Source organism: Diaphorobacter sp. (genome assembly GCF_050251835.1).
Lineage (GTDB): Bacteria > Pseudomonadota > Gammaproteobacteria > Burkholderiales > Burkholderiaceae_C > JBFXIE01.
In genome coordinates, this window is the sequence record NZ_JBFWLZ010000010.1 from 1 (window position 1) to 54,484 (window position 54,484).

The window sequence follows — 54,484 nt, forward strand, 5'->3', positions numbered from 1 at the left end:
CAAGCTGCTCGTGCGCTACGAAAAGCTGGAGCACACGTTTCTCGCTCTCAACCATCTGGCCGCCGCCATCATCACCTTGCGAAAGATCAGTCTACCTGTCAATATTATTTACGGATAAATCCTTAGTGCGGCTCCCAGAATGAGTTCGGATACGACCAGCCCATGGCAGGGTGCGAAGACACCCTGGTGTACCCCATCGTCGATGAGTTGGGATAGCCTAAGGGTACGGACCTGCTGGTAGTGATCGAAGATACCTCTGGCAACTGCTGAATCTTCGACGTCCTTCAGGAACTGGACACCGATGCGACTAGCCGCCTGGACGCCTACGTCCAGGTAGGCAGCGAGTGCTGTCGTCAAATCCTGTTCACGGTGGATCAGTGCTTCGCCCTGTCTCAGGAGGCTATCGAAAAAGCGTTGCACGACGGCGCAGAAGATCTCTTCCTTCGTCTGCGCAATGTCGTAGAGGCGCCGCCGCGAGCAGTGCAGCCGTGCGGCGATTTCACCCACGGTCAGGCCTTTGACCCCCTCCGTCAGGAGCAGATGGGTCAGCGCATCGAAGAACTCTTCGTCTGTGAGCTTCTTTTTCATGCGGGTTTCTCCTAATGAGACATGGTACCAAGTCAATTGACTTGGTACCAATCGAGCGCGTCTAATGGTACCAATTTAAAAGAAATGGTACCGCTTGAACAGCATGCAAGGGGCATCACCGAATGCAGAGGCCTCCAGCTGAACGCCGCCGCCGCAGGCATGTGAATTGTCTGCGATAGCTGTTCCACCGAACCAGACTTGACTTGAACGGAGAAGCACAGCAATGAATCTGCTGGACTATTTCGATGCTGGTGCTACCAGCCATCCGGATGCGCCTTGTTTCGTGGACTGCGGGCGTGATACCCCGGCCGTCACCTATGCGCAAGCGGGAGCGCTCACGTGCCAGATCGCACGGGGGCTACAGGCCTTGGGACTCGCACCTGGTTTTCACGGCGCAGTGCTGAGCGGCAATGCCGGGGCTGCTTTCGTGGCGCTGCTGGGGGTGTTGCGCGGAGGGGGTGTCTGGCTGCCCGTTAATGCGCGCAACAGCGTGGAGACCAACATCGAGTTCCTGCAGGACATGGACTGCGACGTCCTTTTCTATCAGGCCCGCTATATCAGCCAGGTCGCCGAGATCCGCGGCAAGGTCCCCCGCATTCGTCACTACATAGCTCTGGAAGAGGCCGATGGGGCGGATCTGTCGATTGCTCGGTTGATCCAAGGCCAGCCGCCCGAGATGTACGCAGCGCCGCTGCAGCCGCGGGGGCTGGCCATGATCATGGGTACCGGTGGCACCACGGGGCGCTCGAAGGGCGTCATGCTCAGCCACCGCAACCTGACGGCGACCATGGCCAACCATATGTCGGCCATGAACATTACCGACTGCATGACCGTGCTGGCGGCGGCACCTATCACCCACACGGCGGGGCTGGTGTCGCTGCCCTTCATGGCGCGCGGTGGCCGCGTTGTCCTGATGGACGGGATTGATCCGCAGAACCTGCTCAAGGTGATCGAGCAGGAGCGGGTCAACATGCTGTTCCTGCCCCCAACAGTCATCTATACGCTACTGGCGCAGCCCAACGTCCGCGATTTCGACTTTTCCGCGCTGCGCTACCTCATGTACGGCGCCGCACCCATGTCGCCCGACAAACTGGCGGAGGCCATCGATGTGTTCGGCCCCGTCATGCTGCAGATCTATGGCCAGGCGGAAGTGCCTGGCGCGATCTCCGTGCTGCGGGTCGAGGACCATTTCATCGACGGGCAGGTGGCGCCCCGCCAGCGCCTGCTGAGCGCGGGGCGCCGCTTCCCCTTCACGCGGGTGGCGGTCATGGACGACGACGGCAGCCTGCTCACCCAGCCGGGGGCCGTGGGCGAGATCGTCGCGCAGGGCGACATCGTGACCGAGGGCTACTACAAGAACCCCGAGGCCACGGCTGAAGTGCAGCGCCACGGCTGGCACTGCACGGGCGACGTGGGCTATTTCGACGAGCAGGGCTTCCTGTTCATCGTTGACCGCAAGAAGGACATGATCGTCACGGGCGGCTTCAACGTCTTCTCGTCCGAGGTCGAGGCCGCCGTCATGGCCCACCCGGCCGTGAAGGACTGCGCCGTCATCGGCGTGCCCGACGACAAGTGGGGCGAGGCCGTCAGGGCGGTCATCGAGCTGCGCCCGGGCCAGTCCGTGGAGCCGCAGGCGCTCATCCAGTTCGTCAAGGACCGCCTGGGCAGCATCAAGGCGCCCAAGGAGGTCGAGATCGTCGCGCAGCTGCCGCGCAGTGCGGTGGGCAAGGTCTTGAAGAAAGAAGTCCGCAAGAAGTATTGGCACGCGCAGGAGCGCATGGTTTCCTGACGCACGTTTGGTGATTCAACCCCGGAGGTATCGCAATGCAAGAGCCCGTTCTCGTTGCCGGTGTCGGCATGACCCCTTTCAAGAAACCCGGCGACAACCTGCCGTACCCGGAAATGGCTGCGCAGGCGATCCGCGAGGCGCTGCAGGACGCGGGCCTCACCTACTCCGACGTGCAGGACGTCTATGCGGGCTACGTCTATGGCGACTCGGCCAGCGGCCAGCGCGCGGTCTACGAGGTCGGCATGACCGGGGTGCCGGTGATCAACGTCAACAACAACTGCTCCTCCGGCTCCACGGCCCTGTACATGGCGCGCAAGGCCGTGGCCAACGGCTCGGCGGACTGCGCGCTGGCGGTGGGTTTCGAACAGATGCCCGCCGGCGCCCTGAGGGCGTACTGGGACGACCGGCCCGATCCGCTCGACCACTTCAACGGGGTCATGGACGAGATCTTCGGCCACCCCGAGCTGCCCATGGCGATCCGCTACTTCGGCGCGGCGGGCCGCGAGCACATGGAGCGGTACGGCACCCCGCTGGACACCTTCGCCAGGATCCGCGCCAAGGCCAGCCGCCACGCTGCGCGCAATCCGCTGGCGCTGTTCCGCAAGGAGGTGACGGTGGAGGAGGTGCTGGCCAGCTCGCCCCTGGTGCCCGGCGCCATGACCCGCCTGATGGCCTGCCCGCCGACCTGCGGCGCCGCTGCCGCCGTCTTCGTGAGCAAGAAGTTCGCCCAGAAGATGGGCCTCTCCGCCAACGTGCAGGTGTTGGCGCAGTCGCTGGTGTCCGACCGCCCCGGCGCGTTCGCCGACAAGTCCGCGATTTCCGTTGTGGGCTTCGACATGACGCGCGAGGCCGCCCGCCAGGTCTACGAGGCGGCAGGCGTGGGACCGCAGGACATCGACGTGTGCGAGCTGCACGACTGCTTTGCGCAGAACGAGCTGCTCAGCTACGAGGGCCTGGGTTTCTGCGCCGTCGGCGAGGGCCGGGCCTTCGTCGAGTCGGACAGCAACACCTATGGCGGCGCGGTCGTCGTCAACCCCTCGGGCGGGCTGCTGTCCAAGGGCCATCCGCTGGGCGCGACCGGCTTGGCGCAGTGCTACGAGCTGACCCACCAACTGCGCGGCAGCGCCGAAGCACGCCAAGTGGAGGGTGCACGCCTGGCCTTGCAGCACAACGCGGGCCTGGGCGGCGCCACCGTGGTGACCCTGTACGGGCGCGCGGACTGAGGGACGAGATCATGGTGAAACGCCTGGAAGGCAAGGTGGCCCTGGTCACCGGTTGCGGATCATCGGGGCCCGGCTGGGGCAATGGCAAGGCCATGGCCGTGTTGTTCGCCCGCGAAGGGGCGAAGGTCTATGGCTGCGACATCCACCTGGACGCAGCGCGCGAGACCGAGTCGATCGTGCGGGAAGAGGGCGGGGCCATGAGCGTGGCCCAGTGCGACGTGACCGACCCCGGCGCGGTGGAAGCGCTGGTCCAGGATTGCGTGACCACCTATGGCGACATCGACATCCTGGTGAACAACGTCGGCACCGCCCGCCTGGGTGGGGTCGTCGAGCAGAGCCTGGAGGACTGGCGCCTGGTCTTCGACATCAACCTCACCTCCATGTTCCTGACCTGCAAGCATGCGATCCCCTCCATGCTCCGGAAAGGCCGGGGGAGCATCGTCAACATCGGCTCGGTAGCCGGCGTGCGCGACAGCGGCGTGGCCTACGTGTCCTACAGCGCCTCGAAGGCCGCGGTGCTCGGCTTCTCCCGCAGCGTCGCCCTGGAATACGCCAAGCGGGGCATCCGCTCGAACGTGCTGATGCCGGGCCTGATGAATACGCCCATGGTCCGACAGCCCGTGCTGTCGCTGGCGGACGGGTACCGGGAAGCGTCGCAGGAGGAAATGCTGGCCAAGCGGGACCGGCAGTGCCCCATGGGCCACATGGGAGACGCATGGGACGTGGCCACCACGGCCCTGTGGCTGGCGAGTGACGAATCCAAGTACGTCACGTCCGCCGAAATCATGGTCGATGGCGGTATTTCCGCCCGCATCGGCTGACCTGGAATACATGCAAATCAACGACAGGAGACACATCATGGTTAGCGTTGCGAAATGGTTTAAAAAGGGCATGGTGGTCGCCGCGGCGGCGGCCATGGGGCTGGTGTCCAACGGGCATGCCCAGTCCAAGCCCGAGAAGTTCAAGATCGGCGGCGTGCTGTCGCTCTCCGGTCCCTACGGGCTGCTGGGCGAGGACATGCGCCGGGGCGTGCAGATCGCCGTCGAGGAGCGCGGCGGCAAGGTGATGGGCGTGCCCATCGAAGTCACCTGGGAGGACGACGAAACCAAGCCCCAGCCCGCCGTGCAGAAGGCCACCAAGCTGATCTCCGAGGGCTCGCACATGATCTTCGGTGCGCTCAGCTCCGCCTCCACGCTGGCGGTCATGAACCTGGCCAAGCAGCGCAAGGTGCCCCACCTCGTCACCATCTCGGCGGACGACAAGATCACCGTGCCCGGCGGCTCCCGCTACACCTTCCGTACATCGAACAACCTGGGCATGGAAAACCGCATGGCGCTGGCGTACATGCAGGACAGGAAGCTCAAGAAGATCTACATCGTTACCGCCGACTACCAGGCCACCCGTGACGGCTACGAGTGGATCAAGCAGCAGACCGGCCCCAACGGTATCCAGATCGTGGGTGAGGACTTCCCGCCCCTGGGCAACCGCGACTATTCGTCCATCGTGGACAAGATCGCCAAGTCCGACGCCGACGGCGTGCTGCTGATGCTGACGGGCTCGGACGTGGTTACTTTGCTCAAGCAGGCCGGCCAGGTGAACCTGGGCAAGAGCAAGGTGCTTTTCGGACCCGTGGCCGCCGATGAAACCATGGCGGCGGCCGTGGGGCCGGCCTCGCTGGGCGTCAATTCCGGCCTGCGCTACGACCACACCATCGACACCGCCGCCAACCGCAAGTTCGTCGAGGCCTACCGCAAGAAGTTCGGCATCTTCCCCAGCATGACGGCCGGGGAGGCCTACGACGGCATGGCGTGGTGGCTGGACACGGTGGAAAAGACCGGCTCCTGGGACAAGGAGAAGTGGGTGGACGCCTTCGCCGCCAGCGTCCGCGAGAACTCCGTGGAAGGCAAGAAGACCATGCGTGCCTGCGACCACCAGGCCCTGCAGCCGGGCTTCTGGGGCGAGGTGGTGCAGGGCACCCCGCCAGCCCCCGCGCTGACGATGAAGATCACCAAGGTCTTTCCCGAAGAGAAGCTGTTCGAGGCCTGCAAGAACTGAAGGCCGCAGCGGGAGGCCGCCCCGGCCTTCCGCACTCGGTGAATCGCTATGTCAACTATCGTGATCGGCTTGAGCCTGGGCATGCTGCTGTTTTTGCTGGCGGCGGGCCTGACGCTCATCTTCGGCATGCTGGGTGTGATCAATTTTGCCCACGGTGCCATCTATATGTTGGGCGCCTACGTCTCGTATGAAACGGGGCGGCGCACGGGCTCGTTCCTCATGGGCGTGCTGGCCGCTACGTTCTTCACCGCGCTGGCGGGCGCGGTGATCGAGAAGCTGGCGCTGCGACCGCTCTACGAGCGCCCGCACTTCTACCAGCTGATCCTGACCTTCGGCCTGATCCTGATCCTGAGCGACGTGGTGCGCTTCGTCTGGGGCCCCGGCTACCAGGAGGTGGCGATTCCGCCGCTGTGGAACGGCACCGTGGACATGCTGGGCAGCACGATCCCGATGTACCGGCTGTTCGTGATCGGGTTCGGCGCTCTCGTCTCGGCGGGCCTGTACTTGGTGCTTGAGAAGAGCACTTTCGGCATGCTCGTGCGGGCCGCCAGCAGCGACGCGGAAATGGTGCGCATCCTGGGCCTGCCAGTGGGCGCGATCCGCATGGCGGTCTTCGCCACGGGCTGTGGCCTGTCGGGCCTGGCGGGCGCGATCGCGGCGCCGCTGTTCCCCATCGAGCTGGGTATGGCGACCAACACCATCATCGACTGCTTCATCGTCGTGATCCTGGGTGGGCTGGGGAACATCCGGGGGGCGATCGCGGCGTCCATGCTGATCGGCATGGTGCGTGCCCTGGGCTACGTGTACCTGCCCGGCTGGGTGGACATCATGACCTTCGTGCTGCTGATCGGCACCCTCTTGACGCGCCCGCAGGGCTTGTTCTACCGCGCGGCGAGGACGGCATGAAACTCTCCCTGTTCGACATCTGCTTCGGCCTGCTGCTGGCCGCGGCCGGCATCCTGCTGCCCTTCCTCAACCCGAGTGAAGCGCTGATCCAGCTGGTCACCCTGGCGGCCATCTGGGCGATCTTCGCCATCGGCTTCGACTTCGTGTTCGGCGCTTTGGGCATGGTGTCCTTCGGGCACGCCACCTTCCTCGGGGTGGGCGGCTACGCCGTGGCCCTGGCGACGCAGAAATACGGGCTGCCTTTCTCCGCCGGCGTGGGCCTGGCCATCATCGTGGGGGCTGCGTTCGCCCTGCTGTTCAGCTTCTTCGCGCTGCGGGTGTCCGGCATCTTCTTCGCGCTGGTGACCCTGGCGCTGTCCCAGCTGATCTTCATCCTGGCGGACAGCAAGCTGCGCGGCTTCACTGGCGGGTCGGACGGCATCTCGGGCGTGGAGCGCCCGGGCTTCCTGGGCATCGACTTCTACGACCCCGTCCACTACTACTGGTTCGTGCTGGGCGTGTATGCCCTGGTCATGCTGGCGGTGATCTCGCTGCGCAGTTCGCCGTTCGGCCGCGTGATCGCGGCGATCCGTGGCAACGAGACCCGCGCCGACCAACTGGGCTTCAACGTCAACCGCTACAAGCAGATCACCTTCGTGATCTCGGGCGGCCTGAGCGGCCTGGCGGGGGCGCTGCTGGCCTCGCTGCTGATGTACATGAACCCGCAGATGCTGCACTGGACCACCTCGGGGGACGTGATCATCATGACCCTGCTGGGCGGCTCCGGCTCGCTGTGGGGCGCCACCGTCGGCGTGATCGCCTTCGAGGTGCTCAAGGAATGGCTGAGCAGCTGGACCGAGTACTGGTACGGCGTGCTGGGCCTGGTGTTCATCCTTGCAACCATCTTCTTCCCGCGCGGCATCGTTGGCGAGCTGGAGCAGGGTTTCGCGGCCTACCAGAAGAACCGGCGCGGAGGTGCGCGATGAGCCAGGCAGCACTGCGGTGCGAGGGCGTGACTGTCAGCTACGGCGCCCTGAAGGCGGTCAACGACGTCAGCCATGAATTCCTGGAGGGCTGCATCTACGGCCTGATCGGACCCAACGGCGCGGGCAAGACCACGCTGCTGAACGTGCTGGCCGGGCGGCAGATGCGCCATGCGGGCAAGGTGTACTGCGGCGGCCGGGAGATCAGCCAGCGCCCCGCCTACGAACGGGCCCGCATGGGCATCGGGCGCAGCTTCCAGATCATCAAGATCTTCGGCGAAATGACGGTGGCCGAGAACCTGCTGGTCGCGGCCCAGTCCCGCCGGCCCGGGTTCCAGCCCTTCTGGATGAGCCGCCACTTCGACCGGCAGTTCCGCGAGCAGCTGGATGCCATCCTGGAGCTGACGGGGCTGGCGGCCCACCGCGACGACGTCGCGGGCACGCTGCCCTACGGCCTGCAGCGCTCGCTGGAACTGGGCGTGACCCTGCTGCCCGATCCCAGGATTTTGCTGCTGGACGAACCGCTGGCGGGCATCGGCCACCACGAGATCCAGGCCGCGCTGGCCCTGATCCGCAAGGCCGCGCAGGGGCGCACGGTGCTGCTGATCGAGCACAACATGGATGCGGTGATGTCGCTGTCCCACGAAATCGTGGTCATGAGCAACGGCTCGGTCATCGCCTGCGGCGCCCCCGAGGACATCCGCAGGAACGAAGCGGTGCGGTCGATTTACCTTGGGGAGGACGCGCAGTGATCGAACTCGAAAAAGCCAGCGTCAGGTACGGCCAGGCCCTGGCGCTGGAAGAAATCTCCGTGCGGATCGATTTCCATGAAATCGTCGCCATCGTCGGGCGCAACGGCGCAGGCAAAACCACGCTGCTCAAGGCCCTGGTCGGCCTGATGCCCCTGGTGGCCGGCCGGCGCCTGCTGGGCGAGCAGGACATTTCGGGCCTGGGCGTGGAGGCCATCGCCAAGCTCGGCGTGGCGCTGGTGCCGGACACGCGCCGCATCTTCCCCAACCTGTCGGTGCTGGAGAACCTCAAGATCGGCGCGCTGGCCCACCAGCCGGGGCACTGGACCCTCGACCGGGTGCTGGACGCCTTCCCGCGCCTGCGGGAACGGCTGGACTTCGGCGGCGACCAGCTCTCCGGCGGCGAGCAGCAGATGCTGTCGATCGGGCGCGCCCTGCTGGGCAACCCGCGCATGCTGCTGCTCGACGAACCCACCGAGGGGCTGGCGCCGGTCATCGTGGACCAACTGGTCCGCGTGTTCAGCGAAGTCCATCGCCAGGGCACCGGCATCGTGCTGGTGGAGCAGAACCTCAAGGTGCCCCTGAAGCTGGCCCACCGCCAGTACGTGCTGGACCATGGCCAGGTCGCCTGGTCCGGCACGGCCCAGGAACTGGACGCGCAGCGCGCCCACGTCGAGGGCCTCATCACGACGGGCGCAGCGGCGTGACCGCTCCGTGCCCATGCAAACCCCAATCCAAGGCATGCCCATGAACGCCCGCACCGCCGCGCGCATCGCGCCCCTGCATGAAAGCGACCCCCGCTCGCGCGACCCCGTGCTCGAAGAGCTGGTGGATTTCGTCGGCTACCGCCCGAATGCGCTGCTGACCATGGCGCGCAAACCCGGCGTGGTGCCCGCGCTGCTCAAGCTGTTGAGCGTGACGCTGCGCGGCGACGGGCAGCTCACCCAGGCGCTGCGCTTCCTGATCGCCGCGGAAGCCGCGCGCGGTGCGCGCTGTCGCTATACGACGACGCACCTCGTCCACGCCGCCCACCACCTGGGCGTGGGCTGGGACAAGCTGGCCGCGCTGCCGTCCTACCGGGACGACCCTCGGTACACCGAGCAGGAGCGCAAGGCGCTGGCCATCGCCACCGCAGGCGGCAGCCTGCCGGTGCGCGAACCGGGCCAGGCCATCGACCAGGCCCGGCAGGTCTTCTCCGAGGAGGAAATCGTCGAGATCGTGTCCTGCGTGGCCATGGTCGGCTGGTTCAATCGCTGGAACGGCCTGATGGGCTCGGAGCTGGAGCCCATGCCCTCGGAGGCGCTGGCCCACGTTCCCTGGCTCCAGGATCTCGAAGTCTGAAAGAGAAGGCCATGTACAGCCGCATCCACGAACCCCACGCATGCACGCTGACCGATGCCCTGCGCGAATGGGCCGCCAGCCGCCCCGCAGCGCCCTGGCTGGAGGACAGCCAGGGCATCGCCTTCACCGTGGGGCAGGCGTTCACCAGCAGCCAGCGGTTTGCGAGCTTCCTGCACCACCAACTGGGCGTGCAGCCCGAAGAGCGCGTTGGCGTCTTCATGTCCAACAGCTGCGCCATGGTGGCGACCACGTTCGGCATCGGCTACCTGCGGGCCACGGCGGTGATGCTCAACACCGAGCTGCGTTCCTCCTTCCTCCGCCACCAGTTGAACGATTGCCAACTGGCCACCATCGTGGTGGACTCCGCGCTGGTCGAGCACGTCGCCAGCCTGGCGGATGAGCTGCCCCACCTGCGCACCCTGGTCGTGGTGGGCGACGCGCCCGCCGCCGTGCCCGAACGCTGGCGGCAGGTGGCCTGGATGGACAGCAGCGCCTGCGCGCCGTGGGAAGGCCCCGCGCCCCGGCCCGAGGACATCTTCTGCATCATGTACACCTCCGGCACTACCGGGCCCAGTAAGGGCGTGCTGATGCCGCACTGCCACTGCGCCCTGCTCGGGCTGGGGGCGATACGCAGCCTGGAGATCACCGAGGCCGACAAGTACTACATTTGCCTGCCCCTGTTCCATGCCAACGGTCTGTTCATGCAACTGGGGGCGACGGTGCTGGCGGGCATACCGGCCTTCCTCAAGCAGCGGTTCAGCGCCAGCACTTGGCTGGCCGACATCCGCCGCAGCGGCGCCACGCTGACCAACCACCTGGGCACGACGGCCATGTTCGTCATCAACCAGCCGCCCACGGAGCAGGACCGCGACCACCGCCTGCGCGCCAGCCTGAGCGCGCCCAACCCGGCCCAGCACGAGGCCGTGTTCCGCGAGCGCTTCGGCGTGAAGGACGTGCTGTCTGGGTTCGGCATGACCGAGGTCGGCATTCCCATCTGGGGGCGCATCGGGCACGCTGCGCCGAACGCGGCCGGCTGGGCGCACGAGGACCGTTTCGAGATCTGCATCGCCGACCCCGAGACCGATGTGCCGGTGCTGGCCGGGCAAGTGGGCGAAATCCTGGTGCGGCCCAAGGTGCCCTTCGGCTTCATGGCGGGCTACCTGAACGTCCCGGCGAAAACGGTCGAGGCCTGGCGCAACCTCTGGTTCCACACGGGCGATGCAGGCACGCGGGACGAACAGGGGCTTATCACCTTCGTGGACCGCATCAAGGACTGCATCCGCCGCCGGGGCGAGAACATCTCGGCCACCGAGGTCGAGGTCGTGGTGGGCCAGTTGCCCGGCGTCCATGAAGTGGCGGCCTACGCCGTTCCGGCGCAGGGCGCGGGCGGGGAGGACGAGGTGATGCTCGCCCTGGTGCCCAGCGAGGGAGCGGCGCTGGACATGGCGGACATCGTCCGCCAGGCCAGCGCCCAACTGCCACGCTTCGCCAAGCCGCGCTACCTGCGCCAGATGGACAGCCTGCCCAAGACGGCGACCGGCAAGATCCAGCGCGCCGTCCTGCGCCAGCAAGGCAGCGCCGGCGCCTACGACGCCGAGGCGGCACCCGCCCGGTAAACAGGAGGAGCACACCATGTCGGAAAAACTGCGCGGCAAGGTGGCCGTGGTCACCGGCTCGGGCCGGGGTATTGGCCGGGCGATGGCCCTCAAGCTCGCGGGCGAAGGGGCCCGGCTCGTCCTCAACGACCTCGACGACGAACCCGCCATGGCCGTGCGCGAGGAGATCATCGCGCTGGGCGGCGAGGCGGTGGCCTGCTGCGGCAGCGTGGCCGAAGCCGGTTTCGCCGACCGGCTGATCGGCACGGCCACCGGCGCGTTTGGCGGGCTGGACATCCTCATCAACAACGCGGGCTACACCTGGGACAACGTCATCCAGAAGATGAGCGACGCGCAGTGGGACGCGATGATCGACGTGCACCTGACCGCGCCGTTCCGCATCCTGCGCGCGGCGCAGCCGGTGGTCCGCGCGCTGAGCCGGGCCGACGCCGAGGCCGGCCGCCGTGTGGTGCGCAAGGTGGTCAACGTCTCCTCGGTCTCGGGCGTCTTCGGCAATGCGGGGCAGGTCAACTACTCCGCCGCCAAGGCGGGCATCGTGGGCCTGACCATGGCGCTGGCCAAGGAGTGGGGGCGCCTGAACACCACGGTCAATTGCGTGGCCTACGGCCTCATCCGCACCCGCATGACCGAGGCCACCGCCGATTCCGACGCCGCCATCCAGGTCGAGGGACGCGAGATCAAGGTGGGCGTGAACCCGGACCTGATGGCAGCGATGGAGCGGAACATTCCGCTGGGCCGGGCCGGCACGCCCGAGGAGGCCGCCGGCGCGGCCTACCTGTTCTGCATTCCCGAGTCCGACTACGTGAGCGGCCAGACCCTGCTGTGCACGGGCGGGCTCACTGGCATATAACCTGATGCGATGACGAAGCCAGACACCCCCGCGCTGACCTACCCCTTCGAGCCCCCGGCGTCGCACCACACGGTCGAGGTCGCCCCCGGCGTGCGCTGGATCCGGCTGTCCATGCCGTTCCGGCTCGACCACATCAACGTCTGGGCCATCGACACGCACGATGGCTGGGTGCTGGTGGACACCGGCCTGAACAACCCCACCACCGTGGCCGACTGGCTGGCGCTGATGGGTGAGGGGCCGCTGGCGCGACCGCTGCAGGGCGTGTACACCACGCACATGCACCCCGACCACATCGGGCTGGCAGGCTGGTTCACGCGCCGCGCTGGCGTGCCGCTGCACATGAGCCGCCTGGAATACCTGAGCTGCCGCGTGATGCACGCCGACACGAACCGCGAGGCGCCGCCCGACGGCGTGCTGTTCCACCGCCGCGCGGGCTGGTCGGAGGCAGCCATCGAGGGCTACCGCAGCCGCTTCGGCAGCTTCGGCAAGCACATCCATGCGCTGCCCGAGAGCTTCCGGCGCCTGCAGGATGGCGACCTGCTGCAGTTGGGCGCGCACGCCTGGCGGGTCATCACCACCGGCGGCCATTCGCCGGAGCATGCCTGCCTGTACTGCCCCGGCCTGAAACTGCTGGTTGCGGGCGACCAGGTGCTGCCGCGCATCTCGTCGAACGTGTCGGTGTTCGCCACCGAGCCGCAGGCCAATCCGCTCAAGGAGTGGTTCGAGTCGCTGGACAAGCTGGCGCGGGAAGTGCCCGCCGATGTGCTGGTGCTGCCCTCGCACAATGAACCCTTCTACGGGCTGCACGAACGCCTGGGCTCGCTGCGCGCCGGTCAGGAGCGGGCGCTGGAACGGCTGCGCCAGTCGCTGACGGGCGGGCCGCAGCGCATCGTGGACGTGTTCCCCGCCTTGTTCCACCGTGCCATCGATGAGCAGGACGGGCAGCAACTGAGTCTCGCCACGGGCGAGGCCGTGGCCTGTATGAATTACTTCATCGCGGAAAGCGCCGTAGGGTGCACCGTGGATGGGAGCGGCGTCGCATGGTATGAGCTGAAGTCGTGAGGCCGCACCATCTCCGGCCTCAGCTACCTCATTCATTGAGAGGGCAGTCCACGCTGGTGTTTACGACTTTAGATAGGCAGCGGCCTGGCTGGGCATTGCGAACAGCCGCATGGATGCTGGGTGGGTGTTTACGACTTTAATTGCCCAGAATAGCCACCGTGATGCATGAACCTGCCGAGGCATTGGCCGCCTGACCCATGCCGCAGGCAAGCGCCCGGGCCAAGGCCGGAGCGCTTTGCCGCAGGGAGCCGAACCATGCCCACCATCAACATCACCAGTGGCCCGCGCATGGCGGCGGTCTACGCGCCCGGCACGGTACGCGCCCGCCGCTGGCACGGCGAGGGCGATGTGCGCGGTTACCGTCCGCCCTCGGGCTGGATGGCCCGAGCCGATCTCACCGACATTCATCCCATCACGGGCCGTGCCTTAGCGCGGGCCGTGTGGTGGATCATTGAGACAAAGGAATAACCATCGTCAGCACCGCGCCTAGGTCGTTTCGCCCTAGGCGCGGTGAGCTTCAAAAATCCGGGCGCGGCGGTGGCCGCGCCCGGTGTCGAAGGCATTGCTGCATTGCGCAATGCCTTCGGGCACTGGCCCGTCCAGGGCCAGTGTCAGGAGGTGGCCGGGCGGCACACTCGGTAGTTGCAGGGAAGTCAAGGCTTGCCGCCAGTATGACCTGTGCATGCACGGTCTCAGCCTGCACAATTATTGAGGTTGAGTCATCGCCACGGCTTCATGTTCGGGAAGACGCTGGAGCGGCAAGAGATCCATGACATCACAAAACAGAGCGCGGTTCTGCCAGTCGTTGCGGTCGCCGATCACATAGAAGCGCCGCTTCGCCCGCGTTGCCGCCACGTTCAGCAGGTTGGGCTCCGAGACCGCCCAGTCGCGTGCGCCGGGACCGTCGGTATTTCCGCCCAACACCATGATGACAACCGGCGCTTCCTTTCCCTGCATGGTGTGGATGGTTCCGGAAACCATCGTGTCGCCGAGCAAGCGTTTGAGGTTCTCCAGGACATTCTTGAAGGGCGTGATGACCGAAATGTCGGCTGCATTCACTCCGTCCTCATGAAGCAAGGCCAGCAGCGCCCGCAGGGCTTTTCCTTCAGCCGGCACCCAGTTCCCGTCGGATGTTCCACTGGCGTGAATCCACCCCGTAGGCAGTCGGGCGGGGGTTTCCTTGTCGGCTCGCGGTGCGATGGTGCCGTACACCATCGCACCGTCGTAGGCGATGCGGTTGGCCAGTCCGTGCATCGGCTTGTCGCAGCGCCGGTGCACGGCCAACGGCAACCCCACCCACGTCTTGCTGTCGGCCGGTCCCGCCATGCGGCCCCACGCAGTAGCCTGGTCCGCCAAGGTTTGCGCGGATTGTCGGTTGGGGAGCCAATGTGCATCGACACGGTAGCGCGTGCGCATGTGTTCCAGCACTGCGTCGGACATCCCCGCCGCGCGAGCTTGGCGCCCCTCAAATACCGCCGAACCGGCGATGCCGGATCGACCCGGCCAACGCCCCGCCACGATGGACGAGGCGCTGGCGAACACGCTGGCGCTTACTGCGGCAGGTTGTACGAATGCGTGCCGTCCTCAACGCTGGCGGTTCTCGCCCATCACGTCACGAAGGACGGTTCACGGACATCCCGCCCGGCATCGCCATGGAGCTTCCACGCCACGCCTCAAGACCGGCGCCGCAAGGTGCGGCCGGGGCGTTCTCGCTTGTCGTCGGGTGGTTGACCCGGCCCGCGTCAGTGGGCGAGCCGGTGCAGCCTTCGTGCGGGGATGCCGAGTCGGCCCTGTCTCTTTTCGGTGCGGTTCGGCCCAAGGCGTCCTTGTGTTGTTGTGAATCCTGGCGGGGGCGCGGCTGCGCCTCGGGCTTCATGGCTGCAACCGTCCAGCGAAAACAATTTCCCCGCCGCTGCGCGGCTTCCTCGCGCAGCAAATTCTTTTCGCCTCCCGGCTCTCCACTGCGTTTCGACCGCAAGCGGTGCAGCCCGCCCGTCCCCCGCCGGCCGGATCACAACAAGGACGCGATGGGCGCGAACCTTGTTCCACCAAAAGGAGTTTCATCATGGCCAACATCGGCAGCTTCACCGCAGACAAAGACGGCTACACCGGCACGCTTCGCACCCTGACGCTCAACGTCAAGGTCAAGCTGGTGCCCAACGACAAGGGGGACAACGAGAAGGCCCCGGACTTTCGCCTGCAGGCCGCCAGCCACGATATCGGCGCGGCGTGGAAGAAGACCAGCGAGGCCGGGCGGGAGTACATCTCCGTGACCCTTGACGATCCTTCGTTCCCGGCCACGGTCTATGCCCGCCTGATCGAAGGCGAGGACGGCACGCACGACCTGATCTGGTCGCGCAGCAAGCCCCAGGCGGCGTGACCGCCACAGCGCCCCGCCCACGTGGCGGGGCGCTGTGCTGCCTTCGCGGCACTTCAAGGAGGCAACACCATCGCCAAGGCTGCGCCGTGTCGAGCGGCTTTCGCATGTGTTGAGTTGCCCGCCGCAAGCGGTGGCCGGGCGTGTCGGTGCGTTGCACCGCCGGGCTTTACGGGCTGCGCCCCGTGCCGACTTCGCCGTCACGGCCATCCGGCTGCAATCCCTCACGCCTTCGCGCCTGCGGCGCTGCGCGCTTCGCTTGCCTCCTGGGGAAAGCCCTGTGGCCTATCCCCGCCGCGCGATGCTTGGCGCCCCTGCAGTCCCCGAACCGGCTGAGCCGGATCGGCCACGCCAGCAACGTCGCACGCTATGGCGTGTCACTCTTCTTCGCCACAGTCTCCAACTCCTGGCGCACCTGCACCAGAAGCTGATCAACCTGCTGCAGGTCGTCGCCGGCATAGGCCAGCGTCAGCAGCGTGAGCGGGTGCACCTCCATGACCTCGCACAGCTCGGCCAGCTTGTTCAGGGTGGGGCTTTTGAGGTCGCGCTCCAGCGTGCTCATGTAGGTGCGGCTGGACACGTCGGAGAACGCCTCCTGGCTCAATCCACGCGCTTTCCTGATGGTCTTTAGTGCCTCCGACAATGTATGTTTCGCTGCCAACCCTGGATCTCCCCAAAATCCAAGATGACAGCCGATTGCGCCCTATAGGGCTACAATCTATAGTGTTCAACTATGCCTGCCTGCCGCTTTTGTGCTTTTACGGAAATCCGTATCTGCGGCTTCTCACAGAAGCGCAAAGCCGCATCCGTGCCTTTCCACAAACCCGCCAATGCGGTTTTGCGCTTTCACGCTTCGGCGGTTTTGTGCGAATGAGGGGACGCCCATGAACCAGCTCATCACCGAGGACGAGCGCAGGCTGTTGCTGGAACACGGCCAAGCCCGCGCCGCTGGCCGGGTCATCGACCCGCTGCCCGTGGTGCGGCTGTTCACGCCGGATGCACACGCCACCTGGCTGTTGGTGTCGCTCGACCCCGCCGACGGCGATACGGCCCATGGCCTGATCGACTTGGGGATCGGCATGCCCGAGCTAGGCGAGATCAAGCTGTCCGACCTCGCATCCATCGTCGGGCCGAGCAAACAGCCCGTGATGCGGGACCGGTATTTCCGGGCGGTGCGCCCGTTGTCGGAGTACCTGCGGCTGGCCCAGGAGAACGGCTCCATCCTCGATTGAGCCGTTCGCGCCCAGGCCAAGCCGGGCGCATTGAGACTATTTCGGTCTTGCTCCAGACCCGTCCGGTCTTAGTCCGCACTATCGCACCAAATCGGTGCCATCGTGGCGCAATCGGTCATGATGCCGGCCGTGGCATCGGGCACGGTGGATATCGCAGGAGGCGCGTATGTCCTCGCGCGCCACCGTCGCATTCAGACGATCCATGCAACCCATCCGATGCATTTCGTCTTGACACGCAAGTTACCAATCTACCAGCTTATTCACGATTGGATGCAAGTTTGATGCGGTGACGTTTGCGTGTGAAACCGGTGACGGCCGTCCTGCTCTACGGGAGCTTGCGTCATGGCCGAGCCGCACCACTTCGCGCACTGGTATCCGACCGCCGCCTACCTCTACGTCCTGTGCCTGGACACGCTCGCACTGGCCTGGGAGTACCTGCGTCGCCATCCCGACTACCGGCTCGACTGGCTGCGCCGTCATCGCCAAGCACAAGCAATGCATGAGGCTGCGCATCGCTGGGGCCTGCGTCTGCTGGAAGACCCGGCCTTGGACGCGCGTGACGCGCATCCGGCCTGGCTCCCCGGCCATGAGGCCGTGGTGCAGCTTCACCCCGATGCCGATCCGCCACCGGATGCCGAGCCGTTCGCGTTTTGGCGCATTCCCGGCCACAAGCAACTGCTCCACGACGGCAAGGGCCTGGCGCTGATCGCGCGCAGCCCCGGCCTTTGCCAGCGCTATGCGCTGGCGCCTGGCCTTGAGGACGGCATGGCCGTGGCCCATGCCTACCGTGGCCGTGGGGCCACCCACGTGCCTGACACGCCAGCGCCGATGGCTCGCCCCCGACCGCCCCCTGCGGCGCTGCTGGAGCTGCACACCCTGCAGGCGCTCGACGCCACCCTGGCGGGCGCGTCCTTGCGCGACGTGGCCGAGGGCTTGTTCGGTGCGGACGCCGCGGCCGGCTGGTACAGCGACGGCGGCCTGCGCTCCAAGGTGCGCCGCCTGGTGCGGCGCGGCGATGCGCTGATGCGCGGCGGCTATCGCCGCCTAGCACAGCTTGCGCCGCTTGAGAAGGGTCGTTTTGAAGAGGACGCAAAACGACCCTGAGCAGGAGCGCTTCGTTTTCTGAGACTGCCTCCATCCGGTTGCGCTGTGTGGCCGGAGCCCTGCAACCGATGGAGGTTCTCACCATGCGTCCTGCTCCCTTGCGGCCTGCCGCCGCACCCGCAGCTACCCCGGCCGCTGCTGCACAGCCGCAGCGTTATCTCACCAACGACGAGGCTGCCGACTACCTGCGGCTGTCGCCGCGCACGCTGGAAAAGCAGCGCGTGCTGGGTGGCGGCCCCAAGTTCCGCAAGTTCGGCCGCCGCGTCATGTACGCCGTGGCCGACCTCGATGCCTGGGCCGCCGAGCGCAGCTTCGAGAGCACGTCCGATCCCGAATACGCCGAGCAGCACTCGGCGGACAGCCGTGCGCGCTGATCACTGGCGCGCGGGTGGCCTTCGCCATGTTCAGCCCATCCGGGGCAGTCAGGCAGGAGCGCGAACAGCTCGATCTGTTTCGCGCCTTGCCGGGCGACATGGCGCCGCGCGACAGCCAGGACTTGATGGCCTTTCCGTTCTTCTCGCTGGCGAAGTCGCGGCGCACGACGCCGATCGACTTTCAGGCCGGCGGCATCACGATCCGCGTGGAAGGCACGCAGGAACACGGCATCGCCACGATCTGGGATGCCGACGTGCTGATCTGGGCGGCCTCGCAGATCGTGGAGGCGCGCGACGCGGGCTTGCGCCCGTCGCGGCTGATGCAGGCCACGCCCTACGAGATCCTGCGCTTCATCGGGCGCGGTACATCGCTGCGCGACTACCAGCGCCTCAAGGCCGCGCTGGATCGCCTGCAATCCACGACGGTGGCCACGTCCATCCGGGAGACCACGGGAAGGCGGCTGCACCGCTTCTCGTGGATCAACGAGTGGAAGGAGCTGGCCGATGCCAGGGGAACGCCCTTGGGACTGGAGCTGATCCTGCCGGACTGGTTCTATGCGGGCGTGCTCGATGCCGCCCTGGTGCTGACCATCGACCCGGCGTACTTCCGGCTGACGGGCGGGATCGAGCGCTGGCTGTACCGCCTGGTGCGCAAGCACGGTGGGCGGCAGCCGGGCGGGTGGCAGTTCGACTTCCAGCACCTGTACCGCAAGTCGGGCAGCACGGCCAAGCCCTACGACTTTGCCTGCGACCTGCGTGCGCTGGTCGCGCGGCAGTCACTGCCGGGCTACGTCCTGGGCATCGAACGGCTGGATGGCGCCGAGCTGCTGACCTTCCGGCCAGGGCGTCCCGTGCCGTCCACGGCACGGGGATAAACGGTGCGCGTCCTGTGGACGGGCTCGTGCTATCAGGCGTGCCAGGTATCGTGCTATCGGGCGTGGGACTATCGTGCTATCAGGCGTGTCCATCGGCCGCAAAGCCAATGCTGGCGCGGGTTTCGGTCTCCCTTAACTTCCCTAACTTAAATACTCTAACTGGTAGTAGCAGCGCCGCGTCTCGGTGGACAACCGCCACAGGACGCGAAGCGCAGCGGCAACAGCCGGGCTTTCCAACGCGGAGGGCCAGGCCATGATCGTCGCGCTGCTCAACCAGAAAGGCGGCGTGGGCAAGACCACGCTCGCAACGCACATCGCCGGCGAGCTGGCGATGCGCGGCCAGCACGTCGTCCTGCTGGATGCCGATCCGCAGGGCTCCGCGCTGGACTGGACGCAGCGCCGCAGCCAGCAAGGCTTGCCAAGGCTGTTCAGCGCTGTGGGCCTTGCTCGCGAAACCCTGCACCAGGAAGCGCCAGAACTCGCCAGGCGGGCCGATCACGTCGTCATCGACGGGCCACCACGCATCGCGGCGCTGGCGCGCTCCGCGCTGCTGGCGGCCGAGCGGGTGCTGATTCCCGTGCAGCCCAGTCCCTACGACCTGTGGGCCAGTGCCGAGATGGTGGCGCTGATCCGCGAGGCGCAGGTGTTTCGGCCTGCGCTGCGCGCGGCGTTTGTCATCAACCGGCGCGTCAGCACCACGGTGATCGGACGCGAAGCACGCGGAGCGCTGGCCGAGCAGCCGCTGCCCGCGCTGCGCGCGGAAGTGCATCAACGCATCGTGTTCGCCGACAGCGTGGCCGCTGGCCGACTGGCGCGCGAGACGGCGCCCGACAGCGCCGCCGCCAGCGAAATCACCGCGCTGGTGGACGAACTGCTGCGGTGGCCGTCATGAGCAGTCCCGCCAGCAAACGCACGGGCAAGCGCGTGGGCATCGGCGCGCGCCCGCCCGCGAATCCGCACGCCGAGGCGTGGATTCGCCAGGGCAGCGCCGATGACCTCCAGAAAGGCGACCTCTACACGGCCCGCCTGACCCTCGACATCACGCCCGCCATGCGGGCGCGCATCAAGGTATCGGCCTTCACGCAAGGCGTGACGGTGGCTGATCTGTTGCGCGCGCTGCTGAAGCGGGAATTCCCGGAGAAGTCTCCATGATCACACCCGTTTCGACAGCATTGCCGACGTCATCTGCCCCGCCAGTCGGCCGAGCCGATGGCGTGCCGCTGACGCGCGTTGCGCTCGCCTACATCGACCAACGCTTCGACCTCTATCTGCGCTTCGGCGATCCCTCGCGCATCATCCGATTCGACCGCTGGCGTCGCTGCGCGGTGTTCACGCCGAACGCGGTTCTCTGCCGCATCCGCTGGCAGGCCAACGACTACGGCACGATCCGCTGGCAGCTCATGGTGATGCAGGCGTGCATGCCGATGGATGGCGCGCAGCGCATCCCCGGCGTGCAGCCGGGCGCGCGCCTGTTGCTGCACGCCGAGGGTGAGCAATCGGTGCGTGCCGTGCTGGAACGCATCGACGGCATCGAAGCGCTGGGCATCACGCCTGCTACCGCCTCGCCCGCGTACTGGCGCACGCTGGGCAACCGGCTCGCGGCGCGCTTGCCGCTGCCCGAATACAGCGCCGAGCGGCACGCCGCCTGGCTGGCCGTGAGGGCGCTGTCATGAGCACGATTTCTGTTCCCACTGCTGTCACGCATCCACGCTCGCGCCTGCGCGCTCGCCTCATGCTGGCGGGCCTGTCCACCTGCGGCCTCGCTGCGCTTGCCTGGGCGTCCTTCGTGCATCCGCTGCCGCGCCTGACCTACAACCCATCCGACAGCGTGGCGGTCGGATGGTATCGCGTCGATCCGCTCGACCATCGCACCAGCTCGCCGCCACGTCCGTTGTCCGTGGGTAGCATCGTGTTGGTGCCGCTGCCCGCCGAGGCCGCCGCGCTGGCTGCGCAGCGCGGCTACCTACCGACGCGCATCCCGTTGCTCAAGCGCGTGGGCGCGATGGCGCCGCAAGAGGTGTGTATCGCTGACGGCAAAGTCCGCATCGACGGCGTGCCTTCAGCCGCCGTGTTGCCTGCCGATCGCTGGGGCCGGCCGCTGCCATCCTGGCAGCAGTGCCGTCGCCTTCAGCCTGGCGAGCTGTTCCTGCTCAGCGCGACCAATCCGGCGTCTTTCGACAGCCGGTATTTCGGGCCGGTCAGCGCAGCCGCCGTGGTTGGCGTTGCGCGCCCGGTTTGGCTGGAGTCGCGCCCATGATGGCCGCTGATTCGCTGTGCATCATCGTGCTATCGGGCGTGTCGTTCCGGCGGCGTTCCGTGTGTCGTCGCACATGCAGTGCGAGCGCATCCGCGCCGCACTTCACGCTGCCTCCGGCGCAGCCGTCCCACGTGCAGGCGTCTTGTCTCGAACACGGATGGCCTGCGGCCATCGCCGTGTTCGCCGGTGCGCTGGCTGCCGGTGCAGCCTTGCCGCCGGGCCGCAGTTGCCTGGAGCGGATGCGGGAGGCAAATGCGGAAGGCAAGACAAAAGGGGGCGGCACCTGTCGGCCCGCAAAGCCAGTCTGCACGTGGGGGTGGCGCGGCACGCAGCGGCTTCGCCGCCGTGCTGCTTGTGGCGCGTGGCCCGCGTCGATATGGGCTTGTTCGCGTGCTTCGCACGACGGACTACGCCCCAGCTTTCAGGGAGAGAAGTCATGATCAACCGCCGCGACGACGATTTCCACATCCGCCCCAGCGCGCCAAAAAACCGCGGCCAGGGCTTCGTTTCCAAGGTGCTCCAGCAGGCCGGCAAGGCCAGTGGCGGCAAGTCCTCGGTGCGCCGTCCGGCATCGGCCGTCGGCGGCAAGGCCACCGGCCAGCGGCCCGGCTCACGCCTGGGGCGCGGCCATACGGCGGCGCGGTTTGCGGGCGCGAAGCTGACACCCATGTCGCGGCGCGTGACCATCAAGACCCTACTGGTGAACCAGCAGCGGGCCAGCCCGCAATCGCTCGCCAAGCACCTACGCTACATCGAGCGCGACGGCGTGGGCCGCGACGGCGAGCCAGGCCAAGCCTACGGGCCGCAGACCGATACCGCCGACCTCGACGCCTTCAAGGAACGCTGCGCCGACGACCGGCATCACTTCCGCTTCATCGTCTCGCCCGAGGACGGCGCGGAGCTGGAAGACCTGCGCACCTATACACGGCATCTGATGAACCGCATGGAAGCTGACCTGGGCACACGGCTGGAATGGGTGGCCGTTGATCACTGGAACACCGACAACCCCCACGCCCACCTGATCGTGCGCGGGCGCGACGATACCAGCAAAGACCTCATCATCGCGGGTGACTACATCGCCGATGGCTTTCGGCATCGCGCATCCGAGCTGGCGACCGAATGGCTGGGGCCGCGCACCGAACTGGAGATCCAGCAGACCTTGCAACGCGAGGTGGAGCAGGAGCGGTGGACGAGCCTGGATCGCACGCTGAAACGCGAGGCCGGCGAAGACGGCCGGGTGCAGATCGAACGCTTCAACGAACCGAAGCTGCAACGCCAACGCCTGCTGCTGATCGGCCGCCTGCAACGCTTGCAGCGCCTGGGGCTGGCCGACGAGACGCAGCCGGGCACCTGGGCCGTCCATGCCGATGCCGAGAAGACCCTGCGCGCCCTGGGCGAGCGTGGCGACATCATCCGCACCATGCAGCGTGCCATGCGCGGCGAGCCGCGCGAACTGGCGGTGTTCGAGCCGGGCGACGATGGCCGAACCATTCTCGGCCGCGTAGCCGCGAAGGGGCTGGCCGACGAGCTGCGCGACCGTGGCTATCTGGTCATCGACGGGGTGGACGGCAAGGCCCACTACGTCGCGCTCAACACCCGCGACGAGCTGGCGAACTATCCCACCGGCGCCGTGGTGGAGGTGAAGGGATCGGCCGACGTGCGCGCGGCCGACAAGAACATCGCCGTGCTGGCGAGCGATGGTCTGTACCGCACCGACCACCACCTTGCTATCGCGCAGGGCCAGGCCGTGCCGGGCCGCGATCCGCAGGAAGTCGTCGCGGCCCACGTCCGGCGCTTGGAAGCCCTGCGCCGGGCAGGCATCGTGGAGCGCGTGGCCGAAGGGCTATGGAAGGTGCCGGGCGACCTGCCCGATCAGGGCCGTCGCTACGACGCGCAGCGCCTGGGCGGCGTGGCCGTGGAGCTGAAATCGCACCTGCCCATCGAGCGGCAGGCCCGCGTGATCGGGGCCACCTGGCTTGACCAGCAGTTGATCGGCGGCGGCTCTGGCCTGGGCGACCTGGGCTTTGGCGGTGAGGCCAAGCAGGCAATGCAACAGCGCACCGACTTCCTGGCCGAACAGGGGCTGGCCGAGCGGCGCGGCCAACGCGTCATCCTGGCGCGCAATCTGCTGGCAACGCTGCGCAGCCGGGATGTAGCGCATGCCGCGAAGGACTTGGCCGCCGAAACTGGCCTGGAGCATCGGCCCGTGGCCGATGGCCAGCGCGTGGCGGGCATCTACCGCCGCAGCGTCATGCTGGCCAGCGGGCGCTACGCCATGCTCGATGACGGCATGGGGTTCAGCCTGGTGCCATGGAGGCCTGTCATCGAACAACGACTCGGTATGCCGATTTCTGCGCAGGTACATGACGGCCGCGTATCCTGGCAAATCCGACGGCAACAGGGCTTATCTGTTATCTGAAGCCAGCAGCATATCGAGCACCCACTGCAAGGATGCGTCTACAAGCGTTCTCGATGTTGACGACCGGAATGCGCCTGATGCCCATGCCGCGCAACGCCACCTTTCCGGGGATCAGCACCTGGTCGGCCATGACACCAGCAGCGGCGTTGCGCATGTGGGGCGCCTGCAGTTGGGACGGGGTGATGCCTGCATCGGCAATGGCTTCGCCAATCGCCTCGGCGGTGAGCGATTTGAGACCGCAGTCAATGTGCTTGCCGGAACGGGTCATGCCCGTGCCAGCGACGAAGACGGGCTGCATGGAAAGCATCTAAGACTGGGCGGATGAGGAATTTGCACGCCTGCGCCGGAGGCTGGTGATCCAGCCGCTCAAGCCATTGGGGGCCAGGAAGACCACCGCGAGCAGTGCGAAGCCGAAGATCATCCACGGCGCGGATTGCGACACGCTCTCGGCCAAGTTGGGCGTGAGCACGATGAAGGCAGCCCCCAGGAAGGCGCCCCACAGGCTGCGCACCCCGCCCACGAAGCTGCCCACCAGCAGGGACACCGAGAGCAGGAAGGGAAAGTTCTCGGGCGCGACGAACTGGCCCGCCACCACGCTCAGGGCACCGGCCAGGCCGGTGAACGCCGCGCTGAGGCCGAACATCTGCGTGCGCAGGGCGGTGATGTCGAGCCCGCCCGCCGCCGCCGCGAGCGGCTGGTCGCGCGAGGCGTCCACCAGGCGGCCGAACTGCGAGCCGAGAATCCGCCGCGCCAGCAGGAAGGCGCAGAGCGCGCAGGCCGCAACGCAGGCCATGATGGCCCAGTCCGCCCGGTCGGCCAGCACTCCTGGGAACACAGGTTTTTCCAGGACGATCCCCGCCACGCCGCCGGTCAGCCACTCGATCTTTTTCCACTTGAGCGCCTGCGGTGTCACCACCGCCACCGCGAAGGTGGACAGCGCCAGATAAAGCATGGGCAGCCGCAGCGCCGGGAAGCCGAAGAGGAAACCCGCCACGAAGCACAACAGCGCCGCCACCGGCACGCCCACGTAGAATGGCCAGCCCAGGTGATGCGAGAGCACCGCCGCAGTATAGGCACCGATGGCGAAGAAGGCGCTGTGGCCGAGCGAGATCTGGCCCGTGTAGCCGGTGAGCAGGTTCAGGCCCATGATGGCGATGCCATAGATCAGCACCTGCGTCATCACGTACAACGGATAACTTTGCCAACTAAAGGACCAGGCCAGCAGCGCGAGCCCGACCACCGAGGCCGTCCAGCGCAACCAGGTGGGCGATGCCGCCGGGCGGATGTTGAGTGGGGCGTTCATGGTACTCATGCTCACACCCTCACCTGGGCCGTCTTGCCGAAGATACCGGCGGGCCGCAAGACCAGCATCGCGATGATCAACAGCATGATGCAGGTCAGTTTCAGGTCGTTGCCGACCACGTAGGCGCCCAGCAGGTTCTCCAGTACCCCGACGGCGAAGCCCCCGGCCACGGCGCCCACAGGGCTGGCGATGCCGCCCAGCAGCGCGCCCGCCAGTGCGTAGATCAGCGGCCCCATCATCATCGACGGCTCCAGGAACACGATGGGCGCGGCCATCAGCCCCGCCACGGCACCGGCCACCGCTGCAAGACCCCAGCCCACGGCCAGCACCTTGTTGGTGCTGATGCCCGACAGTTCCGCCGACGGCGCGTTCACCGCCACCGCACGCATCGCCAGGCCGAACCGGGTGAAGCGGAAGAACGCGAATACCGCCGCCAGTTCGGCCAGGGTGACGAGCAGAACGCCGACCTCGTGGGCCGACAGATAGGGTTCGGCACGGCTGAGGACGCCACCGAACGGCGTGGCGAACTCCAGCATCTCATGCCCGAACAGCCAGCCGACCAGGCTGTTCAAGATGATGAGCAGCGCGATGCTGGCCGCCACGACCGAGAGCACCGGCTTGTGCCGCAGGGGCTGGAAGATGACCCGTTCCAGCGCCAGCCCGAGCAGGAAGGAACCCACGACCACGACGGCGAAGGCCACCCACCATGATGCGCCCGCCTGAACCAACGCCCAGCTCATATAGGTGGAGAACATCGCCAGTTCGCCCTGCGCGAAGTTGACGGACGAAGTGCAGCGATAGATGAGCACAAGCGCGATGGCGAGGCTGGCATAGATGCCGCCCGCCGCCAGGCCCGAAGCTATCTGGTGAAGGAATGCTTGCATGGTGATGAACCTTTTTTGATCAGTGGCCGAGGTAGCTGCGGCGCACGGCGTCGTCTTCGCGCAGCTCGGCTGCGGTGCCCTGGGCAGTGACGCGCCCGCTTTCGAGCACATAGGCCCGGTTGACTAGGTTCAGCGCGACCTGGGCGTTCTGCTCCACGATGAGCGCCGTGAGGTGCTCGGTTTCGCGCAACTGGTGCAGGAGTTCGTAGATCTCCTGCGTCACGCGCGGCGCGATGCCGAACGAAGGCTCGTCCAGCAGCAGCATCTTGGGGCGCGTCATCAGCGCGCGCGCGATGGCCAGCATCTGCTGCTCGCCGCCGCTGAGCGTGCCCGCCGCCTGCTTCGCGCGGCTGGACAGCTTGGGAAACAGCGTCTGCATCCGGGCGATGTCCTGCTCGATGCCGTCCTTGTCGCGGCGGTGGATGGCGCCCACGCGCAGGTTTTCCAGCACCGTCAGGTCGCCAAAGGTGCCGCGCCCTTCGGGCACGTGGGCGATGCCCAGCGAGGCGATGGCGGGCGCGGCCATGTCGATGATGTCCTGGCCCTCGAAGCGCAGCGTGCCCTTGGCAGTCACCTGCTGGTGGCTGATGGCGCGCAGGATGGAGGTCTTTCCCGCGCCGTTGGCGCCGAGCAGCGCCACCATCTCGCCGGCCTGCACGTGCAGGTCGATGCCATGCACCACCGCCGTTCGGCCGTAGGCCACCGCGAGGTTGCGGATTTCAAGCCGTTGGGTCACAGCACACCTCCCAGATAGGCATCGAGCACGGCGTCGTTGTTGGCCACTTCCTCGGGCGAGCCCTGGGCGAGCTTGCGGCCAAAGCTCAGTACCGCGAGGTCGGAGCAGGTCTTCATCACGAAGCGCATGTTGTGCTCCACGATCACCATGGTCAGCTTCAATTCCTCGTGCAGGCGCAGCAGCACGTCGCGCAGTTCATCGACCTCGCCAGCGGTGAGGCCAGCGGCGGGTTCGTCAAGCAGCAGCAGCTTGGGCCGCGTCACCAGCGCCCGCGCGATTTCCACGCGGTGCTGGATGCCCACCGGCAGTTCCGCCACGCCCCGGTCGGCATAGTCGGACAGCCGCAGCGTGGCCAGGGCCGCGTCAGCCGAGTGCGCGATTTCTTCCTCGGCGGCACGGACGGCGCGCGAGCGCAGCGCGGCACCCAGCATCGACACCGGCAGCCGCGCGTGCGCACCCACCATCACGTTTTCGCGCACCGTGAGCGAGGGGTAGAGCGCCACGTTCTGGAAGGTGCGGCTCAGACCCAGCCGTGCCACGCCGTGGCGCGGCAGGCGCGTCAACTCGGCCTGGCCGAAGCGCACGCTGCCGTGGGTGGGCCGGTACAGGCCGCTGATGCAGTTGAAGCAGGTCGTCTTGCCAGCGCCGTTCGGCCCGATCAGGCCGAAGATGCAGCCCTCGGGCACGTCCATCGAGAAGGCGTCCAGCGCGACGACACCGCCGAAGCGGATCGTCAGGTCGCGTACGGAAAGAATGGGTTCCATCGCTGCGCTCGCCCCGTCAGGACGGCATCACCTTCCAGCTCGTGCCGTCGAACTGCTGGATGCGCATGTCCGGTATCGGGTGAGGGCGGGCGTCGCTGGTCTTGACACGCAGGCCCGGCAGCATCATGGGCAAATCCATGTCCAGGCGGCGCGACTGCCGCATGATGTTCTCGCGCGAGAGGTCGTTGCCGCACTGCTTGAGCAACTGCACTGTCACTTGCCCAAGGCAGGCACCGAGCACGGTGAGGTACTCCTTGGCCGCGCCTTTGTTGTATTTGTCCATGAAGGCATGCCAGGCCAGGACACCAGGGTCGTCCTTCCAGGTCGGATCGCTCGGATCCTTGAGGAACGCGGCGCTCATGATGCCCTTGACCTTGTCCAGCCCCACCGGAGTCAGCACCGCGGGCACCGAAGATGCGCTCGGGTTGATGTAGATGGCCGGGCGCCAGCCGATGTCGTGGGTCTTGCGCAGCGACTGGAGGGTGGCTTTGGGCGAACCCCACGCCACCAGCACGTCCGCGCCCGAGGCATGCATGGAGACGATCTGCGAGTCCACCGTCGGATCCGACACTTCATGCGACTCTTCGCTGATGAGCTTCTTCCCGGCGGCAGCCAGAACCTCCTTCACGCCACGCAGCACATCCTTGCCGGCGTCGTCGTTCTGGTAGAACATGGCGATCTTCGCGTTGGGCCGCGTCTGCAGGATGTGCCTGGCCAGGATGCGCCCTTCGTCGGTGTACAGGGGCAGCCAGCCCATGCTCCAGGGGAACTTAGCCGCATCATCCAGCCACGTGGCAGAGCCGGACGAAACGAAGAGTTGCGGTACTTTGGCGTTGTTGAGATAGCTGCGCGACGCCAGCCCAGTGGACGAGCCTATCTGCGCCGCGAGAAAAGCCACCTGATCGCGCTCCACCAGGCGGCGCGATTGCTCCAGGGTTTTCGGCGGGCTGTAGCCATCGTCGGCCAGCACCAGCTTGAGCTGGCGCCCATTCACGCCGCCCTCGGCGTTGACCAGGTCAAACCATGCAGACATGGTCTTGCCGACGACGCCATAGCCTGCGGCCGGGCCGCTGAGCGGCCCGGTCGAGCCGATCTTGATCTCGCGATCCGTCACGCCCGGGGTGCCTGCGCCCTGCGCGCGGACCAGGCCAGAAACGCCGGTCAGCATGGCGCCGGAAAGCATGGTGATGAATTGTCTTTTTTGCATGATGTCTCCTGTGGTGGTGGTGAGATGAATGGATGGGTGAACCCTGCTTGCGGTATCAGGCCGTCTTCCCTTGCAGGCGCAGCACGGCTTCGCGGATCAGCGGCATGCGGTCGTTGCCGAAATACATGTCGGTCTTGTCCACAAAGATGGTCGGCGAGCCAAAGCCGCCGCGCGCGACCACCTCATCGGTGTTGGCCTTGAGCTGATCCTTGATCGCCTGCTCGCCGATGCCTGCAAAGAATGGGGCGGGATCGATGCCAATGCGCTGGCACACATGGGTCAGCACCGAATCCTGCGAGATGTCCTGGTCCTCGCCCCAATAGGCTTCAAATATGGCGCGGGCAAACGGCACCATGTCGTTGCCGAGCCAGACGCAGCCGCGCATCGCCTTCACGCTGTTGACGGGAAACACCGTCGGCGGCATCTTGATCGCAAGCCCCGTCGAGCGGGCCCAATCTGCCAGATCCTTTTTCAGGTAGCGGGCCTTCTGCGGCACCGGCGTCTCGCGCGAGGCGTAGACGGTCGGATTGATCGTGTTGAAGATGCCGCCGACCAGGATGGGCCGCCATGTGACCTCGACGCCCAGTTCGTCGGCGAGCGGCTGGATGTTGTGGAAGGCGAGATAGGTCCAGGGGCTGGAGCAGTCGAAGAAGAATTCGATCATGGTGTTTCTCGCTGGTTGTTGGGCGACATGCGGTGTGCCATCTCCTTGGCCTTCTGGCCGAACATGTTCTTTCTTGCTTCGTCGTCCAGCGGCTCCTTCTCGAATTTGCCGACCGCCAGTCCCGCCTGCACTTGCGGCCGGGCGCGCACGCTGGCGTACCAGCGCTTGATGTGGGGAAAATCGTCGAGCGTGAAGCCTTGCGCCTTGTGGGTCATGGCCCAGGGAAAGCAGGCGATGTCGGCGATGCCGTACTCGGCGCCGGCGACATAGGCGCCGGTCTTGCCGAGCTGGGTATCGAGCACGCGATACAGCCGCGCCGCTTCGTCGCGGTAACGCTCGATCGCGTAGGCGATCTTTTCCTGCGCATACAGCGCAAAGTGACCATGCTGGCCGAGCATGGGCCCCAGTCCGCTCACCTGCCACATCACCCATTGCATGGTTTGGGTGAAGCCGCGCAGATCCGTGGGCAGGAAGCGGTTGGTTTTCTGGGCCAGATAGACCAGGATGGCGCCGGTCTCGAACACCGAAAGCGGGCCGCCGCCGTCGAGCGGCGCATGGTCCACTATGGCCGGAATGCGGTTGTTCGGGCTGATCGCCAGAAATTCCGGCTTGAATTGCTCGCCAGCGCGGATGTTGACCGGAGTCACCGTATAGGGAAGTCCGAGTTCCTCAAGCAGGATGGAGATCTTCCAGCCGTTGGGTGTCGGTGCGTAATGCAGGTCAATCATGGCGAATGACGCTCCTGGCGAGCTGCGGATCGACATCACGCCATGACTTGCAGTCACCCGTGGCCGGCCCCCTGACATTCCAGGCTCCCGTCGCGCGGCTTTCTCGGGTTGACGACATCATGCGCAGCTCTTCGAGGGTTCAAGGCGTCAGCGCGGCGCCATGCGGAGGGCCCCATCCACGCGGATGGACTCGGCGTTCATGTAGCCGCAAGTGACCAGAAACTCGACGGCCTGCGCGAATTCATCGGGGTCGCCCAAACGCTTGGGAAAGGGCACGCTGGCCGCCAGCGCTTGCTTGACGTTGTCCGGCAGGGCCAGCAGCAAGGGGGTGCCGAAGATCCCCGGCAGGATGGTGTTGACGCGAACGCCTTCGTCCATCAGGTCGCGTGCGATCGGCAAGGTCATGCCCATGACGGCGGCCTTGCTGGCGGCATAGCTGGCCTGGCCGACCTGGCCGTCCACCGCAGCGGCCGAAGCGGTGTTGACCACGACGCCGCGGTCGCCGTCGGCCAGCGGTTCCAGCGCCAGCATGCCCGCCGTCGATTTGGCAATGCAGCGGAACGTGCCCACCAGGTTGATCTGCACGATGCGGTTGAAGCGATCCACCGCACTCGGGCGGATCTCACCCGTTTTCCGATCGCGGCTGACAGTCTTGACGGCGTCGGCCGTGCCGGCGCAGTTGACCAAAACGCGTTCCTGCCCGATCGCGGCGCGGGCCTTGGCGAAGGCTGCGTCCACCTGCTCCTCGGACGTTACGTCCACGTTGCAGTAAACGCCGCCAAGCTCGCTGGCCAACGCCTGGCCGACGGCTTCGTTCATGTCGAAGATGGCGACCTTGACGCCATGGCTGGCCAAACGCCGGGCCGTGGCGGCCCCCAGGCCGGAAGCCCCCCCGGTGATGACGGCAGAAATGCCGGAATTGAGTTGCATGGTTTTTCCTTGAAGATGACAGACAGGCGTTATTGGCCGGTGAATTTGGGGGTGCGCTTGCCCAGGAATGCCGCTTGCCCTTCCAGGTTGTCGGCCGAACGCAAAGCGACAACGAAATTGCGCTTCTCATGCTCCAGGCCCTGCGCGAGCGGGGTTTCAAAGCTGGCCAGGGCCGCATCCTTGGCCAGCGCCACGGCCAGCGGCGAATTGGCCGCAATCCGGCTGGCCATCGCCAACGCCGTCGGCAGGGCCTGGCCGTCCGCCGTCACTTCGGCGACGATGCCGACGTCGCAAGCCTTGCGGGCATCCATGAAATCGCCGGTCAGCAACAGCGCCATGGCTTTGGACTTGCCGATGGCATGAATCAAGCGCTGGGTGCCGCCCGCACCGGGGATGGCGCCCAGCTTGACTTCCGGCACGCCGAACTTGGCGGACTCGCCCGCGATCACGATGTCGCAGGCCAGCGCCAGTTCCGTGCCGCCGCCCAGCGCGACCTTTTCCACCGCCGCGATGACGGGCTTGGGGAAGCGCCCCAGCGCCGCAAAGAAGTCCCAGCCGGTCGCCGAGCGGTCGCCCAGCAGCGGCGCGGCGCGCAGCACTTCAAAGGCCGTGATGTCGGCGCCCGCGCAAAACACGCCCTCGGCGCCGGTGATGACGACGACCCGCACGACATCGTCGTCGCGCAGTTGCGCAAGCTGTGCGGACAGGCCATCGAACACCGCGCGGTTCAGGCTGTTCTTCGCACGCGGGCGGTTGATGGTCAGGGTGACGACGGCGCCGTCACGGCTGACGAGCACTTCACTGGCTTCGCTCATGGTGGCCCCGCTCATGCAAGCCGCTCGATGATGGTGGTGTTGGCCGTGCCCGAAGCCTCGCAGATGGTTTGCAGGCCATAGCGGCCGCCCCGGCGCTCCAGTTCGTACAGCAGGTCGGTGAGCATGCGCGCGCCGGTGGAACCCAGCGGATGGCCAATGGCCATCGAGCCGCCGTTGACATTCAGGCGGTCGTCCGGGATGCCGAATTCCTGCTGGAACATCAGCGGCACGCCGCCGAAAGCCTCGTTGACTTCGAACAGGTCGATGTCGTTGATGGTCAGGCCCGATTCCTTCAATGCCTTGCGGGTGGAGTCGAGCACGGCGGTGAACTGGATCACCGGGTCGGCGGCGGCCACGGCGGTGCTGACGAAGCGCGCACGCGGCTTGAGGCCATGCTTTTTGGCATAGGCACGGCTGGCGATCAGCAGTGCGGCGGCGCCGTCGCTGATCTGCGACGAGTTGCCGGCGGTGGTGGTGCCGTTGGCGGCAAACACGGCTTTCAGCGTGGCCAGCTTCTCGGGGTCGGGGTTGGCGCGCACGCCCTCGTCGGCGGCGACGACGGGGCTGTTCGGGTCGGCCGGGTCCTCGGTCAGATGCACCAGTTGATCCTTGATGCGACCGGCCTGAATCGCCTCGGCGGCGCGCTTGTGGCTGCGCACGGCGGATGCATCCAGGACTTCACGGGTCAGGCCGAAGCGCGAGTTCAGCAACTCCGACGAAACGCCTTGCGGTATCAGCGGGTTGTCCTGGTAGCGCGCCAGTTCGCGCGGGCTGTATTGCGCGCCCAGCGGCGCGCCGGGCTTGAACGACGGCGGCAGCGGCGCCTGCGACATCGACTCCACCCCCCCGCCGATGGCCAGCTGGTAGGCCCCCGCCTGGATGCCATGCACGGCAAAACTCACCGCCTGCTGGCCGGAGCCGCATTGCCGGTCCACCGTCACAGCCGGGACGGATTCGGGCAGCCCCGCCGCCAGCACGGCATGGCGGGCCAGGTTGCCATGCTGCTGGTCCCACTGCAGCACACAGCCGACGATCACGTCGTCCAGATCGGAGGGGTTGACGCCGGACTGTTCGACCAGCTGGCGCAGCGTCTCGGCCATCAGATCGACGGGGTGCCATTTTTGCAGGCGCCCGCCGCGCTTGCCCACGGGGGTGCGCAGCGCGCCGACGATCACGGGTTCATGGTCATTCATGTGGTTCTCCTGGTAAGAAACTGGGGGTCATGCAAAGCGGGTGTCAGGCGGAATAGCGGTCTGCCTGCTCGACGCGTATGCGCTTCTTGTCGAGCTTGCCGACGCTGGTCTTGGGGATGGCCTCGACGAACAGAACCTGATCCGGCCACTGCCACTTGGCGAAGGCGCTGCCCAGGTGCTCCTTCAGTTGTTCCTGGGTCGCCTGCTGGCCGGGCTTGAGCACCACCAGGGCCAGCGGCCGCTCCTGCCACTTCGGATGCGGAACGCCGACCACGGCGGCGTCGCGCACGGCGGGGTGGCCCATGAGCAGGTTTTCCATGTCGATGGAAGAAATCCATTCGCCGCCGCTCTTGATCACGTCCTTGATGCGGTCGGTGACCTTGAGGTAGCCGTTCTCGTCCACCGTGCCGACATCGCCCGAGCGCCACCAGCCACCCTCCAGGAAGCGGTCTGCGGAATCGGGCATGTCGTGGTAGCTGGCCGTGATCCAGGGGCCGCGCACGCAAATCTCGCCCGCCGACTTTCCGTCATGCGGCAAGTCCTTGTCATCGGCATCGAGGATGCGGATGTCCACCCCGGTCAGCACCAGACCCTGCTTGCGCTTGAGGTTCCAGCGCTCTTCCTCGGTCAGGCGCTTCTTGAGCGTGGACTTGAGGCGGTTCATGGTCACCAGCGTCGTGGCTTCGGTGGCACCGTAGCCGTGGACCACCTCGGCACCGGTGAGTTTGTAGAAACCGATCATCATCGACAGCGGCGGCTCGGAGGCGCCGGACAGCATGCGCATGCTGCTGAAGTCCGGCTTGACCGGCATCGTTTCGATGTACTGCAGCATGGGCTGAAAGATGGCCGGTGCGCCGTTGGCGACCGTCACGCCCTCGGCGATCATGGCGTCAACCAGGGGCTTGGTGTCCTCGGCGACATAGCGGCCCGGCAGCACGATCTTGTCGCCCAGCAGCGTGGCGGCCTGCGGCAGGCCCCAGCATTGCCCGTGGAACATGGGCGTGATGAGCATCACGCAGTCGCTCAGCGTCATGCCCAGATTGGTGGCCATGCCCGTGGAGTGCAGGTAGATGCAGCGGTGCGAGTAGTACACGCCCTTGGGCTTGCCCGTGGTGCCGGTGGTGTAGCAGGCGCTGTAGGCCGAGGTTTCGTCGATCTCGGGCCAGTCGATCTTGGGGTCGGCGGCGGCCAGCAGGTCTTCGTAGTGCAGCAGCGGTTTCAGCGTGGTCTTAATCTGGTCCAGCGGCTTGTCGGTCATGACGATCCAGCCCTTGATCTGGGGCGAATTCGCCGCGACGGATTCGGCGATGGGCAGCAATGATTCGTCCACGCATACGTAGGACACTTGGCTGTGGCCGACCACGTAGCCCAGGTCTTCGGCGCCCAGGCGCAGGTTCATCTGCAGCATGACCGCGCCCAGGCCAGGGATGGACCAGTACAGCTCGAAATGGCGTCGGCTGTTCCAGTCCAGGATGCCGACCCGGTCGCCAGGTTCGACACCGAGCGCGCGCAGCGCATTGGCGCTGCGGCAGACGCGCGCGTAGCAGTCGGCATAGGTGTAGCGGTCCCAGCCGCCATCGGGCGTGCGGTAGACGATCTCCTGGTCTCCGTGGGTGCGCGCGGCGTGCCGGATGAGCGTCGTGGTGTTGAGCTGGCGGTCGTTGCCCGAGGTAGACGGGCAGCCGCGCACGATCTTGGTGGTGTTGGTCATTCTCTGGTCTCCTATGTGGTTGCGTTGAGTGCCTGGAACCGTGGGGCCGGGGCCGCCTCGATGGCGCCGGAGGGGGTGGTCTGGTAGATACCCCGTGCCGCGTTGTGCGGATGCCGCGCCGCCTCGGCCAGGCTGAGCACGGGCGCGAAGCAGGCGTCGCTGCCTTCGAGCAACGCGCACCAGTGCGCCCTGGGTTGGCTGCGGATGAGGGCCGCAATGCGCTCCTTCAGCGCTGGCCACGTCGTCGTGTCGTACTGGTCGGCAGGGTTCACGTCCGTCAGGCCCAGCTTCGACAGCAGCAGTGCGTGGAACGCGGGCTCCACCACCGCGAGGCTGATGAAGCCGCCGTCGGCACAGGCGTACACGTCATAGAACGGCGAATCGTGAAACGGGCTCGGCTTCGTGCCGTCGATCTGCCCATTGGCGCGAATCCAATGCACCAGCGTGCCCATCATGGCCACGATGTCGATGATGGCGGCATCCACGACCCGGCCGCGGCCACTGCCCCTACCGTTACCGCGCGCATCGACCAGCGCGCAGGCGACACCGAAGGCCATGCCCAGCGCCCCGGCCGCGTCCCCGAGCACCGAGGGCGGCACGATGGGCATCTGCCCCTTGCGGGCCGACAGCGACAGCAGGCCCGTCAGCGCCACGTAGTTCAGGTCGTGGCCAGCGGCCCGGGAGAGCGGGCCGTCCTGGCCCCAGCCCGTCATCCGGCCATAGACCAGCTTGGGGTTGCGCGCCGCGCATTCGGCGGGGCCGAACCCCAGCCGTTCCATCACGCCGGGGCGAAAGCCTTCGATCAGAACGTCGGACTGGCCGATCAGATCCAGGGCGCGCGCCTTGCCGCCGGGCGACTTCAGGTCGGTGATCTCGACCGTCTTGCCCCGGTGCAGCGGGTTGGCCGCCGCCCCGCCCAGCGGCTGCGCCCCGGCGGCCTGCTCGGCCCGTGTCAGCGCAATCACCTCGGCACCCATGTCGGCCAGCATCATGGCGGCCAGCGGGCCCGGCCCGATCCCTTCGAACTCCACCACACGGACGCCGTGCAGTGGCTTTTGCAGCATGTGCGAGGCGTTCACAGCTTCCTCGCAATCAGTTCTTTCATGACCTCGTTCGCGCCGCCGTAGATCTTCTGCACGCGCGAGGTGGTGTACATGCGCGCGATCGGGTATTCGTACATGTAGCCGTAGCCGCCGAACATCTGCAGGCACTCGTCCACCACGCGGCACTGCTGCTCGCTGCACCACCACTTGGCCATGTACGCGGCTTCGGCGTCGAGCTTTCCGTCCAGCAGCCGCTGGATGCAGTCGTTGACGAAGGTGCGCACCACGTGAGCGGTGGTGGCGATCTCGGCCAGCTTGTGGCGCGTGGTCTGCATCTCGAACAGCGGTGCGCCGAAAATCTTGCGCTCCTTCGTGTATTCGACGGTGAGTTCCAGGGCCCGGTCGATGATGGCCGCCGCAGGCACGGCGATGGTCATGCGTTCGTAGGGCAACTGGCCCATCAACTGCTTGAAACCAAGCCCTTCGACGCCCCCCAGGACTTGATCGACCGGCACGCGCACCCCGTCGAAGAAGAGTTCGGCGGTGTCCGACGCATGCAGGCCGATCTTGTCGAGCAGGCGGCCCACGCGGAACCCTGGCAGGTTCTCGGTCTCCACCACGATCAGCGAAAGGCCTCGGCTGCCCGCCTCGCCGGTGCGTGCGACCACAATCAGCAGATTGCAGGTGTAGCCGTTGGTGATGAAGGTCTTGGCACCGTCGATCACGTAGTGGTCGCCATCACGGCGCGCGCGGGTGGCGATGGCCTTGAGGTCCGTCCCGCAGCCGGGTTCGGTCATCGCAATGCCGAGCAGCATCTCGCCGCTGCTCAGCTTGGGCAGCCAGCGCTGCTTCTGCTCCTCGGTGCCGTAGTCCATGATGTAGTGCGCAGCGATGCTGTTCACCTGGACGTTGTTGGGCATTTCCGCTCTGGTCAACTCATCCTGTACCACCAGCTGGTAGGCAATGCTGGCCCCGGTGCCGCCGTAGGCTTCGGGCATTTCGGGCAGCATGAACCCCATCTCGCCGAAGGGCCGCCAGGTCTCGCGCGGGACGTAGCCCTGTTCGCGCCAAGCGGGCAGGTGCGGAGCCATCTCGGCGGCGATGTAGCGGCGCACCTGGTCGCGAAAGGTCTCGATGTCGCTGTCCATCCAGGGTTGACGGTGCAATTGCGGCAGCATGGGAGCGCTCCTCAGAAGGTTTGTACGATGAAGGTTTGAAAACTTGGCCAGCGATGCGGCCCCGGGTCATGCCCGCATACCCACAACGGGGCGGGCGAAGCGTCGAATCTCTGCGTTCTCAGTCTGTCCAGGGCATATGGTCGGCATTCAGCCCGTGCGCGTCTTGCCCGCCAGTGCATGGCAAGTTGACTTTGCGTGTGCAAGGGAAAGCCCGGCTGACTCGACCGGGCCGATGGCGGAGCCGTGAGCAGTCATGCCGCGTGCATCGCTGGGCGACACTCCAAAGCGTTGTTTGAATGCGCGGCAGAAATGGCTGGTGGAGTTGAAGCCCCAGTGAAAGGCGATCGCCGAGACCTGCAGATGCCGGCAGACCGGGTCAACGAGTGTCCGCCAGCACGCTTGCAATCGGCTTTCCAGGATGTGGCCGACCACCGTGGTATCGCCCTGCGCAAACAGCGCATGAAGGTAACGCAGTGAAATACCGTGCGCCGCGGCGATGCGTGCCGGACTCAGGTCATCCTCTTGAAAATGCTGGGCGATGTAGGCAAGTACTCGTTCGCGCAACGCGGCCATGGCCGTGAATCGAGTGGCGCTCTCCGGCTCTGGCAGCGCAATGTCCAGAAGCCCGATCACCGTGCGGCAAAGGGCGACGTGGGCGGAGGGCGGCACGGCGCCGATCTCCTTTGCCAACCCCATCAGGTGTTGGCTGAGCAGTGAGCCCACGCCTGTGTGACTGTCAATGCGGCAGGCTGCGGGCGGCTGCTTGCGGCCCGGTAGATGCTCGCGCATGAGCTGCCAGGGAATCATCAACGACACGCTGTGGGTTCGTTCCAGCACCTCATAGTCTTGCCGCTGATCGGTACGCCAGAGGAACATGTCGCCCTCGCAGATTGGCGTGTCCCACTGCTGCAACTGTACTCGGCCGCTCAGGTTCAGCTGCAGCCCCAGGCAGAACTCATCGTCGAATGACGAATGTCCAGGAGGAGACTGCTCGACGCAAGCACCGGTCACGGTGCATACCAAGGAGGCTCCGGCGAGTTCGTGTCGCCGCAACTTCGCCTGGAATGCAGCAGGCTTCGCCGGGGAGGAAAGACTCCAGCGCTGGAAGGAGTCCTTGAGGATCGCTTCCGTCGCATCTATCCTGCCCTCGATGGGCGCATGGTCGATGGACCATTCCATGGGTGACTGTTGCAGCACTTGTCGTCTCCTGAATCTGCCCCCAGACGCCGCAGCCCATCGGGACCGGAGCGTCGACACCGTGGCGTGCTTTCGTGCGGCGCTCAGGGTACCCAAGGCATACAGGCAATCGTAGGCAGCGGTGCTTGGCGCGGCAATGACGGATGGTCTCGATCAACTGACAAGGCACCTCTTTCGACGGATGGGGGAGCGAGGCAACCCCGCAGCCGAGCGGCCCTGCGCTAACCTCCCGGCATCGACGGCGAACTGAAGATGCAAGGAGACGATGATGGATCTGGGTGCAATGCTGGCAGGCAAGCGGGTGCTGGTCACGGGGGCCTCGTCGGGCCTGGGCGAGAACTTCGCTCGGCTGGCTGCTGGTTGCAAGGCCAAGGTAGTGATTGGGGCGCGGCGCAAGGCGCGGCTCGACAAACTCGCCCAGGAACTCGAAAAGCTCGGTTCGCCTCAGGTCACGGTGCTGGAAATGGATGTGGCTTCCGAGCAGTCCATCGACGACGCCTTCGCCGAGATAGACGCCTCGGGCACCATCCTCGACGTGGTGGTTAACAACGCCGGGGCTTCCAACGACGCCTTGTCGCTCACGCTGCCTGTGTCCGACTTCGACTCGCTGATGGAGACCAACGTGCGCGGCGTGTGGCTGGTGGCCGCGCGTGCCGCGCAGCGCTGGGTGGATGCGGGGCGGGGAGGCTCAGTCATCAACATCGCATCGATCCTGGGCGAACGCGTGATGCCGGGCGCCATGCTGTATGCCACGTCCAAGGCTGCAGTCGTGCACATGACCAAGAGCCTGGCGCTCGAATGGGCGCGCCACGGCATTCGCGTCAATGCCATCGAGCCGGGCTACATCGACACCGAGATGACCGATGCCATGTGGGATACCGACCATGGCAAGGCGCTTATCAAGCGCATCCCGATGCGCCGCCTGGGTAAGCCGGAGGAGCTCAACGGTCTGTTCCTGCTGTTCGCGACCGAGGCCGGGTCGTGGATGACCGGCGCCTGCGTGCCAGTGGATGGCGGGCATCTGTGCTCGTCGCTTTGAGTGCGACCGCGTCGAAGCAGCGCTACGTTTTTTGGGTGCGCGAACGATAGACGCCTGGCGTGCTGCCGGTCCATGACTTGAAGGCCCGCTGGAAGGCGGTGCCGTCGGCGAACCCCAACTCGGCGGCGATGGCGCTCAGCGCGGCATCGGTGCTGGTCAACCGAACGATCGCCATGTCGCGCCGTAACTCGTCCTTCAGCACCTGAAAGGACTTGCCCTCCACGGCCAGATGCCGCTGCAGTGCGCTGACCGACATGTGCAAGCGCTGCGCGGCGACAGTCAGATCGGGCCACTCCGGGCACGCTTGCTGCAATAGCGCGCGCACCCGCGCGCTGGCTGTCCGCTCGATTAGACGCGGGCCGATCAGGTTGCCCGGTGTGGCACGCAAAAAGGTCTGGAGCGCGGCGGTGTCACGGCGCATCGGCTGCGTGAATGCGGATGCCTCGAACCAGACCGCCGACCGCGCCTGCCCGAACCGCAACGTGCCCGAGAAGATTTGGGCATAGTCTGCGGCACGCGGCGGTGGCTCGAAGGCAAAATCGAGCCCTCTGGGCACCAGTCGGCCGCCGTGCAGCCATACCAGCAGACGCCAGAAAACGCGCAACAGCAGCCCGTGCAGGAAGTCTGAATGTTTGCCCAGGGCGTGGCGCACGTCCAGAGCAGCACCCTTGAGCAAGCCATCAGAGACGGGCACAAGCGCCACGTCGTCCTGCAGCAGGGCGAAGGATGCACTCACGCGCTGCAAGGCGGCTGCCAGCGTCTTGGCCCCGAGCGTAGAGCGAGCCATCAGCGCAAAGCTGCCGCAGCGCAACGGCCGACCGTGTAGATGGCCTAGGCATTCGTCGTCCAAGCTGTTCTTCACGGCACTGAAGAGTGCGATGTATTGCTCTATGGTCACACGCGACTGCTCCAGATGCAGCAGCGACTCGGCGATGCGGGCCTGCGCCAGAACGCCATCCAGCCAGGACTCGGTGGCCAGTCCTTTGCTGCGCGCGCCGTCGAGCAGGCCATGCACGGCAAAAACAGGAACAGTGACGACGGGTTTCAACATGGTCAAAGGGAGCAACGATAGCTGGCGCTGAATCCGAAATTACACCAAGAAAACGGCCCGCTAACGATGTAGCGTCCGGCTGCGGTCAACCGGATTTTGCCTTGTGCATACAAAGTCAACTCGCCATGCACTGGCGGGCAAGACGCGTATGTGCCGAGTGCCCAGAATACCGCTTGGTAGCACACCCAGGGACGACCCGTGGACGTTCGGCATCGATGCATTCGCATGAATGCTTCTTCGGCAACGGCATGTCGGTGTGCTCACCCGAATAGCCCAGCAACCAGGAGAGAGTGAATGTCTGTCTGCGCCGTGCCTTTGCGCAACATGCTGATTGATGCGGTGATGCGCGAACGTCGTTCCGTGCGCGCCTTTCTGCCGACCCCGGTGTCGCAAGAAGCGGTGGCCCAGATTCTGTCGGTGGCAGCCAGCGCGCCCAGTGGCACCAACACCCAGCCGTGGCATGTCATTGCCGTGGCGGGCGAGGCGAGGAAGCGCCTATGCGACCGTGTATTGCACGCCTTTCACCATGAAGAGGGAGAGCACCAGTCCGAATACGACATCTACCCGGCCGAGTTCTTCGAGCCCTACCTGACCAGGCGGCGTCGGTGCGGTTTCGCTCTTTATGCCGCAGTCGGAATCTCCAAGGGAGATACGGATGCCATGCGCGCTCAACATGCACGCAACTTTGCCTTCTTCGATGCGCCGGTCGGTTTGATCTTCACCTTGGACCGGCGCATGGTGCAGAGCAGTTGGGTGGACTACGGGATGTTCTTACAGAACATCATGCTGGCGGCCCGCGCACGAGGCCTGGATACCTGTTCGCAGATGGCGTGGACCCTTTACCCGCGCCTTCTGGCTGAAGCCCTGCAAATCCCGGACGGGCAGATGGTCCTGTGCGGCATGGCACTGGGCTATGCCGACCCGGCGGCCGTGGTGAACCGCGTGCGCACCGAGCGTGAGCCGGTCGAGAACTTCACACGCTTCAGCGGCTTCTAGAAATCTTGTCATACCAACTAATCGCGTCGTAAGCCGCCTGAGAAATTCAGCCGCCCTGAAGCGGTTGATCGACCGGGCCTTGTCCTGGTGGGTAGGGTCATGCATGGATGTATGCCCTATGGGGCAGACGGGTTGAACCCACAAAGAGGAGTAAGCAATGTCTACCTACGCCGCGCCCTTGCGCGACATGCTGTTCACGATGAAGGAAGTCGGAGGCCTGGATGCGATCTGTGCCCAGCCGGGCCATGAAGAAACCACGCCCGACCTGGTCGAGGCCATCCTGCAGGAGGCTGCCCACTACGCCACCGGCGTGCTTGATCCGCTGAACCGCACCGGCGACGTGCAGGGCGCGCGCTGGCACGACGGCCAGGTCACGCCAGCCGATGGCTTTCGCGAAGCCTGGGCCAGCTTCTGCGAGAACGGCTGGAACGGCATGCCCGCTGCCACCGAATGGGGCGGCCAGGGCCTGCCCACGCTGGTGTCCACAGCCGTGCTGGAGATGTGGAAGTCGTCCAACCTCGCGTTCAGCCTGTGCCAGATGCTCACGCTGGGCGCGGTGGAAGCCATTGCGCACCATGGCAGCGACGCACTCAAGCGCCGCTTCCTGGAGCCCATGGTCGCGGGCCGCTGGACCGGCACCATGAACCTCACCGAGCCCCAAGCAGGCTCCGACTTGGCCGCGCTGCGCAGTCGCGCCGTGCCCGAAGGCGACCATTACCGCGTCAGCGGAAACAAGATCTTCATCACCTGGGGCGAGCACGACATGGCCGAGAACATCGTCCACCTCGTGCTGGCGCGCCTGCCCGATGCACCGCCCGGCGTGAAAGGCATCTCGCTGTTCCTGTGCCCGAAGTACCTGGTCAACGACGACGGCTCCCTGGGCGAACGCAACGACCTGGCCTGCACCTCCATCGAGCACAAGATGGGCATCCACGGCAGCCCCACGGCGTCGATGAGCTTTGGCGACTGCGGGGGCGCGATCGGCTACCTGGTCGGCGAGCCGAACCAGGGGCTGGCCTGCATGTTCACGATGATGAACCATGCGCGGCTGAACGTCGGCCTTGAAGGCGTGGGCATCGCCGAGCGCGCCTACCAGCGCGCACGCGCCTACGCGCTGGAGCGGGTGCAGGGCAAGCCACTGCTCAGCGGCAGCACCACCATCGCCGGCCACCCGGACGTGCGGCGCATGCTGATGGACATGAAGGCCCGCACCGAGGCCATGCGCGCATTGGCCTATTTCTGCGCCGGCCAGATGGACCGCGCCGCAGGCCACGCCGACGCGCAAGAGCGCGAGCAGGCGCTGGCCCTGGTCGGCCTGCTGATCCCGGTGGTCAAGGGCTGGTGCACCGACAGCGCACAGGGCATCACGTCCGATGGTGTGCAGGTGCATGGCGGCATGGGTTACGTCGAGGAAACCGGCGCCTCACAGCACTTGCGCGACGCGCGCATCACGACCATCTACGAAGGCACGACGGGCATCCAGGCCAACGACCTGATTGGCCGCAAGCTGGCGCGCGAGGGCGGGCGCACGCTGAAGGCACTGCTGGGCCGCATCGACGGCGATGCGCGCCGGTTGGCCGAGATGCCCGATGCCGCGCTGGCGCAGATCGGCGGCGTGTTAGCGGCTTCGGCGCGTGCGCTGGGGGACGCGGCCGACTGGCTGCTGGCCCACGACGACCAACCCGCGCAGTGCGCGGCGGGCGCCGTGCCCTTCTTGCGGCTGGCGGGCACGGTGATCGGCGGCTGGCTGTCGGCGCGCATGGCCGAAGCCGCCACTGCGCAACTCGCGGCGAGATCTGGCGATGCGGGCTTTCTCGGCGCCAAGCGTGCCACGGCCAGCCACTACGCAGCGCATGTCCTAGTGCAGGCGCCGATGTTGCGCGACATCGTCACGGGCGGCGCCGCCAGCACGCTGGCCCTGGCGGATGATCAACTCTGAATGATCCTGAAAGGAAACCCTCCCATGAAAATCCTGGTTCCCGTCAAGCGGGTGGTTGACTACAACGTCAAGGTCCGCGTCCAGAGCGATGGCAGCGGCGTGGACATCGCCAATGTCAAAATGAGCATGAACCCCTTCGACGAGATTGCCGTCGAAGAGGCTGTGCGGCTCAAGGAGAAAGGCGCGGCAACGGAGATCGTCGCCGTCTCGTGCGGCGTGTCCCAATGCCAGGAGACGCTGCGCACCGCCATGGCCATCGGTGCCGACCGCGGCATCCTGGTCGAGACCAATGAAGAACTGCAGCCGCTGGCCGTGGCTAAGCTGCTCAAGGCCCTGATCGACAATGAACAGCCCGGCCTCGTGATCCTGGGCAAGCAGGCCATCGACGACGACTGCAACCAGACCGGCCAGATGCTGGCGGCGCTGGCCGACCTGCCGCAAGCCACCTTCGCCTCCAAGGTCGAGATCGCCGGCGACAAGGCAGCCGTGACCCGCGAAGTGGACGGCGGCCTGGAAACCCTCAGCCTTACGCTGCCCGCCGTCATCACCGCCGACCTGCGCCTGAACGAGCCGCGCTACGTCACGCTGCCCAACATCATGAAGGCCAAGAAAAAGCCGCTGGACACCGTCAAGCCCGAAGACCTCGGCGTGGACGTGGCCCCGCGCCTGAAGAACTTGAAGGTCAGCGAACCCGCCAAGCGCGGCGCCGGCGTGAAGGTGGCCGACGTGGCCGCCCTGGTCGAGAAACTCAAGAACGAAGCGAAGGTGATCTGACATGACCGTACTCGTAATCGCTGAACACGACAACGCGACCATCAAGGGCGCGACGCTCAACACCGTGACGGCCGCCGCAGCCTGCGGCGGCGACGTGCACGTGCTGGTGGCCGGCCACAACGCCGGCGCTGCCGCACAGCAAGCCAGCCAGATCGCCGGCGTTGCCAAGGTCATCCACGCCGACGGCGCCAGCCTGGCCCACGGCCTCGCCGAGAACGTGGCCGCCCAGGTGCTGGCACTCCATGGCAGTGGTGCCGGCAACTACAGCCACATCCTGTTCCCCGCCACCGCCAGCGGCAAGAACGTGGCCCCGCGCGTGGCTGCCAAGCTCGACGTCGCCCAGATCAGCGACATCACCAAGGTCATCTCCGCCGATACCTTCGAGCGCCCCATCTACGCCGGCAACGCCATCGCCACCGTGCAGTCTGCTGATGCCGTGAAGGTCATCACCGTGCGCACCACCGGCTTTGACGCCGCCGCCGCCACGGGTGGCAGCGCCGCTGTCGAAACCGCTGCTGCGGCCGCCGACGCTGGCAAGAGCAGCTACGTGGGCAGCGAGATCGCCAAGAGCGACCGCCCCGAACTCACCGCCGCCAAGATCATCGTGTCTGGTGGCCGTGCGCTGGGCAGCAAGGAAAAGTTCGACGAAGTCATCACCCCCCTGGCCGACAAGCTGGGCGCTGCCATCGGCGCCAGCCGTGCTGCCGTGGATGCGGGCTACGCCCCCAACGACCTGCAAGTGGGCCAGACGGGCAAGATCGTCGCGCCGCAGTTGTACATTGCCGCCGGCATCTCGGGCGCCATCCAGCACCTGGCCGGCATGAAGGACTCCAAGGTGATCGTGGCGATCAACAAGGACCCCGAGGCCCCGATCTTCAGCGTGGCCGACTACGGGCTGGAGGCGGACCTTTTCGCAGTTGTGCCGGAATTCGTCAAGGCCTTTTAAATTGGATGAGATACACCATGGAGCTTCGGCATTTACGTTGCTTTATAGCGGTGGCCGAAGAACTTCACTTCGGCCGCGCAGCGGAAAAGCTGCACATCGATCAGTCCCCTTTGTCGCGCACCATCAAGGAGATAGAGGAAGAGCTCGGGGCGCAACTGTTCACGCGAACCACGCGAAGCACCCGCCTGACCTTTGCCGGAATGGCATTCCTGGAGCGGGTGCCGCGAATCTTCGAAGCTCTGAAACAGGCGTGTGACGGCGTCAAGTCCGCCGCCAGTGGGTTTCAGCGACAGTTGCGCATCGCTTTGTCCGATGGCATCACGCCCTCGCGAATGCCGACGCTGCTGGCACAGTGCCGAGCGGAAGATCCAGAGATTGATGTTCGGCTATTTGAGGTGCCGTTGGATCAACAGATCAAGGGTCTGCACGATGACCTGTATGACGTCGGCTTTTCGATGGCCGAAGAGGTGGGCGACGGCATTGTGGTCAGGCCTGCATGGGAAGACGAACTGATGGTGGCGGTCCCAGCTCGCCATCCTGTTCTGGCCCACAAGCACGTGCCGTTGGAAGAAGTGTTGCGCTATCCGCTGGCGCTATGCGATCCGGCGATATGCGAAGGCCATGCACGCCAAGTTGATCGCGTTTTGCAGCGCTACGAGCAACAGCCACTGATCGCCCAGCGCGTGGCGTCCTATGAGGTGATGATGACCTTGGTCTCAGCCGGATTGGCGCTCGGTTTGGCGGGCGCCGCGCACATTGCATCCGGCCGTGGGCCAGGTGTTGTGGCCCGGCGCTTGGCGGGCAAGCCGCAGATGCTGGCCACGTATCTGCTGCACCGTGACGTGGAGCCCTCCGAAATGCTGGCCCGGTTCATCGAACGAGTGGCCTCCATTGATTCGGCGGATGGCTCCAGCGCCGCCGAGGACTCCTGATCCACCTGCTGAAAGGACCCAAGCCATGACCCGATTCCTGCCGCTGCTGATGGTTGCCGCACTGACGGGCTGTGGACCATCCCAACCGACGGAAACCGTGGACTTCCTCGTTGCCCATCCCGAGCGCCTCAAAGAAGTCCAGCGCCTGTGCAAGGAAGACCGCGCGAAGGCAGGAGAAGAACTCTGCCGCCGTGCGGCCGAAGCCGCCAACCGGCGTTTCTTCGGCGATCGGCCGGAACAGCAATCCAAATAGCGCCCCGCGCCGTCGCCTGGCCGCGACAGAGTTCTTGCTGTTACCTCATCACGCCGCAGCGCGCTCGCGCATGCGGCATTTTTATTGCCTTCGCCACAGCAAGAAGTCTGGCCATTTTGGCCTGAATCCCCGCTATAACGGTCTTTGACCGACCTGCACGCTCGCCTTGATCCTCGGCACTACGGCATGTCCCTGTGCCGTAGCGGGAGGTTGGCCAATGCAAGGAACGAACGTGCTGTTCGGTCAGATTGCCGTTGTCTTCGGCATCGTGATCGCTGGCGTATGGAGCGCCACGCAATGGACAGCAGCGGCGCTGGGCTACCAGCTACGCCTGGGTTCGCCCTGGTTCGATTTCCTCGGCACGCCGGTCTATCACCCCTGGCGCCTGTTCGAGTGGTGGTTCTTCTTCGACGCCTACGCGCCGCATGTATTCGACGTGGGCGGTGCCATTGCCGCAGGCAGCGGCCTGATCGCGGTGGTGGTTGCCGTCGGCATGTCGATCTGGCGCTCGCGCCAGTCCAAGCTGGTCACGACCTACGGCACGGCGCGCTGGGCCAATGCGGAGGACATCCACAAGGCGAGTCTTGACCGGTCTGCGGGCGTATTCCTTGGCCTGCATCGCCAGCAGTACCTGCGGCACGAAGGCCCGGAGCATGTTCTGACCTTCGCGCCTACCCGCTCGGGCAAGGGCGTGGGCCTAGTGGTGCCCACCTTGTTGAGCTGGCCCGCATCGGCCGTCATTCACGACATCAAGGGCGAGAACTGGAGCATCACCGCTGGCTGGCGCTCGCGCTTCTCGCACTGCCTGCTGTTCAACCCGACCGATGCGAAGTCGGCGGCCTACAACCCGCTGCTGGAGGTGAGGCGCGGCGCGCACGAAGTGCGCGACGTGCAGAACATCGCAGACATTCTGGTCGATCCCGAAGGAGCACTGGAGCGGCGCAACCATTGGGAGAAGACCTCGCATGCGCTGCTGGTTGGGGCCATCCTGCATGTGCTCTACGCAGGCGAAGACAAGACGCTGCGCGGTGTCGCCAACTTCCTCAGCGACCCGGCCTGTCCCTTCGAGCTTACCCTGCATCGGATGATGACCACGCCGCACATCGGCGATGGACCGCATCTGGTGGTGGCATCGGCAGCGCGTGAAGTCCTGAACAAATCGGACAACGAGCGTTCCGGCGTGTTGAGCACCGCCATGTCATTCCTCGGCCTGTACCGAGACCCCACGGTGGCCGAAGTCACCTCGCGCTGCGACTGGCGCATTGCCGACCTGATCGCGGCCGAGCATCCCGTGTCGCTGTATCTCGTGGTGCCGCCTTCGGACATCAGCCGCACCAAACCGCTGATCCGCCTGATCCTCAACCAAATCGGGCGGCGGCTGACGGAATCACTCGATGGCAGCGATGGCATCCAGCGCCGTCACAAGCTGTTGCTGATGCTCGATGAATTCCCGGCGCTTGGGCGCCTGGACTTCTTCGAGACGGCGCTGGCCTTCATGGCGGGCTACGGCATCCGCAGCTTCCTGATCGCGCAGTCGCTCAATCAGATCGACAAAGCCTACGGCCAGAACCATTCCATCCTCGACAACTGCCATGTGCGCGTGACGTTCGCCACCAACGACGAGCGCACGGCCAAGCGGATTTCCGAAACCCTTGGCACCGCTACCGAGCTGCGCGCGCAGCGCAACTACGCGGGACATCGACTCGCACCGTGGCTGGGGCACCTAATGGTGTCGAGACAAGAAACCGCCCGCCCGCTGCTCACGCCGGGCGAGGTGATGCAGCTGCCGCCCGATGAGGCGGTGGTGATGGTTTCCAGCGTCGCGCCGATCAAGGCCAAGAAGCTGCGCTACTACTCTGACGCGAACTTCCAGCGGCGCGTGCTGCCGCCTCCTGTACTCGTTGCGGGGCGCTACGCCGACGTGCCTCCCTTACGGCCCGACGACTGGAGCGGGCTGACGGTTCCTCCCGTTCCGGTGGCGCCTGCAACCGAAGCCGTTGAAGGCTTCCCCTCTGCCGCTGACGACGGCGGCCCGCGTCGCCAACCCGAACTCTCCGAAGCCGCCGCCTACGACCCCGACCTGGCTGCGCCTGCAGCCGACCTCGGGCTGCTCGATGACGATGACATGCAGCTTCCCCTTCCTCGCCAGCTCGACCCGGCCCTGCAGCGCACGGCCCGGCTGGCTTCCCTTGACCCTGACGACGGAATCGACCTATGACCCAACACCGCCTCAATGTGTTCATCCAGCCGGAGCACAGCAAGCGGCTCGATGAACTGGCCGCCAAGAAGGGCGTGTCCAAGTCCAGCATCGTCGCGGCGGCCCTGGCCTCCTGGCTGTCGCCCGATGCGGCCGACCAGCGCGAGGCGGCGATTGCCAAGCGACTGGATCGCCTGTCGCGCCACGCCGAGCGTCTGGAGCGCGACCAGAACATTGCCATCGAAACATTGGCGCTGTTCATCCGCTATTTCCTCACTGTGAGCACGCCCGTGCCCGAGGCCCATCAGGACGCCGCTCGCGCCCAGGGCAAGGCCCGCTTCGAGCAGTTCGTCGAACAGCTCGGACGGCATTTGCTGCGCGGGCGCAGCCTGGTGCGGGATGTGGTGGAGGAACTGCACCCCGATCCGACGCGATCGGAGGGCGCGGCGGCCGCTGCAGATGCCCAGGAGCGTGCCTTATGAGCGCCGTTCTTTCCTCCTTCACGGCCACCTCGCTGGATCGCCGCATTCAGATGCTACGCACGGCCATGGGGCCGCTGATCGCCGCCGCGCTCGAAGACCCGGACGTGGTGGAAATCATGCTCAACCCCGACCGCACGCTCTGGGTGGATCGTCTGTCCACGGGCCGCGCCCCGATGGGCGAGGAGCTGTCCGAGGCTGATGGCGAACGCATCATCCGTCTCGTGGCCGCCCACGTCGGCGCCGAGGTGCATCGCGGCCAGCCGCTTTTGACGGCAGAGCTGCCCGAGACCGGCGAACGCTTCGAGGGCATCCTGCCGCCCGCTGCACCGGGGCCAGCCTTCGCCTTGCGCAAGCGTGCCTTTGGTGTGATCCCGCTGTCGCGCTACATCGAGGACGGGATGATGACCGCCGCACAGGCTGGTTTGCTGGTGCGCGCCGTGCGCGAGCGCCAGAACATCCTGATCGCGGGCGGCACCAGCACCGGCAAGACCACCTTGGCGAATGCGCTGCTGGCCGAAATCGCCGCCACGGGCGACCGCGTGCTGGTGCTCGAAGACACGGTGGAGCTGCAATGCGCGGCGCGCGATCACGTACCGCTGCGCACGCGCCAGGGCGTCGTGTCCATGACCGAGCTGGTGCGTTCGTCCATGCGCCTGCGCCCGGATCGTGTGGTCGTCGGCGAGGTGCGCGGCGCCGAGGCACTGGATCTCATCAAGGTCTGGGGCACCGGCCACCCCGGCGGCATCGCCACGATCCACGCCGGCTCCGCGCTGGGCGCGCTGCTGCGCCTGGAGCAACTGATTCTCGAAGTGGCGGTGAACCCGCCCCGTGCGCTGATCGCGGAAGCGGTCAACGTGGTCATCCACATTGCCGGGCGCGGACGCAAGCGCCGCATCGAGAGCATCGCTCGGGTCGTCGGCTTCGACGGCTCGGGCTACCAACTGGCGGATGCGCTGGAGGCTCCATTCCCGGAGCTGCTGCCGCAGTCCGACCTTTCTTCCGTGTCCCCTGATCAACCTGGAGAACTGCCATGACGCAGATGATCGTTCCTGCTTTCCGTATTTCTGTAAACCCGCTTGCCCTGCGCTGCCACCCCGCGCGGCTGGATGGCTTGGCGCGCCCGGCCCTGCAGGGTCTGATGCTCGCGGCGCTGATGCTGCTGCTCGCAGGCACCGCGCAGGCCGCAGGTTCCTCGATGCCCTGGGAGGGGCCGCTGCAATCCATCCTGGAGTCGATCCAGGGTCCGGTGGCCCGGATCATCGCGGTCATCATCATCATCGCCACGGGCCTGGCGCTGGCCTTCGGCGATACCTCGGGCGGGTTCCGCAAGCTGATCCAGATCGTCTTCGGTCTGTCGATCGCGTTTGCCGCGTCCTCGTTCTTCCTGTCGTTCTTCAGCTTCTCGGGCGGGGCCGTCGTATGAACGCGGCCCACGATGGCGTGCAGGGGTTCGCTCCAGGTTTCGAGGTGCCCCTGCATCGCTCGCTGACCGAGCCGATCCTGCTGGGCGGCGCGCCGCGCACAGTGGCGATTGCCAATGGCACCTTGGCCGCCGCCGTGGGCTTGGGCCTGCAACTGTGGATTCCGGGCGTGGTGCTCTGGATCGCCGGCCATGCGCTGGCGGTCTGGGGTGCGCGTGTCGATCCGCAGTTCATGCAGGTCTTCGCGCGCCACATCAAGCACCGGCCGCTGCTGGACGTGTGAGGGGAATGCCATGCTGAACCTTGCCGAATACCGCCAGCGGCCGGCGCTGCTGGCCGACTGGCTGCCTTGGGCCGGGCTGATCGCGCCGGGCGTCGTGCTGAACAAGGATGGCGCCTTCCAGCGCACGGCGCGCTTTCGGGGGCCTGACCTCGACAGCGCGACGCAGGGCGAGTTGATCTCCACGTCGGCGCGGCTGAACAACGCGCTGCGCCGCCTGAGCTCGGGCTGGGCGCTGTTCATCGAAGCCGAGCGCCGGCCCGCGGCCAGCTACCCGCACTCGGAGTTTCCTGAGCCGCTGTCCTGGCTGGTGGACGAGGAGCGCCGCGCCGCCTTCGAGGACTCGGGCAACCATTTCGAGAGTGGCTACCACCTCACGCTGGTGTACCTGCCGGCCGAGGAGTCGCGCGCCCGCGCAGCAGGGCTGCTCTATGAGAACCGACCCACCGAAGGCGTGGATTGGCGCGAGCGCCTAACTGCCTTCGTCGCGGAGACGGATCGCATCTTTGACCTGCTCGATGGCGTGATGCCGGAGATCGTCTGGCTCGATGACAGCCAGACGCTGACCTACCTGCATGCCACCGTTTCAACGCGGCGTTACCGCGTGGGCGTGCCCGAGGTGCCATTCCACCTCGACGCTCTGCTAGCCGACGCGCCGCTGATCGGCGGCCTGGCACCGATGCTGGGCGACCAGCATCTGCGCGTGGCGACGGTGCGCGGTTTCCCGACCTCGACCTGGCCGGGGATTCTGGACGACCTCAACCGCCTGGGATTTGGGTATCGCTGGAGCACGCGCTTTCTGTGCCTCGACAAATCCGAGGCGGAACGGGAGTTGGGGCGCTTGCGCCGCCAGTGGTTCGCCAAGCGCAAGAACGTCATCGCGCTGCTGCGCGAGACGATCTTCCAGCAAGAAAGCCCGCTGGTCGATACCGACGCCAGCAACAAGGCCACCGATGCCGATGCCGCCTTGCAGGAGCTGGGCAGCGATCAAGTGGCCTTCGGCTACGTGACAGCGACCGTCACCGTCATGGACGCGGATGCCGCCGTGGCCGACGAGAAGCTGCGCAGGGTGGAGCGCGTCATCCAGGGGCGTGGCTTCGTCACCATCCCCGAAACGCTCAACGCCGTGGATGCGTGGCTGTCGTCCATTCCGGGTCATGCCTACGCGAACGTGCGCCAGCCCATTGTCTCCACGTTGAACCTGGCGCACCTGATGCCGGTGTCGGCGGTATGGGCCGGGCCGGAGAAGAACGCGCACCTCGACGGCCCGCCGCTGATCGTCACGCGCACTGAGGGCGCGACGCCGTTCCGGCTGGTGACGCACATCGGCGACGTGGGCCACACGCTGGTGGCTGGTCCTACGGGCATGGGCAAGTCGGTGCTGCTCGCCACATTGGCGATGCAGTTTCGGCGCTATCGCGGCTCGCGCATCTTTGCCTTCGACATGGGACGCTCGATGCGCGCCACCATCCTCGGGCTGGGTGGCGAGCACTACGACCTCGGGATGGATGGCGAGATCGCGTTTCAGCCTCTCGCCCGCATCGACCGCGAGGGCTACCGCACCTGGGCCGCCGAATGGATCGAAGGGCGCTTGCGGCATGAGGGTGTAGCCGTCGGCCCCGAAGAGAAGGCCGCCATCTGGTCGGCGCTCGGCAGTCTCGCCGGTGCGCCGGTGGAGCAGCGCACGATGACCGGCCTGTCGGTGCTGCTGCAATCGAATGCGCTGCGCCAGGCGCTCGCGCCGTACGTGCTGGGCGGCGCCCACGGCAAGCTGCTGGATGCGGATTCGGATCGCCTGGGCGCCGGCTCCGTGCAGTGCTTCGAGATGGAGGAACTGATGCACAGCAAGGCCGCCGTCATGGCCGTGCTGCATTACCTCTTTGCGCGCTTCGATGAACGCTTCGACGGTGCGCCCACGCTGCTGATCCTCGATGAAGCGTGGCTGTTCCTCGATGACCCGGTGTTTGCGGCGCGCATCCGCCAATGGCTCAAGACGCTGCGCAAGAAGAACGTGAGCGTCATCTTCGCCACGCAGAGCCTGGCGGACATCAAGGATTCGAGCATCGCGCCCGCAATCATCGAGAGCTGCGCGAGCCGCATCTTCCTGCCCAACCCACAGGCGACCGAGCCGCAGATCAGGGTTATCTACGAAGGCTTCGGGCTGAACTCGCGCCAGATCGAGATCGTGGCGACCGCGCAGCCCAAGCGCGACTACTACTACCAATCCCGACTCGGCAACCGCCTGTTCGACCTCGACCTGGGCGCCGCGACGCTGGCCTTTGCGGGCACGTCCACGCCGCAAGACCAGCGCGACATCGACGCGGTGCTCGCTGCCGCTTCATCCGCTTCCACCCCGTTCGTAGCCGCGTGGCTGCGCCATCGCGGCCTGAATTGGGCCGCCGACCTGCTGTCCTCGTTCCCGTCCACCCATCTCCAGGAGAACCCATCATGAAAAAGCGTCTTCTCGCCGCCGCCGTCGCGGCCATGCTTTGCACCGCTACCGCCGTGCAGGCGCAATGGGTCGTGATCGACCCCACGAACCTCGTGCAGAACACGCTGACCGCGATCCGCACGCTGGAGCAGATCAACAACCAGATCAAGCAGCTCCAGAACGAAGCGCAGATGCTCATCAACCAGGCGCGCAACCTGGCCAGTCTGCCATCCAGCGTGGTCGGCCAGCTGCGCGCCAATCTGGCGACCACCCAGCGGCTGATCGCGCAGGCCAAGGGCTTGGCCTATGACGTGACGAATCTGGATCGGGAATTCCAGCGCCTGTACCCCGAGCAATACGCCGCCACCGTGAGCGGCAACCAGATGTACCGCGACGCGCAGGAACGCTGGAAGAACACGCTCGATGGCCTGCAGACCACCATGCAGATGCAGGCTCAGGCATCGCAGAACCTGAGCGACGACGAAGGCGTGCTGGCCGACCTCGTGGGCAAGAGCCAATCGGCGGTGGGCGCTTTGCAGGCGATGCAGGCCACGAACCAGTTGCTGGCCCTGCAGGCCAAGCAGTCGATCCAAACGCAGCGGCTGCAGATCACGCAGGATCGCGCGGGCTCGCTGGAACTGGCGCGGCAGGCCGCCGCCGTGGAGCGGGGCCGCGAGGTGAACCGGCGCTTCCTGGGTGAGGGCACGCCGTACACGCCGCGGTCCGTCGATTTCTACAGTCGTTGACGGAGCCAGGCCATGAACGACGTTTCGGTCATTGACCGCTTCCTCGACATCTTCTCGCGCTACATCGACTCGGGCTTCGGACTGTTGCATGGCGAGGTGGCGTTCCTGACCGCAACGTTGATCGTCATCGACATGACGCTCGCCGGGCTGTTCTGGGCGATGGGGCATGCCACCGGCCAGGGCGAGGACGTGATCGCCAAGCTGATCCGCAAGGTGCTGTACGTGGGTGCCTTCGCCTACATCATCGGCAATTTCAACACCCTGGCGGGCATCCTGTTCCGCTCATTCGCCGGGCTGGGCCTGACGGCCAGCGGCTCGACCTTGAGCATGGGCAACTTCCTGCAGCCGGGACGGTTGGCCAAGGCCGGTATCGACGCAGCGGCGCCCATCCTCGACCAGATCCGGGAGATGGCGGGCTTCCCGGAGGTCTTCATCCACATCGCGCCCATCGTCGTGCTATTTCTCGCTTGGCTGGTGGTCATCGTCAGCTTCTTCGTGCTGGCGGTGCAACTCTTCGTCACGTTGATCGAGTTCAAGCTGACCACGCTGGCGGGCTTCGTGCTGGTGCCGTTTGCCCTCTGGAACAAGACAGCGTTTATGGCCGAGAAGGTGCTGGGCAACGTGGTGTCCTCGGGCATCAAGGTGCTGGTGCTCGCCGTCGTCGTGGGTATCGGCTCAGGGCTGTTCGCCGAATTCAGGATACCGCCCGGTTCCGAGCCGTCCATCGACCAGGCGCTGGTCATCATGCTGGCCTCATTGTCCATGCTGGCCCTGGGCATCTTTGGGCCGGGCATTGCGACAGGCTTGGTGTCCGGTGGGCCACAGCTCGGCGCGGGCGCGATGGCCGGTGCTGCCATCGGCGCAG

General features: G+C 66.2%; 57 protein-coding genes and 1 pseudogene (1 of these 58 cut by a window edge). 39 read left to right on the plus strand and 19 right to left on the minus strand.

Annotation, left to right across the window (positions count from 1 at the left end):
• Positions 1-118 (plus strand): annotated as a pseudogene (locus AB7E35_RS05380) (IS5/IS1182 family transposase); the annotation flags it as partial.
• On the opposite strand, the gene AB7E35_RS05385 reads toward AB7E35_RS05380, so the two are convergent.
• Complete coding sequence (locus AB7E35_RS05385) at positions 109-588, minus strand: TetR/AcrR family transcriptional regulator (protein ID WP_428167198.1); 480 nt, start codon at positions 586-588, stop codon at positions 109-111. The pseudogene AB7E35_RS05380 and the gene AB7E35_RS05385 overlap by 10 nt on opposite strands.
• Positions 589-811: 223 nt before the next feature.
• On the opposite strand from AB7E35_RS05385, the gene AB7E35_RS05390 reads away from it, so the two are divergent.
• The 13 genes from AB7E35_RS05390 (at position 812) to AB7E35_RS05450 (ending at position 13,609) form a co-directional block, all read left to right on the plus strand.
• The gene (locus AB7E35_RS05390) at positions 812-2,377 is read left to right on the plus strand and encodes an AMP-binding protein (RefSeq protein ID WP_016452566.1); all 1,566 of its coding nucleotides are present in this window, start codon (positions 812-814) and stop codon (positions 2,375-2,377) included.
• A 35-nt stretch (positions 2,378-2,412) separates the two neighbouring features.
• The gene (locus AB7E35_RS05395; protein ID WP_016452565.1) at positions 2,413-3,600 is read left to right on the plus strand and encodes a lipid-transfer protein; all 1,188 of its coding nucleotides are present in this window, start codon (positions 2,413-2,415) and stop codon (positions 3,598-3,600) included.
• 11 nt (positions 3,601-3,611) lie between these two features.
• Positions 3,612-4,421: an SDR family NAD(P)-dependent oxidoreductase gene (locus AB7E35_RS05400; RefSeq protein WP_016452564.1), complete on the plus strand. Its 810-nt coding sequence runs from the start codon at positions 3,612-3,614 to the stop codon at positions 4,419-4,421.
• A 37-nt stretch (positions 4,422-4,458) separates the two neighbouring features.
• A complete protein-coding gene (locus tag AB7E35_RS05405; protein ID WP_016452563.1) occupies positions 4,459-5,655 on the plus strand; it encodes an ABC transporter substrate-binding protein in 1,197 nt (398 codons plus the stop codon).
• 48 nt (positions 5,656-5,703) lie between these two features.
• Entirely contained in the window at positions 5,704-6,561 is an 858-nt protein-coding gene (locus tag AB7E35_RS05410; protein ID WP_016452562.1) for a branched-chain amino acid ABC transporter permease, read from the plus strand.
• Positions 6,558-7,526: a branched-chain amino acid ABC transporter permease gene (locus AB7E35_RS05415; RefSeq protein WP_016452561.1), complete on the plus strand. Its 969-nt coding sequence runs from the start codon at positions 6,558-6,560 to the stop codon at positions 7,524-7,526. The genes AB7E35_RS05410 and AB7E35_RS05415 overlap by 4 nt, the downstream gene beginning before the upstream one ends.
• Complete coding sequence (locus AB7E35_RS05420; protein WP_016452560.1) at positions 7,523-8,275, plus strand: ABC transporter ATP-binding protein; 753 nt, start codon at positions 7,523-7,525, stop codon at positions 8,273-8,275. The genes AB7E35_RS05415 and AB7E35_RS05420 overlap by 4 nt, the downstream gene beginning before the upstream one ends.
• Positions 8,272-8,979: an ABC transporter ATP-binding protein gene (locus tag AB7E35_RS05425; protein WP_016452559.1), complete on the plus strand. Its 708-nt coding sequence runs from the start codon at positions 8,272-8,274 to the stop codon at positions 8,977-8,979. Before AB7E35_RS05420 ends, AB7E35_RS05425 begins: the two co-directional genes overlap by 4 nt.
• A gap of 13 nt (positions 8,980-8,992) precedes the next feature.
• Entirely contained in the window at positions 8,993-9,613 is a 621-nt protein-coding gene (locus tag AB7E35_RS05430) for a carboxymuconolactone decarboxylase family protein (RefSeq protein WP_226858570.1), read from the plus strand.
• An 11-nt stretch (positions 9,614-9,624) separates the two neighbouring features.
• On the plus strand, positions 9,625-11,229 hold the full coding sequence (locus AB7E35_RS05435) for an AMP-binding protein (RefSeq protein ID WP_016452557.1): 1,605 nt from the start codon (positions 9,625-9,627) through the stop codon (positions 11,227-11,229).
• Between the two features lie 16 nt (positions 11,230-11,245).
• Positions 11,246-12,079, plus strand: coding sequence for an SDR family NAD(P)-dependent oxidoreductase (locus AB7E35_RS05440; protein ID WP_016452556.1), 834 nt, complete (start codon positions 11,246-11,248; stop codon positions 12,077-12,079).
• A gap of 9 nt (positions 12,080-12,088) precedes the next feature.
• A complete protein-coding gene (locus AB7E35_RS05445) occupies positions 12,089-13,141 on the plus strand; it encodes an MBL fold metallo-hydrolase (RefSeq protein ID WP_016452555.1) in 1,053 nt (350 codons plus the stop codon).
• 255 nt (positions 13,142-13,396) lie between these two features.
• A complete protein-coding gene (locus tag AB7E35_RS05450; RefSeq protein ID WP_016452554.1) occupies positions 13,397-13,609 on the plus strand; it encodes a hypothetical protein in 213 nt (70 codons plus the stop codon).
• 237 nt (positions 13,610-13,846) lie between these two features.
• Here the strand turns inward: AB7E35_RS05450 and AB7E35_RS05455 are convergent, their stop codons facing one another.
• A complete protein-coding gene (locus tag AB7E35_RS05455; RefSeq protein WP_016452553.1) occupies positions 13,847-14,581 on the minus strand; it encodes a DEAD/DEAH box helicase in 735 nt (244 codons plus the stop codon).
• 625 nt (positions 14,582-15,206) lie between these two features.
• Here AB7E35_RS05455 and AB7E35_RS05460 point away from each other — a divergent pair.
• The gene (locus AB7E35_RS05460) at positions 15,207-15,521 is read left to right on the plus strand and encodes a DUF736 domain-containing protein (protein WP_016452552.1); all 315 of its coding nucleotides are present in this window, start codon (positions 15,207-15,209) and stop codon (positions 15,519-15,521) included.
• Between the two features lie 364 nt (positions 15,522-15,885).
• On the opposite strand, the gene AB7E35_RS05465 is transcribed toward AB7E35_RS05460, so the two are convergent.
• Positions 15,886-16,179, minus strand: coding sequence for a helix-turn-helix domain-containing protein (locus tag AB7E35_RS05465; protein ID WP_016452551.1), 294 nt, complete (start codon positions 16,177-16,179; stop codon positions 15,886-15,888).
• A 223-nt stretch (positions 16,180-16,402) separates the two neighbouring features.
• Between AB7E35_RS05465 and AB7E35_RS05470 the strand changes: the two genes are divergently transcribed.
• The 9 genes from AB7E35_RS05470 to AB7E35_RS05510 all read left to right on the plus strand — a co-directional run bounded on the left by AB7E35_RS05470 (position 16,403) and on the right by AB7E35_RS05510 (position 23,779).
• A complete protein-coding gene (locus tag AB7E35_RS05470; RefSeq protein WP_016452550.1) occupies positions 16,403-16,750 on the plus strand; it encodes a DUF2958 domain-containing protein in 348 nt (115 codons plus the stop codon).
• Positions 16,751-17,092: 342 nt separating this feature from the next.
• Entirely contained in the window at positions 17,093-17,854 is a 762-nt protein-coding gene (locus tag AB7E35_RS05475) for a DUF2285 domain-containing protein (RefSeq protein WP_016452549.1), read from the plus strand.
• Between the two features lie 83 nt (positions 17,855-17,937).
• On the plus strand, positions 17,938-18,228 hold the full coding sequence (locus AB7E35_RS05480) for a helix-turn-helix transcriptional regulator (protein ID WP_016452548.1): 291 nt from the start codon (positions 17,938-17,940) through the stop codon (positions 18,226-18,228).
• Positions 18,229-18,254: 26 nt separating this feature from the next.
• A complete protein-coding gene (locus tag AB7E35_RS05485; RefSeq protein WP_016452547.1) occupies positions 18,255-19,103 on the plus strand; it encodes a replication initiator protein A in 849 nt (282 codons plus the stop codon).
• 253 nt (positions 19,104-19,356) lie between these two features.
• Positions 19,357-19,995, plus strand: coding sequence for a ParA family partition ATPase (gene parA / locus AB7E35_RS05490; protein ID WP_016452546.1), 639 nt, complete (start codon positions 19,357-19,359; stop codon positions 19,993-19,995).
• Positions 19,992-20,255 carry a hypothetical protein gene (locus AB7E35_RS05495; RefSeq protein WP_016452545.1) on the plus strand — a complete coding sequence of 88 codons (264 nt, stop codon included), beginning with the start codon at positions 19,992-19,994 and terminating at the stop codon, positions 20,253-20,255. The genes parA and AB7E35_RS05495 overlap by 4 nt, the downstream gene beginning before the upstream one ends.
• Positions 20,252-20,776 (plus strand): DUF2840 domain-containing protein, encoded by a 525-nt coding sequence (locus AB7E35_RS05500; RefSeq protein ID WP_016452544.1) that lies wholly within the window; start codon positions 20,252-20,254, stop codon positions 20,774-20,776. Before AB7E35_RS05495 ends, AB7E35_RS05500 begins: the two co-directional genes overlap by 4 nt.
• Positions 20,773-21,360, plus strand: a complete 588-nt coding sequence (locus AB7E35_RS05505) for a S26 family signal peptidase (RefSeq protein ID WP_016452543.1) — start codon at positions 20,773-20,775, stop codon at positions 21,358-21,360. The genes AB7E35_RS05500 and AB7E35_RS05505 overlap by 4 nt, the downstream gene beginning before the upstream one ends.
• A 436-nt stretch (positions 21,361-21,796) precedes the next feature.
• Entirely contained in the window at positions 21,797-23,779 is a 1,983-nt protein-coding gene (locus tag AB7E35_RS05510) for a relaxase/mobilization nuclease domain-containing protein (protein ID WP_016452542.1), read from the plus strand.
• Here the strand turns inward: AB7E35_RS05510 and AB7E35_RS05515 are convergent.
• The 15 genes from AB7E35_RS05515 to AB7E35_RS05585 form a co-directional block, all read right to left on the minus strand.
• Entirely contained in the window at positions 23,772-24,077 is a 306-nt protein-coding gene (locus AB7E35_RS05515; RefSeq protein ID WP_016452541.1) for a hypothetical protein, read from the minus strand. The two genes, AB7E35_RS05510 and AB7E35_RS05515, sit on opposite strands and share 8 nt — an antisense overlap.
• 9 nt (positions 24,078-24,086) lie before the next feature.
• Complete coding sequence (locus AB7E35_RS05520; protein ID WP_197488159.1) at positions 24,087-25,082, minus strand: branched-chain amino acid ABC transporter permease; 996 nt, start codon at positions 25,080-25,082, stop codon at positions 24,087-24,089.
• A gap of 11 nt (positions 25,083-25,093) precedes the next feature.
• Entirely contained in the window at positions 25,094-25,966 is an 873-nt protein-coding gene (locus AB7E35_RS05525) for a branched-chain amino acid ABC transporter permease (protein WP_016452539.1), read from the minus strand.
• Positions 25,967-25,985: 19 nt separating this feature from the next.
• The gene (locus tag AB7E35_RS05530; protein ID WP_016452538.1) at positions 25,986-26,702 is read right to left on the minus strand and encodes an ABC transporter ATP-binding protein; all 717 of its coding nucleotides are present in this window, start codon (positions 26,700-26,702) and stop codon (positions 25,986-25,988) included.
• The gene (locus AB7E35_RS05535; RefSeq protein WP_016452537.1) at positions 26,699-27,466 is read right to left on the minus strand and encodes an ABC transporter ATP-binding protein; all 768 of its coding nucleotides are present in this window, start codon (positions 27,464-27,466) and stop codon (positions 26,699-26,701) included. Before AB7E35_RS05535 ends, AB7E35_RS05530 begins: the two co-directional genes overlap by 4 nt.
• Before the next feature lie 16 nt (positions 27,467-27,482).
• On the minus strand, positions 27,483-28,673 hold the full coding sequence (locus tag AB7E35_RS05540) for an ABC transporter substrate-binding protein (RefSeq protein ID WP_016452536.1): 1,191 nt from the start codon (positions 28,671-28,673) through the stop codon (positions 27,483-27,485).
• 55 nt (positions 28,674-28,728) lie between these two features.
• Positions 28,729-29,337: a 2-hydroxychromene-2-carboxylate isomerase gene (locus tag AB7E35_RS05545; protein WP_016452535.1), complete on the minus strand. Its 609-nt coding sequence runs from the start codon at positions 29,335-29,337 to the stop codon at positions 28,729-28,731.
• Positions 29,334-30,065 (minus strand): glutathione binding-like protein, encoded by a 732-nt coding sequence (locus AB7E35_RS05550; RefSeq protein ID WP_016452534.1) that lies wholly within the window; start codon positions 30,063-30,065, stop codon positions 29,334-29,336. Before AB7E35_RS05550 ends, AB7E35_RS05545 begins: the two co-directional genes overlap by 4 nt.
• 147 nt (positions 30,066-30,212) lie before the next feature.
• Complete coding sequence (locus tag AB7E35_RS05555) at positions 30,213-30,995, minus strand: SDR family NAD(P)-dependent oxidoreductase (RefSeq protein ID WP_016452533.1); 783 nt, start codon at positions 30,993-30,995, stop codon at positions 30,213-30,215.
• A 29-nt stretch (positions 30,996-31,024) separates the two neighbouring features.
• A complete protein-coding gene (locus tag AB7E35_RS05560; RefSeq protein ID WP_223275149.1) occupies positions 31,025-31,810 on the minus strand; it encodes an enoyl-CoA hydratase/isomerase family protein in 786 nt (261 codons plus the stop codon).
• A gap of 11 nt (positions 31,811-31,821) precedes the next feature.
• The gene (locus AB7E35_RS05565; RefSeq protein ID WP_016452531.1) at positions 31,822-33,003 is read right to left on the minus strand and encodes a thiolase family protein; all 1,182 of its coding nucleotides are present in this window, start codon (positions 33,001-33,003) and stop codon (positions 31,822-31,824) included.
• 43 nt (positions 33,004-33,046) lie between these two features.
• Positions 33,047-34,714: a long-chain fatty acid--CoA ligase gene (locus AB7E35_RS05570; protein WP_016452530.1), complete on the minus strand. Its 1,668-nt coding sequence runs from the start codon at positions 34,712-34,714 to the stop codon at positions 33,047-33,049.
• A gap of 11 nt (positions 34,715-34,725) precedes the next feature.
• Positions 34,726-35,778, minus strand: coding sequence for a CaiB/BaiF CoA transferase family protein (locus AB7E35_RS05575; RefSeq protein ID WP_016452529.1), 1,053 nt, complete (start codon positions 35,776-35,778; stop codon positions 34,726-34,728).
• 11 nt (positions 35,779-35,789) lie between these two features.
• Positions 35,790-36,935: an acyl-CoA dehydrogenase family protein gene (locus tag AB7E35_RS05580; RefSeq protein ID WP_016452528.1), complete on the minus strand. Its 1,146-nt coding sequence runs from the start codon at positions 36,933-36,935 to the stop codon at positions 35,790-35,792.
• Between the two features lie 147 nt (positions 36,936-37,082).
• Complete coding sequence (locus AB7E35_RS05585) at positions 37,083-38,114, minus strand: helix-turn-helix domain-containing protein (RefSeq protein WP_017405984.1); 1,032 nt, start codon at positions 38,112-38,114, stop codon at positions 37,083-37,085.
• A 286-nt stretch (positions 38,115-38,400) separates the two neighbouring features.
• Between AB7E35_RS05585 and AB7E35_RS05590 the strand changes: the two genes are divergently transcribed.
• The gene (locus AB7E35_RS05590; protein WP_016452526.1) at positions 38,401-39,171 is read left to right on the plus strand and encodes an SDR family NAD(P)-dependent oxidoreductase; all 771 of its coding nucleotides are present in this window, start codon (positions 38,401-38,403) and stop codon (positions 39,169-39,171) included.
• A gap of 22 nt (positions 39,172-39,193) precedes the next feature.
• Here the strand turns inward: AB7E35_RS05590 and AB7E35_RS05595 are convergent, their stop codons facing one another.
• A complete protein-coding gene (locus tag AB7E35_RS05595) occupies positions 39,194-40,222 on the minus strand; it encodes an AraC family transcriptional regulator (RefSeq protein ID WP_016452525.1) in 1,029 nt (342 codons plus the stop codon).
• Between the two features lie 294 nt (positions 40,223-40,516).
• Here AB7E35_RS05595 and AB7E35_RS05600 point away from each other — a divergent pair, with 294 nt between their 5' ends.
• From AB7E35_RS05600 to trbL, 14 genes are all read left to right on the plus strand, one after another.
• Positions 40,517-41,218: a nitroreductase gene (locus tag AB7E35_RS05600; protein WP_016452524.1), complete on the plus strand. Its 702-nt coding sequence runs from the start codon at positions 40,517-40,519 to the stop codon at positions 41,216-41,218.
• Positions 41,219-41,375: 157 nt separating this feature from the next.
• Positions 41,376-43,157, plus strand: coding sequence for an acyl-CoA dehydrogenase (locus tag AB7E35_RS05605; protein WP_016452523.1), 1,782 nt, complete (start codon positions 41,376-41,378; stop codon positions 43,155-43,157).
• A gap of 24 nt (positions 43,158-43,181) precedes the next feature.
• Entirely contained in the window at positions 43,182-43,931 is a 750-nt protein-coding gene (locus tag AB7E35_RS05610; protein ID WP_026382504.1) for an electron transfer flavoprotein subunit beta/FixA family protein, read from the plus strand.
• Between the two features lies 1 nt (position 43,932).
• On the plus strand, positions 43,933-44,877 hold the full coding sequence (locus tag AB7E35_RS05615; protein WP_026382503.1) for an electron transfer flavoprotein subunit alpha/FixB family protein: 945 nt from the start codon (positions 43,933-43,935) through the stop codon (positions 44,875-44,877).
• 17 nt (positions 44,878-44,894) lie between these two features.
• Positions 44,895-45,809, plus strand: a complete 915-nt coding sequence (locus AB7E35_RS05620; RefSeq protein ID WP_016452520.1) for a LysR family transcriptional regulator — start codon at positions 44,895-44,897, stop codon at positions 45,807-45,809.
• Positions 45,810-45,834: 25 nt separating this feature from the next.
• A complete protein-coding gene (locus tag AB7E35_RS05625) occupies positions 45,835-46,062 on the plus strand; it encodes an EexN family lipoprotein (RefSeq protein WP_016452519.1) in 228 nt (75 codons plus the stop codon).
• A 217-nt stretch (positions 46,063-46,279) separates the two neighbouring features.
• Complete coding sequence (locus AB7E35_RS05630) at positions 46,280-48,280, plus strand: conjugal transfer protein TraG (protein ID WP_016452518.1); 2,001 nt, start codon at positions 46,280-46,282, stop codon at positions 48,278-48,280.
• On the plus strand, positions 48,277-48,741 hold the full coding sequence (locus AB7E35_RS05635) for a hypothetical protein (protein WP_016452517.1): 465 nt from the start codon (positions 48,277-48,279) through the stop codon (positions 48,739-48,741). The genes AB7E35_RS05630 and AB7E35_RS05635 overlap by 4 nt, the downstream gene beginning before the upstream one ends.
• The gene (trbB, locus tag AB7E35_RS05640) at positions 48,738-49,775 is read left to right on the plus strand and encodes a P-type conjugative transfer ATPase TrbB (protein ID WP_016452516.1); all 1,038 of its coding nucleotides are present in this window, start codon (positions 48,738-48,740) and stop codon (positions 49,773-49,775) included. Before AB7E35_RS05635 ends, trbB begins: the two co-directional genes overlap by 4 nt.
• Positions 49,772-50,164 (plus strand): TrbC/VirB2 family protein, encoded by a 393-nt coding sequence (locus AB7E35_RS05645; protein WP_016452515.1) that lies wholly within the window; start codon positions 49,772-49,774, stop codon positions 50,162-50,164. Before trbB ends, AB7E35_RS05645 begins: the two co-directional genes overlap by 4 nt.
• Positions 50,161-50,445, plus strand: a complete 285-nt coding sequence (locus AB7E35_RS05650; RefSeq protein ID WP_016452514.1) for a VirB3 family type IV secretion system protein — start codon at positions 50,161-50,163, stop codon at positions 50,443-50,445. Before AB7E35_RS05645 ends, AB7E35_RS05650 begins: the two co-directional genes overlap by 4 nt.
• 10 nt (positions 50,446-50,455) lie before the next feature.
• Positions 50,456-52,894 (plus strand): conjugal transfer protein TrbE, encoded by a 2,439-nt coding sequence (gene trbE / locus AB7E35_RS05655; protein ID WP_016452513.1) that lies wholly within the window; start codon positions 50,456-50,458, stop codon positions 52,892-52,894.
• Positions 52,891-53,619: a P-type conjugative transfer protein TrbJ gene (gene trbJ / locus AB7E35_RS05660; RefSeq protein WP_016452512.1), complete on the plus strand. Its 729-nt coding sequence runs from the start codon at positions 52,891-52,893 to the stop codon at positions 53,617-53,619. Before trbE ends, trbJ begins: the two co-directional genes overlap by 4 nt.
• Before the next feature lie 12 nt (positions 53,620-53,631).
• Positions 53,632-54,484, plus strand: partial view of a P-type conjugative transfer protein TrbL gene (trbL, locus tag AB7E35_RS05665; RefSeq protein WP_016452511.1) — the 5' portion only. 482 nt of this gene lie beyond the right edge of the window; 853 of the gene's 1,335 nt are visible here — the first part of the coding sequence; its start codon is at positions 53,632-53,634; the stop codon falls past the right edge of the window.

What these genes read in the sequence shown, in the direction of transcription:
- AB7E35_RS05385 (WP_428167198.1), bottom strand. Translation starts at nt 588, where the DNA reads ATGAAAAAGAAGCTCACAGACGAAGAGTTCTTCGATGCGCTGACCCAT.
- AB7E35_RS05390 (WP_016452566.1), top strand. Translation starts at nt 812, where the DNA reads ATGAATCTGCTGGACTATTTCGATGCTGGTGCTACCAGCCATCCGGAT.
- AB7E35_RS05395 (WP_016452565.1), top strand. Translation starts at nt 2,413, where the DNA reads ATGCAAGAGCCCGTTCTCGTTGCCGGTGTCGGCATGACCCCTTTCAAG.
- AB7E35_RS05400 (WP_016452564.1), top strand. Translation starts at nt 3,612, where the DNA reads ATGGTGAAACGCCTGGAAGGCAAGGTGGCCCTGGTCACCGGTTGCGGA.
- AB7E35_RS05405 (WP_016452563.1), top strand. Translation starts at nt 4,459, where the DNA reads ATGGTTAGCGTTGCGAAATGGTTTAAAAAGGGCATGGTGGTCGCCGCG.
- AB7E35_RS05410 (WP_016452562.1), top strand. Translation starts at nt 5,704, where the DNA reads ATGTCAACTATCGTGATCGGCTTGAGCCTGGGCATGCTGCTGTTTTTG.
- AB7E35_RS05415 (WP_016452561.1), top strand. Translation starts at nt 6,558, where the DNA reads ATGAAACTCTCCCTGTTCGACATCTGCTTCGGCCTGCTGCTGGCCGCG.
- AB7E35_RS05420 (WP_016452560.1), top strand. Translation starts at nt 7,523, where the DNA reads ATGAGCCAGGCAGCACTGCGGTGCGAGGGCGTGACTGTCAGCTACGGC.
- AB7E35_RS05430 (WP_226858570.1), top strand. Translation starts at nt 8,993, where the DNA reads ATGCAAACCCCAATCCAAGGCATGCCCATGAACGCCCGCACCGCCGCG.
- AB7E35_RS05435 (WP_016452557.1), top strand. Translation starts at nt 9,625, where the DNA reads ATGTACAGCCGCATCCACGAACCCCACGCATGCACGCTGACCGATGCC.
- AB7E35_RS05440 (WP_016452556.1), top strand. Translation starts at nt 11,246, where the DNA reads ATGTCGGAAAAACTGCGCGGCAAGGTGGCCGTGGTCACCGGCTCGGGC.
- AB7E35_RS05445 (WP_016452555.1), top strand. Translation starts at nt 12,089, where the DNA reads ATGACGAAGCCAGACACCCCCGCGCTGACCTACCCCTTCGAGCCCCCG.
- AB7E35_RS05450 (WP_016452554.1), top strand. Translation starts at nt 13,397, where the DNA reads ATGCCCACCATCAACATCACCAGTGGCCCGCGCATGGCGGCGGTCTAC.
- AB7E35_RS05455 (WP_016452553.1), bottom strand. Translation starts at nt 14,581, where the DNA reads ATGTCCGACGCAGTGCTGGAACACATGCGCACGCGCTACCGTGTCGAT.
- AB7E35_RS05460 (WP_016452552.1), top strand. Translation starts at nt 15,207, where the DNA reads ATGGCCAACATCGGCAGCTTCACCGCAGACAAAGACGGCTACACCGGC.
- AB7E35_RS05470 (WP_016452550.1), top strand. Translation starts at nt 16,403, where the DNA reads ATGAACCAGCTCATCACCGAGGACGAGCGCAGGCTGTTGCTGGAACAC.
- AB7E35_RS05475 (WP_016452549.1), top strand. Translation starts at nt 17,093, where the DNA reads ATGGCCGAGCCGCACCACTTCGCGCACTGGTATCCGACCGCCGCCTAC.
- AB7E35_RS05480 (WP_016452548.1), top strand. Translation starts at nt 17,938, where the DNA reads ATGCGTCCTGCTCCCTTGCGGCCTGCCGCCGCACCCGCAGCTACCCCG.
- AB7E35_RS05485 (WP_016452547.1), top strand. Translation starts at nt 18,255, where the DNA reads ATGTTCAGCCCATCCGGGGCAGTCAGGCAGGAGCGCGAACAGCTCGAT.
- parA (WP_016452546.1), top strand. Translation starts at nt 19,357, where the DNA reads ATGATCGTCGCGCTGCTCAACCAGAAAGGCGGCGTGGGCAAGACCACG.
- AB7E35_RS05495 (WP_016452545.1), top strand. Translation starts at nt 19,992, where the DNA reads ATGAGCAGTCCCGCCAGCAAACGCACGGGCAAGCGCGTGGGCATCGGC.
- AB7E35_RS05500 (WP_016452544.1), top strand. Translation starts at nt 20,252, where the DNA reads ATGATCACACCCGTTTCGACAGCATTGCCGACGTCATCTGCCCCGCCA.
- AB7E35_RS05505 (WP_016452543.1), top strand. Translation starts at nt 20,773, where the DNA reads ATGAGCACGATTTCTGTTCCCACTGCTGTCACGCATCCACGCTCGCGC.
- AB7E35_RS05510 (WP_016452542.1), top strand. Translation starts at nt 21,797, where the DNA reads ATGATCAACCGCCGCGACGACGATTTCCACATCCGCCCCAGCGCGCCA.
- AB7E35_RS05515 (WP_016452541.1), bottom strand. Translation starts at nt 24,077, where the DNA reads ATGCAGCCCGTCTTCGTCGCTGGCACGGGCATGACCCGTTCCGGCAAG.
- AB7E35_RS05520 (WP_197488159.1), bottom strand. Translation starts at nt 25,082, where the DNA reads ATGAACGCCCCACTCAACATCCGCCCGGCGGCATCGCCCACCTGGTTG.
- AB7E35_RS05525 (WP_016452539.1), bottom strand. Translation starts at nt 25,966, where the DNA reads ATGCAAGCATTCCTTCACCAGATAGCTTCGGGCCTGGCGGCGGGCGGC.
- AB7E35_RS05535 (WP_016452537.1), bottom strand. Translation starts at nt 27,466, where the DNA reads ATGGAACCCATTCTTTCCGTACGCGACCTGACGATCCGCTTCGGCGGT.
- AB7E35_RS05540 (WP_016452536.1), bottom strand. Translation starts at nt 28,673, where the DNA reads ATGCAAAAAAGACAATTCATCACCATGCTTTCCGGCGCCATGCTGACC.
- AB7E35_RS05545 (WP_016452535.1), bottom strand. Translation starts at nt 29,337, where the DNA reads ATGATCGAATTCTTCTTCGACTGCTCCAGCCCCTGGACCTATCTCGCC.
- AB7E35_RS05550 (WP_016452534.1), bottom strand. Translation starts at nt 30,065, where the DNA reads ATGATTGACCTGCATTACGCACCGACACCCAACGGCTGGAAGATCTCC.
- AB7E35_RS05555 (WP_016452533.1), bottom strand. Translation starts at nt 30,995, where the DNA reads ATGCAACTCAATTCCGGCATTTCTGCCGTCATCACCGGGGGGGCTTCC.
- AB7E35_RS05560 (WP_223275149.1), bottom strand. Translation starts at nt 31,810, where the DNA reads ATGAGCGAAGCCAGTGAAGTGCTCGTCAGCCGTGACGGCGCCGTCGTC.
- AB7E35_RS05565 (WP_016452531.1), bottom strand. Translation starts at nt 33,003, where the DNA reads ATGAATGACCATGAACCCGTGATCGTCGGCGCGCTGCGCACCCCCGTG.
- AB7E35_RS05570 (WP_016452530.1), bottom strand. Translation starts at nt 34,714, where the DNA reads ATGACCAACACCACCAAGATCGTGCGCGGCTGCCCGTCTACCTCGGGC.
- AB7E35_RS05575 (WP_016452529.1), bottom strand. Translation starts at nt 35,778, where the DNA reads ATGCTGCAAAAGCCACTGCACGGCGTCCGTGTGGTGGAGTTCGAAGGG.
- AB7E35_RS05580 (WP_016452528.1), bottom strand. Translation starts at nt 36,935, where the DNA reads ATGCTGCCGCAATTGCACCGTCAACCCTGGATGGACAGCGACATCGAG.
- AB7E35_RS05585 (WP_017405984.1), bottom strand. Translation starts at nt 38,114, where the DNA reads ATGGAATGGTCCATCGACCATGCGCCCATCGAGGGCAGGATAGATGCG.
- AB7E35_RS05590 (WP_016452526.1), top strand. Translation starts at nt 38,401, where the DNA reads ATGGATCTGGGTGCAATGCTGGCAGGCAAGCGGGTGCTGGTCACGGGG.
- AB7E35_RS05595 (WP_016452525.1), bottom strand. Translation starts at nt 40,222, where the DNA reads ATGTTGAAACCCGTCGTCACTGTTCCTGTTTTTGCCGTGCATGGCCTG.
- AB7E35_RS05600 (WP_016452524.1), top strand. Translation starts at nt 40,517, where the DNA reads ATGTCTGTCTGCGCCGTGCCTTTGCGCAACATGCTGATTGATGCGGTG.
- AB7E35_RS05605 (WP_016452523.1), top strand. Translation starts at nt 41,376, where the DNA reads ATGTCTACCTACGCCGCGCCCTTGCGCGACATGCTGTTCACGATGAAG.
- AB7E35_RS05610 (WP_026382504.1), top strand. Translation starts at nt 43,182, where the DNA reads ATGAAAATCCTGGTTCCCGTCAAGCGGGTGGTTGACTACAACGTCAAG.
- AB7E35_RS05615 (WP_026382503.1), top strand. Translation starts at nt 43,933, where the DNA reads ATGACCGTACTCGTAATCGCTGAACACGACAACGCGACCATCAAGGGC.
- AB7E35_RS05620 (WP_016452520.1), top strand. Translation starts at nt 44,895, where the DNA reads ATGGAGCTTCGGCATTTACGTTGCTTTATAGCGGTGGCCGAAGAACTT.
- AB7E35_RS05625 (WP_016452519.1), top strand. Translation starts at nt 45,835, where the DNA reads ATGACCCGATTCCTGCCGCTGCTGATGGTTGCCGCACTGACGGGCTGT.
- AB7E35_RS05630 (WP_016452518.1), top strand. Translation starts at nt 46,280, where the DNA reads ATGCAAGGAACGAACGTGCTGTTCGGTCAGATTGCCGTTGTCTTCGGC.
- AB7E35_RS05635 (WP_016452517.1), top strand. Translation starts at nt 48,277, where the DNA reads ATGACCCAACACCGCCTCAATGTGTTCATCCAGCCGGAGCACAGCAAG.
- trbB (WP_016452516.1), top strand. Translation starts at nt 48,738, where the DNA reads ATGAGCGCCGTTCTTTCCTCCTTCACGGCCACCTCGCTGGATCGCCGC.
- AB7E35_RS05645 (WP_016452515.1), top strand. Translation starts at nt 49,772, where the DNA reads ATGACGCAGATGATCGTTCCTGCTTTCCGTATTTCTGTAAACCCGCTT.
- AB7E35_RS05650 (WP_016452514.1), top strand. Translation starts at nt 50,161, where the DNA reads ATGAACGCGGCCCACGATGGCGTGCAGGGGTTCGCTCCAGGTTTCGAG.
- trbE (WP_016452513.1), top strand. Translation starts at nt 50,456, where the DNA reads ATGCTGAACCTTGCCGAATACCGCCAGCGGCCGGCGCTGCTGGCCGAC.
- trbJ (WP_016452512.1), top strand. Translation starts at nt 52,891, where the DNA reads ATGAAAAAGCGTCTTCTCGCCGCCGCCGTCGCGGCCATGCTTTGCACC.